Consider the following 57368-nt stretch of genomic DNA (forward strand, 5'->3'; position numbering starts at 1 on the left):
CCCGGTCACACCCTTTAGCGCGCCTGGTGGGTCGTGTCCTTTCTTGTGGCCACCCGCCCGCCGACCAACGGTCGGCTCTACGCATTTCGACGGTCAGCCGCCCCAGACCAGCGCCAGCTCCAGCGCGATCCAGCCGACGAAGGCCACCACCAGCACCGCGCCCTCACGCCGGCTGATCGTCAGATCACCGCGCAGCATCGGGTAGAGCACCAGCACGAAGGCGATCGCCGCCGGCAGCTCCAGTTTCACGAACGATTCGGGCAGCGCCAGCGGACGCAATGCGGCCATGCCGCCGACCACCACCAGCAGGTTGAACAGGCTCGAGCCGATCACATGGCCCAGCACCATGTCGCCCTGGCCACGCCGGGCGGCGGCAATGGCCGCCGCCACTTCGGGCAACGCGGTGCCGATCGCCACCGGCAGCAGGCCGACCAGCAACGGTGACCAGCCCAGCCCGGCGCCAAACACCGGCGCGGCCTGCACGATCCAGCGCGCGCCGAAATACAGGCACACCGCCGCGAACAGCAGCCGCAGGAGGTTGAGGAACAGTCCCGTGCGGGTCATGGCGTAGCCGGCGATGCCCTCACGCACCGGCTCGACTTCCAGCCGCGCGCGGCGCAGCAGGAACACCAGCAGGCCGACAAAGGCGAGCAGCAGCACGGCCCCTTCCCAGCGTGCGATCACGCCATCCAGGCCGAACAGGATCAGCAGCGCACTGGCGGCGGCCAGGCAGACCAGCAACGGTGACAGCAGGCGCGCACGGACCAGCAGCGGCGCAGCAAGCGCCGCCAGGCCCAGGGTCAGGCCGACGTTGACGATGTTGCTGCCCACCGCGTTGCCGAGCGCGAGTTCTTCCGCGCCGACCACGAAGGCACGGGCGTTGACCACCAGCTCCGGCAGCGAGGTGCCGAAGGCCACCAGCAGCAGCCCGGCCACGAACGGCGACGCGCCGAAGCGCTGGGCCAGACCCGAGGCGGCCCGGACGATGGCGTCGCCGCCCAGTGCCAACAGCACCAGGCCCAGCACGAACCAAACAGTGGCAGCAATCATCTGGTGCTCCCCGGTGACAGATGTGGGCCGATTCTAGGGCCAGCCCACGCCAAACAGTGAAGGCCCGCCCCGGCCCTGTGGCCGGCGCGGTGCCGATGGCTCAGGAGCAGCCTTCCACGTAATCGACCTGCGGGGTCTTGCCGACCCGCCATGCGGTCACATTGCCATCGCCGTTGATCTCGAAGTTGACCAGCGCGCCGCCCTCGGTCGCCGGGCGCACGCGCAGGTTGTGGCCGTGCTCGTCGTACTTGTGTGGGGTCAGGTCGCCGCGATCCGGGTACAGCGTCTGCAGCTGGCCGAGCGACATGCCGACCTTGCCGCCACCGGGGGCGACGATGCGGTCGTTGCGCACGTCGTACCGGACCAGACGCTTGCCTTCGATCATGAAGATCACGTCCTCGGCCTGCGCGCCTTCCGGCCGCAGCGCATGGCAGTAGTCGTCAGCGACGTCGCCCTGCAGGGGTGTCTTCCAGGCCGCCCGGACCTCGTCCAAGGTGCTGCCCAGCGCCAACGGGCCGTAGCCATCCAGGCGTGCCGGACCCTGCGTCACCGTGCCCGGGGCCGCCGTGGCAGGCGCTGCCGGCGCGGTGTCCGCCGCCGGTGCAGGCACGGCCGCCTCGGCATCGGCCGACGGCGTCTCCGGCGTGCGCTCGCACGCGGCCAAGGCCAGCACCATCCCCACTGCCATCACGCTTCCCAGCTGTCTCATGCCTGCATCCTCCCGGTGAATGGGCGCAGCCTAGCGCGAGCGCCGTGTGGGCGGCATGCACAGTGTCGCTGTCATCCGCGTTTCACCTGCCGCGTTCAGGCTCGGCCTGCACCGCATCGACCCCGCCCCCATGCAACCGCAGAAGACCGACCTCGCCCGCACCGCTTTGCAGGCCCACCGCGCGCCCTTGGACATGCGCCAGCGCCGGCTGTTGATCCTGTGCGACGGCCAGCGCGACCTGGTCCAGCTCGGCCAGCTGGTGGGCCCGGAAACCCCGGCGATGGTGATCCAGCTGATCCAGAGCGGGTATCTGGTGTCCAGTGCGGTCGCGGAGGCCGCCATTGTCGCGCCCGCCGCCCCCGCGCCGGGCGTGATGCAGACAGCGGCGCCGGTGACCGAACGCCGCCGCTCGCTGGTCGCCGCCCGCATCTATCTGCTGGACATCCTGGAACTGCAGCGTCATCCGCAGGCGGCAGCGCTGTTCCACACCCTGCAGCAGTCACGCAGCGACGAGACGGTCATGGGCGGGCTGCAGGCCGCATTGGACGCGCTGCCGGGCCTGACCTCCGTCGGGTATGCCGAGCGGGTACGGCAGCGGTTGCTGGAAGTGCTGCCGAAGGAACATGCCGAGCGGTTCCAGATCGCGCTGGTTTGAGCCCGCGTCAGCCCGAGAAATTCGCCTTCAACCCCTGCCAGCACTGCTGGTACCCGCGCTGGCGGTGCGTCGCGTCCATCGCCTGGGCGGTGGGGCGGATCACGCCGCGGGTTTCGAACATGAAGGCCATGGTGTCCTTGATCACGTCCGGCCTGCTCAGGTCGGCGGCGGAGGCCTTCTCGAAGGTCGCCGCATCCGGGCCGTGGCCGCTCATGCAGTTGTGCAGCGAGGCACCGCCGGGCACGAAACCTTCGGCCTTCGCATCGTAGGCGCCGTGGATCAGGCCCATGAATTCGCTGGCGATGTTGCGGTGGAACCATGGCGGGCGGAACGTGTTCTGCGCGACCAGCCAGCGCGGCGGGAAGATCGCGAAGTCCATGTTGCTGGTCCCCGGCGTGTCGCTGGGCGAATGCAGCACGAGGAAGATCGACGGATCGGGATGATCGTGGCTGATCGAGCCGATCGTGTTGAAGCGGCGCAGATCGTAGCGGTAAGGCGCGTAGTTGCCGTGCCAGGCGACCACGTCCAGCGGCGAATGATCGATATCCGCACGCCACAGCTGGCCCTCGAATTTGGCAATCAGTTCGAACGCGCCGTCGATATTCTCGAACGCTGCATGGGGCGTTTCGAAGTCGCGCGGATTGGCCAGGCCATTGGACCCGATCGGGCCCAGGTCGGGCAGCTTCAGCAGCGCGCCGAAGTTCTCGCAGACGTAGCCACGTGCGTCGCCGTCAGGCAGTTCGACACGGAAGCGCACACCGCGCGGGATCACCGCGATCTGCTGCGGCTCGATCTCGATCACGCCCATTTCGGTGAGCAGGCGCAGGCGGCCCAGCTGCGGGACGATCAGCAGCTCGCCATCAGCGTTGTAGAAATAGCGGCCCTGCATGTCGCGGTTGGCGGCGTACAGGTGGATGCCCACGCCAGCGTGGGCGTCGGGCGAGCCGTTGCCGCCCATGGTGTACAGCCCCTCGATGAAATCGGTGGGCGTGCTGGGCAGCGGCAACGGATCCCAGCGCAACTGGTTGGGCGAGACCGGGCCCTGCGCGACGTCGCCGTGCAGGTGCGGCTGGATAAAGGGGGTGAATTCGCCGTGGGTCACCGCGGGGCGGATGCGGTACACCCAGCTGCGGCGGTTGCTGCCGCGCGGCGCGGTGAACGCGGTGCCGGACAGCTGTTCGGCATACAGACCATGCGCGACACGCTGCGGGGAGTTCTGCCCCACCGGCAGTGCACCCGGCACCGCCTCGGTGGCGAACTCATTGCCGAAACCGCTCTGGTAGCCGCGCGATGACATCGGGTTGTTCATGGTCCTGCTCCGCCGGAGGCGTGGATGGCAAGGGAATACAGCCGGTGGCACCCGCGCGGGCGCGGATGCCACCGTTGAAGCGTAACGCGGGTGGCGGCCGAGTGCCTTACAGCACGCCGCGCTTCATCTGGTCGCGCTCGATGCTTTCGAACAGCGCGGTGAAGTTGCCTTCGCCGAAGCCTTCGTTGCCCTTGCGCTGGATGATCTCGAAGAAGATCGGGCCGATGCAGTTGGTGGTGAAGATCTGCAGCAGTTTGCGCTGTTTGGTCTCCGGGTCGGCATCGATCAGGATCTTGTTCTTCGCCAGTCGGGCCACGTCTTCACCGTGGTTGGGCACGCGCATGTCGATCACATCGAAATACGTGTCCGGCGTGTCCAGGAACTCCACGCCCTGGGCGCGCATCGCTTCCACGGTGTCGTAGATGTTCTCGGTGAAGCAGGCGATGTGCTGGATGCCCTCGCCCTTGTAGGCGTCGAGGTATTCGTTGATCTGGCTCTTCGGATCGGAGGATTCGTTGAGCGGGATGCGCACGATGCCGTCCGGGGCGGTCATCGCCTTGGACACCAGGCCGGTCTTGAGGCCCTTGATGTCGAAGTAGCGGATCTCGCGGAAGTTGAACAGGCGCTCGTAGTAATCCGACCACTGCTGCATGTTGCCGAAATACAGATTGTGGGTCAGGTGATCGATGAAGGTCAGCCCGAAGCCCTTCGGGCGCGGGTCCACGCCGTCGATCGGCGCGTAATCGGTATCGAACATGCTGCCGTTGGCGCCGTAACGGTCCACCAGGTACAGCATGCAGTCGCCGATGCCCTTGATGATCGGGGCGGCGACGGCGCGGGTGTCAGGCTTGAAGTCGATCGGTTCGGCACCGTTGCCCAGGGCCATCTGGTAGACCTCATCGCCCGGCTTCTTGAAGCGGATGGCGAAACCGCAGGCGCACGGACCGTGCTTCTCGGCGAAGTCCGAGGCGAACGAGTCCGGCTCTTCATTGACCAGGAAGTTCACGTCGCCCTGGCGATAGACCGTGATCGCACGCTGCTTGTGGCGCAGCACCGCGGTGAAGCCCATCTTGCGGAAATAGTCGTGCAGTTCCGCGCCACGGCCGGCCGGGGCGGCGAACTCGACGAACTCGAAACCATCGATGCCCATCGGGTTTTCGAAGGTGGTGACCTGCATGCCCGGATCGGGTGCGAAGGACGCGGTGCTCGTTTGGCTGGTCATGCTGTGGCTCCAAAGCAATCCGCATCGGAAAAAACCAGGTGCGGTAGGAAGGCAGACCCGCGAGAATGCGGAGTCCGGAACGTAGGTTATAGTTTCACATGAAACCACCATCAAGGTGCACCGCAGCATGAGCCCGCCCGATCCCAGCAGTCACAGCATCCGCGCATCGCACGCCCTGCTCGATCTGGAGCAGTTCCTGCCCTACCGGCTGAGCGTTCTGTCCAACCGCGTCAGCGGCAACATCGCCAAGCTGTACGGGGACCGTTATGGCCTGGCGATCCCCGAGTGGCGGGTGATCACGGTCCTGGCGCTGTACCCGGGCTCGTCGGCCAGCGAGGTGTCCGATCGCACCGCGATGGACAAGGTCGCGGTCAGCCGCGCCGTGGCCAGACTGCTCGAACGGGGCTTCATCAAGCGTGAAACCCATGGCGATGACCGCCGCCGCTCGGTGCTGGCGCTGTCGGCCGCCGGATTCGAGGTGTACGAGACCATCGCGCCGCTGGTGATCGACATCACCCGCAAGCTGATGTCCGTGCTCAGCGAGGACGAAGAACAGATGCTGGAGACGCTGATCCTGCGCCTGGCCGGGGAAGGCCTGCAGCGGATGGACGAGTAGGCAACGACCGTTGGTCGTTGCCGCTCAGCTCAGGTGCTTGCGCCGCGCATGTACCCACGGTGCGGCCAGCGCGCCGATGGCACCGCCGGCAAATCCCAGCGAGGCGGCCACGGCGGCCGCTTCGATCGCACCCGGCAGGGCCAGCGCGGCGACCACCAGCAGCAGCGATGGCAGGCCGATGAAGGTCGCCATGAAGTAGCGCCAGCGCGGTGACCACGTGCCGACCTGGAGCAGACTGACCGGCATCCAGGTTTCGCCGGAGGCGTCCTGGGCAACCTTCGCGGCCACCTTGCCCAGGTCCGCTTCGACCGGCCCCTTGCCGCCACGCGCGGCAGCCAGCATCGCGGCCACCTCTTCAACCGCCGGGAAGCTGGTCGGCCAGGTCTGCGGGGCGTTGACTCCGTAGGCAGTCAGCAGCGGCAGGCTGATCCAGGGCGCCAGCAACGGACGCACCTTGCGACGGTCCAGCACACACCAGATCTGCGTCACGCCATGCGCGGTCACGCTGTACAGCGCCAGCTGCGCCGCCGCCGGATACGGCAGCAGGTGCACGCGCGCGGCCATGCTGTCGTAGCCCATCTCACGCAGGAAGCCCGGGCGGGTACGGCCCTCGTGCGCCCAGGCCAGGCCGAGCGCGCCGACCAGATACACCTCGGCCGGATCCTTCGTGCCGGCGGTGGCGCGGTCATCGCTGGCCAGGAAGAACGCCAGCGATTTGGGTTCGGCGACGTCGTGCTGGTCCCAGCGCCCGGCGTCGCCCAGCACATGCTTGAGCGGCAGGCGCGCCGGGGCGGTTTCGTCCTTGCTGGCGTTCTGCAGGAACGGCACCACGCTCAGCACGAAGCCCTGCAGGTCCACGCCGCGCAGGCCGCTGCCCTGCCACTCGGCCGGGATCAGGCCGGGCAGGCTGCCCTGGCGTGCCAGCGTGTCCAGCTGCGCCTTCTGCTCCACCAGTTTCTGCACGGCCGCCTTGAGCAGTACGTTGTCGGGCACGGAGACCATCGGCAGGCGGTAGCGGATCGCGCCGGGCGCCGGGGCCTGGCCGTCGCCATCGAGCGCATCCGGCGCGGTGTGGTCATCCAGCAGCACGTCGACCGGCGGCAGGCTCACGCCGGCCGGCGCATCAAGGGAAACATCGGTGGTGCTGTCGCTGGTGCCCGGCTGCATGCGTCGATTCCGTCGGTTGTCCGCCACGAACAGCGCGGCATGAGGTCCTTGGGGGTAGCGGCCGGGTGGCGCGGAAATTGAGCGCAAAAAAAAGCCGCGGAATCCGCGGCTTTTTCGATCACGACGCCTTGGGTGGCGCCCATTGCTTCATGAAGGCGAAGAAGCGGCCACGGTCGTAGCCCTTCTTCTGCCCCTTGTCCGCTTCCAGCTCACCGGTGAACTGCGAATGCAGCAGGGTGCCGTCGGCATCGAGCACGAACAGGTGCGGGTAGCCCTTCACTGCCGGGAACTGCGACAGGAACGCCGCGTTCTCGTTCTCTTCGCTGTAGTTGACCTTCATCCAGACGTAGTTCGCATCGCGGAAGCGGCGGATCTCCGCATCCCCTTCGATGAAACCGTCCATCAGATGGCACCACGGGCACCACTCGCCGCCCACATCCACGATGATCCGCTTGCCGCCGCGCTGGGCCTCGACCTTGGCCGTGGCCAGATCGGCGACCGGATCGCGGGCCGGATCGAACTGGGCATTGAGCGCCGCGATCGCGGCGATGTCCGCCGCGGCCGGGGTGTTGCCCGAGGCCACCGGTTCGCCGGGATCGGCGACCGGGGCCTTCTGCTCGGAGGTATCCAGCGGCTGCGCAGGCGCCGCGGTAGGCGCCGACGACGGCGAACAGGCGGCCAGCAGGCCGGTCACGATCATCGACATTGCCACGGCTTTCATGCGCATCGCCTTCCTCACTTGACGCCGTGCATCAGCTTGTTGATCAGCGGTGCGACCAGGAACAGGACCACGCCGGAGATGATCAACGCCCAGAAGCCGAACGTGTAGCCCTTCAGCGCCGATTCCACGGTCATGCCGCCTTCGCCGCTGACCACGCCGGCGAAGATGCCCGACATGTTGTTGCCGATGCCGGTGGACAGGAACCAGCCGCCCATGCCGAAGCCGACCAGGCGCACCGGGGCCAGCTTGGTCACCATCGACAGGCCGATCGGCGACAGGCACAGCTCACCGACGGACTGGATCACGTAGACCATGAACAGCGTCCAGAACGGAATCTTGCCGTCCACGACCATGCTCGACAGGGCCACCATCAGCAGCGCGAAGGCCGCACCGTTGAACAGCAGGCCCAGGCCGAACTTGCGCGGGATCGACGGGTTGGCGCGGCCCAGCTTGATCCAGATCCAGGCAATGATCGGGGCCAGCGTGATGATCGCCACCGAGTTGACCGACTGGAACCAGGCGGTCGGGAATTCCCAGCCGCCCAGGTTGCGGTTGACGATGTTGTCGGCCAGGAAGGTGAACGAGCTGCCGGCCTGTTCGAAGAACATCCAGAACATCACGTTGAAGGTGAAGATGATCAGCATCGCGATCACGCGGTCGCGCTGGACCTTGCCTTCGCGGATGCCTTCGACCAGCAGCAGGATCGCCAGCGCGATGAACATCGCGCCCAGGATCCAGGCCAGCGCGGTGGCACCGGTGGAGAGCAGGAAGAACGCGATCGGGATCGCCACGATCGCACCGATGAACACCATCACGATGCGGCCATAGCCCTCTGCACCGGCCGGCGGGGCGCCGATGCCCTTGAGGCCGGCACGGCCAACGTAGAACCAGGCCAGGCTGATCAGCATGCCGATGCCCGAGGCGATGAAGACCATCTTGTAGGACGGCATCGCCTGGGTGCCGAACACGCGCTCGGCCAGGTACTGGGTCAGCACCGGGGCGATCATCGCGCCGATGTTGATGCCCATGTAGAAGATGGTGAAGCCCGAATCGCGGCGCTCATCCTTCAGGCCGTACAGCTTGCCGACCATGGTGGAGATGTTGGGCTTGAACAGGCCGTTGCCGATGATGATCGTGGCCAGGCCCAGTTCGAAGATTTCCTTGTTGGGCATGGCGACCATGAACAGGCCGGCGGCCATGATCACCGCGCCGGTCAGGATGGAACGCTGGTAGCCCAGCACCCGATCGGCGACGTAGCCACCGAAGATGGCGGCGGCGTACACCAGCGCCAGATAGGCACCGTAGGTCCGGCTGGCGGCAGCCTGGCCGGCCGAATCACCGTCGAAGAACTGCGCGACGATGTACAGCACCAGGGCCCAACGGATGCCGTAGAACGCAAAGCGTTCCCAGAATTCGGTCATGAACAGCATCCACAACGGGCGCGGATGGCCCAGCGTGGTCTTGAACTCCGGCAGCGCCGGATCGGGAACGGATTTCGCGGCGGCGTCTACGCTCATGCGGGATTCCTGGGTTCGGTGGAAGACATGCACGTCCGATGTGCGAAAGCAGCGCGGGAGAATCCCAGACCAACCACGTTCACGTCAAATACACGCTGATGTGGACCGCTGGCAGCATGGTCGCTGAACTTGCATCTGCAACTTCCGGGCAAAACCCGGCAGCGCAGCAACGGCGGGGCCTGCCGCACCGTACGGCGGATGGGGCAGGTAAATATGAATAGGCTTATTGCGGTCGATGCCGGATCAGGCGTCCGGCGGCATCGGGTCGTCGTTGCGGATCGTGGTGCGCACCTGGAACAGCTCCGGGAAGAAGGTCAGTTCCAGCGCCTGGCGCAGGAAGCCGACCCCGCTGGAGCCGCCGGTGCCGCGCTTGAAGCCGATCACCCGCATCACGGTGCGCATGTGGCGGAAGCGCCACAGCTGGAAGGCGGTCTCCAGATCAACCAGGTCCTCGCACAGCGCGTATTCGCGCCAGAAGCGGTCGGTGTTCTGGTAGATCCGCTCGAACACCGGGTGCAGCGCATCGTCGGCCACGTGCGGCTGCTGCCAATCGCGCCCCTGATAGCCGGCCGGGACCGGATGGCCGAAGCGGGCCAGGTAGCGCAGGAACTCCTCGTACAGGCTGGGGGCATCAAGCACTTCCTGCAGCTGGGCCTGGCCGCCCGGGTCGTGCGAGAACACCTGCAACATCTGCGCGTTCTTGTTGCCCAGCAGGAACTCGATGTAGCGGTACTGCAGCGACTGGAAGCCCGAGGACGGGCCCAGCACATCGCGGAAGCCCATGTATTCGGAGGGGGTCAGCGTCTCCAGCACCGACCACTGCTCGGTGAGCTGGCGCAGCACCTGCTTGCTGCGCGCCAGCACCTTGCGGCACTGCCAGACCTCGTCGCGCTGCAGGAACCCGATCGCCGCGCGCAGTTCGTGCGCCAGCAGCTTCAGCCACAGCTCCGAGGTCTGGTGCTGGATGATGAACAGCATTTCGTCATGGTGCGGCGGGTTGGACAGCGGCTGTTGGGCCGACAGCAGCTGATCCAGGCGCAGGTAGCCGCCGTAGGTCAGCCGCCCCTCCAGATCGGTGTGGATACCAGCTTCGAGATCGCGTTGGTTCTTGTCGACGGACATGGCAGGGACCGCTTGAGGGGCAGAAAGGGTAGCGCAGTGGCCGGGGGGCCGCGCATCCGGCCGTCCGCGGCTCAGCGCGCCACCAGATCGGCCGAGCCCACGATCCTGACGCCAGGCGTCGGCACCAACACCGCCTCGACCAGCGCGGCGGCGATGGTCTCGGCCGGATTGATCCGCCAGGCGCGCGGCAGGACCGGACCGAGCACACCCAGCACCACGCTGGCCAGATGCTCGCCGGTGCGCCGCTCGGCACGCTCGCCCCCGATCAGCCCGGGGCGGACCAGGGTCAGGGAGGGGTAGCCCAATCCCCGCAGGTCCTGCTCCAGCCGGCCTTTGACCTGGTTGTAGAAGATCCGCGAGCCCGCATCGGCGCCCATCGCCGAGTTCAACGCGAAGGCATGCGCGCCGCGGGCGCGTGCCTGCTGTGCCACGGCCAGCGGAAAATCATGGTCGACCCGCGCGAACGCTTCCTTGCTCCCGGCCAGTTTGATCGTGGTACCGAGCGCGCAGATCACGGCATCCACCGCCCACCAGTCGGCCTCGGCCGGCAGCTGCGCGAAGTCCACCACCGGATTGAGCAGCGCCGCATCGGTGGTGTCCAGCGGGCGGCGGGTCGGAGCGACCACCGCATCGCAGCGCGGGTCGTCCAGCAGTTGCCGCAGCACATGACCACCGACCAGCCCGGTCGCCCCCACCAGCATCACCTTCATCGCACTCTCCTGCCGTCGCCGTGCTTACCATCCTGCCATGCATGACCGGTTCAAGGCCGGCCGCACTGCGCCGATACTGTTCCCACCTCTCCACCGCTCCGGCCTCCGGCCGTGCCCTGCAAGGATCTGCCGCATGACGGACCCGCACGACGCTACCCCCAGCCCCGGCACCGCCGTCGGGCGGCTGTTGTCGCGGCGGCAGAGCGTGGGCACGGGGGTGGAGGCCGCCAGCGAGCCGGCGCCCGGCCCCAAGGGGGGCAGCAGCGCGATGCTGCAACGGTTGTTCGCCGGCATCGATGCGCCCGAGCCGCTGCTGGCTGCGTTCGCCAATGGCATGTCCACCCTGCCCGGCGAGCTCGGCGACATGGGCCTGCGCCTGCAGTCGGCGCAGCGCAGCGCGGATTGGGTCAGCTATGGCCGCGCGATGCGCCAGCTGATCGACAAGTACATCCGCACCATCGAGCAGGAATCCCCGGATGGCCAGCCCGACAGCCTGCGCCTGCGCGAGCTGCTGCGGCATACCGTCGGGGTGACCGTGGCCAGCCTGCTGCAGAACATGCCGGAACTGCGCGAGGAGCCGGTGCAGCTGGCCGGTGAACTGCGCCACTGGCATCCCGGCCAGCCGCTGCAGCCGATCGAACAACGGCTGCGCGAGCTCTCGCACCAGATCGGCGTGCGCAGCGATGGCTGGCAGGAACAGCAGGAGCTGCTGCTGAGTCTGTTCGATCTGCTGTTGGACAACATCAGCGAGCTGCTGGATGACAGCAGCTGGCTGCATGGCCAGGTCCACGCGGTGCGTTCGCTGATCGGCGGCCCGCTGGATCGCGATTCGGTCGAACAGGCGCGCGCCAACCTGCGCGAGGTGATCTACAAGCAGGGGCTGCTCAAGCAGGGCATCGTCGAATCCAAGGCGGCGATGAAGAACGTCATGGGGGGCTTCATCGAGCGCCTGGACGGCATGGCGGTGAGCACGGGCGAATACCATGACCGGATCAGCAGCTACGCGCTGGCCCTGAAGGAAGCGCGCAGCATCGCCGACCTCAACCAGCTGCTGCAGGACGTGCTGCAGGACACCGGCCGCGTGCAGGATCAGGCCCTGCAGGCGCGCGATCACCTGGGCAATGCACGCCGTGAAGTGGAACAGGCCGAACAGCGCATCGCCGAGCTGGAACAGGAGCTGCGCGAGGTCGCCGGGTTGATCCGCACCGATCCGCTGACCGGTGCGCTCAACCGCCGCGGTCTGGACGAGCTGCTGGAGCGCGAACTGGCGCGTGCCGCCCGCCACGGCCATCCGCTGGCGCTGGCCCTGCTGGATCTGGACGATTTCCATCAGACCAATACCCTGCATGGCCATGCCGGTGGCGATGCGGTGCTTCGCCACCTGGTAACCGTCTGCCAGCTGCACCTGCGCAGCAGCGATGCCATCGCCCGGCTCGGCGGCGATGAGTTCGTGCTGCTGCTGCCGGAAACACCTGCGGCGGACAGCATGTCCACCCTGCTGCGGCTGCAGCGCTCGTTGGCACAGCGGCCGCTGCCGCTGGACGAACAGCGCGTGCCGGTGCATTTCAGCGCCGGGCTGGCGCAATGGCAGCCCGGCGAGCCGGCCGAGGCGCTGCTGCGGCGCGCCGATGCGTCGCTGTATGCGGCCAAGCGGGTCGGCAAGAACCGCGTACTGGCGGCCGAGCCACCGCGCTGAGCCCGCGCCTGTGATATTCCGCGCACCGGCGCGAATCATCCGGGTATGGACATGACACTGCCCGCTAGCGACATCGATCTGCGCCCGCGCTTCGCCACGCTGTTGGAACAGCACCGCGGCATCGTGCTGAAGGTGGCGCGCGGCTATTGCCGCCACCCGGAGGATCGGCTCGATCTGGTCCAGGAGATCAGCGTGCAGGCGTGGGCGGCATTCGAGGATTTCGACCCGGCGCGGGCGCGCTTCTCCACCTGGCTATACCGGCTTGCGCTCAACGTGGCGATCTCGCAATGGCGTCGCCAGCAGCATCGCCAGCGCCACCACACGCCGCTGGACGACGCGCTGCCTGCCGCCGACGACCGTGCACCGCCCGAGCAACGCCATGCCCTGCACCAGCTGGAGGTCGCCATCCATGCGCTGCCGCCACTGGACCGTGCCCTGATGCTGCTGCACCTGGACGATCACGACCACCGGCAGATCGCCGAGGTACTGGGCATCAGCGTCGCCAACGTCTCCACCCGCCTGCACCGCCTGCGCCAGCAACTGCGCACGCGCCTGAACCCCACCGACCGAGGCCCGCGCCATGCAACCGGATGAACTCAAGCAGCTGTGGAACAGCGTCGGCAAGCCCACCGATGCGCAGGAGGGCTTCGCGCTGGAGGCGTGGCGCAGCCATCGGCACCGCAGTGTCCAACGCCAGCTGGGCCTGTTCAGCCTGTGGCAGGGGCTGCAGCTGGTGGTCTGGCTGGCCGTGGCGGTGTACTGCGGCAGCCAGTGGTGGCAGCACCCTCCGCTGGCGGTGATGCTCAGTGCGTTGGCGCTGCATGCCTACTGCATCGCGGTGATCATCGCCAGCATCACCCGCCTGCATCGCCGCCGGCAGTTGCAGCCGACGCAGACGGTGCTGGCGCAATCGCAGCAGCTGGCGGCGCTGCGCCGCCATACCGCACTGACCGAGCTGCTGCTCGGCCTGCCGTGGTGCTGGCTATGGTTGGCCGTGCCGGTGCTGTTGGCCTGGCAGGCGTGGGGCGTGGATCTGGGCGCCTTTGCCGCACCGTGGCTGCTGGCCTCGCTGGGCGCGGGGACGCTGGCCATGCTGGCCGCGTGGGTCGTTGCCCGCCGCTGGGCCCAGCGCGCACCGGCCTCACCGTGGCTGCAGCGCGCGATCGACGCGCTGTCCGGCCGCCGGCTGGCCCGCGCCCGCGCCGAGCTGGAGGCCCTGCGCGGCTGGGAGCCGGCCTGATGGGGTCGCCCCTCAGTGCGCGGGCTTGGCCCCGCGCAACTTCTGGAACCCGGTCACCGCTGCCAGGACCACCGCGCCGATCACCACGCCGACGATCACGTTGCCCAGCGCGTTGATCAACCAGCCCCAGCTGCCATCGCCGCCCATCGCCAGGATGGCGTGATGCAGCGGCGCGATGCTGTGCACCAGGATGCCGCCCCCGACCAGGAACATCGCTGCGGTACCGGCCACCGAGAGGAACTTCATCAGCCACGGCGCCGCCACCAGCAGGCCCCGGCCCACCGCAGCCAGCGCCGCGCCCTTGCGCGACAGGTACAGGCCCAGATCGTCGAGTTTGACGATGCCGGCGACCAGGCCGTAGACAAACACCGTCATCGCCAGCGCGATCACCACCAGCGCGCTGACCTGGTTGAGGAACGGCGCGCTGGAGACCACGCCCAGCGACAGCACGATGATCTCCGCCGACAGAATGAAGTCGGTGCGGATCGCGCCCTTCACCTTGTCCTTCTCCCACGCGACCATGTCCACCTTCTCGTCGGCCAGGGCCTTGGCCCGCTCGGCCTTGCGCTGCTCATCCTCATCGCGCGAATGCAGGAAGCGGTGCGCCAGCTTCTCCACGCCCTCGTAGCAGAGGAAGGCGCCACCGATCATCATCAGGGGGGTGATCGCCCACGGCAGCCAGGCGCTGATCGCCAACGCGGCCGGCACCAGGATCGCCTTGTTGACCAGCGAGCCCTTGGCCACTGCCCACACCACCGGCAGCTCACGGTTGGCGCTGACGCCGGTCACCTGCTGGGCGTTCAGCGCGAGGTCGTCGCCGAGCACGCCGGCGGTTTTCTTGGCCGCGACCTTGGTCAGCACCGACACATCGTCCAGCAGGGACGCAATGTCATCGAGCAACGCGAACAGACTGGCACCGGCCATGGTGGATCCAAAGGAGGAAGCGGGAGCGCCGATTCTGACCGATCCGACCCCTGTCGCGGTAGCCGGAGCGGATTCACCAGTCCACCACTGCCGCCCGGCCACACTGCCGGTGATCGTCGCCCCGGAGTCCTGCTTGAATACCACGCCCGTCCTTCCCGGTTCGCCGTCGCTGGTCAAGGGCATGAACCGCCGCAGCCAGATCCTGCGCCTGCTGTTGCGCTACCGTAATTCCGGCGTGTTTTCCGGCATGAACCTGGACGCAGGTGCGGTCCACGATGTGCCACCGGAGGGCAACCCGGAACAGTTCGTCACCGACCTGGAATCGCTGGGGCCGACCTTCGTCAAGCTGGGCCAGATGCTCTCCACCCGGCCGGACATGGTGCCGGTGGAATTCGCCACGGCCCTGGAGCGCATGCAGGAGAACGTCGCGCCGATCCCGGTCGAGCGCGTCGCGGCGATCATCGAAAAGGAACTGGGCGCGTCGGTGTCCAAGCTGTTTGCCAGCTTCGACCCCGTCCCGCTGGGCTGCGCCTCGATCGCCCAGGTGCACCGCGCCGAGCTTCACGATGGCCGCCAGGTCGCGGTCAAGGTGCAGAAGCCGGAGGTCGCCGCCCAGCTGCGCTCGGATCTGGACGTGCTGCGCAGCTTTGCGCTGGCCGCCGACCATCTCACCCAGGTCGGACGCCGCGTGCGCCTGCGCGACTGGCTCAATGAATTCGCCAAGACCCTGATGCAGGAGCTCGACTACCAGGCTGAAGCGGAGAACCTGCAGCGCTTCGGCCAGCACCTCAAGCCGTTCAAACCACTGTGGGTGCCGCAGCCGATCTGGGATTACTGCAGCCACCGCGTGTTGACCATGGAGCTGGCCCAGGGCGTGCGCGTGGACATGATCCCCGACGTGCGGCGCACCGAGCAGCCGATGGCGCCGCTCGCCGCGGCATTGATCCGTGGCTATGTGGACCAGATCTTCGTGCATGGCGAGATCCACGCCGATCCGCATCCCGGCAATCTTCGCGTCACGCCGGCCGGTCGCCTGGCGATCTTCGATCTGGGCATGGTCGCGCACATGCCGCCACGCCTGCGCGAGCGCCTGTTGAAACTGCTGTTCGCGGCAGTGGATGGGCGCGGCGAAGAAGTCGCCGATGAGATCATCGGCATCAGCACGCGGCTGGAGTTCTTCGATGAAGAACGTTACCTGCGCGAGACTGGGCAGATCATCGCGCGCTATGCCGCCAACAGCAGCTTCTCCGAAGGCCGGGTCGTTCTTGATCTGGTCCGCATCGCCACCGCCAGCGGCCTGCGCACCCCGCCGGAGCTGAGCCTGCTCGGCAAGGCGCTGTTGAATCTGGAAACCGTGTGTCGGCTGCTGTCGCCGGACCTGGATACCCGGCGCATCGTGGAGAAACAGCTGCAGCACGTGATGCGGGCGCGACTGAAGAAATCCCTGTCCGCCGCCAATCTCGCCAGCGAGGCGATGGAGATGCAGCAGCTGCTGCGCGATGGGCCGCGCAAGATGACCGACATCCTCGCGCTGCTCGCCGAGAACCGCCTGCAGATGAAAGTCACCGGGCTGGAAGAATCCCGCCTGATGGAGAACCTGCAGAAGATCGCCAACCGCGTCTCTGCCGGCATCGTCACCGCCGCACTGATACTCGCTGCGGCGATGATGATGAAGGTCGATACCGGCTGGCATCTGTTCGGCTATCCGGCGATCGCATTCACCTTGATGTTGATCGGCGTGGTCCTCGGATTGGGCATCATCCTCAGTGCGCTGATCTTTGATCGTCGCGCACGCTCCAAGGAAGAACGCGGGCACCGGTGACACGTTCGCACGCACGTCACGCCTTCAGCCGACCCTGAACACGCGCGATGCAGTGCAGCATCGCGCGCGCTTCTTCACGCGCGTTTTACGTCGCATATCGCAGTGCGAAGCGGGATGTTCATTGTCGTTTTCAACAAACATTTCAGTCAGGTTCGTGCAGGCATGATCGAGTCATCGGCTTGTCATGCATGTGTGGTTGGGACAGCCGGTCGGATGGGACATACGTCGTCATGGCGTCCATCACCACCTGTCTCCACTGCCAAAAGTGCTTATGCTCTGGATTCTGCTGCTGTCACTGTTGCTGCTCGCCTGGCTGTTCCTCGCATCTGACAAGTGGGTGTGGTGGAAGGCAAGCCTCATGTCATTGCTGCTGCTGACCCTCAGTGCGTGGTGGTTGATCAACAAGTTGTCCGGTGACGGTCTCAATGCCGCCACGCTGTACCACCTCGGCGCGGACATGGAAGGCGCCGGTGTCGCCGACTTCAAGCACTACATCGCCGGCTTCATCGCGCTGGCCCTGGTCTCGCTCACCCCCTTGCTGCTGGCGCGCCTGCGTCGTCGGCACCGCCCCGCGCATGGCAAGGCGGTGTTTGCCGGCTTCATGGCGATGTGGTTCGTCGCCATCGTGGTGAGCCCGCTGTACAGCGATGGCCAGCGTCTGTACCAGCAGATGCGCCCGGTCGACTACAGCATGGTCAAGGCCGAGTACCGCGTGCCCACGCAACCGCTGACCAAGCCGCGCAACATCGTGTGGATCTACGGCGAAAGCCTGGAGCGCACCTATCTCAATGAAGAAACGTTCCCGGACCTGATGCCCAACATCAACCGTCTGGCCGCGCAGTCGCTGGACGTGCGCGGGCTGGTCTCGGCCGAAGGCGGTGGCTGGACCATCGCCGGCCTGGTCTCCTCGATGTGTGGTGTGCCGCTGACCACCGCCAAGGAAGACGAAAACAGCATGGGGCGCATGGGCAGCTTCCTGCCCGAAGCGGTCTGCCTGGGCGATTACCTCAAGCAGCAGGGCTACACCAATCACTACCTGGGCGGGGCCAACGGCCAGTTCGCCGGCAAAGGCCAGTTCCTGGCCACGCATGGCTTCGATACCGTGGATGACCTGGCCTGGTTCAAGCAGCAGAAGATCACCCGCGCGCACTTCTCGCCGTGGGGCGTGCATGACGATGTGCTGCTGGACAAGGCATACGACCGCTTCGTGCAGCTCTCGCGCAAGGGCGAGCCGTTCATGCTGACCACGCTGACGATGGACACCCATCACCCCGCCGGGCACCTGCCGGTGGCCTGCAAAGGCACCCGCTACCAGAGCGAGCACGGCAACATCGGCATGCTCAATGCGCTCAAGTGCACCGACGGGCTGATCGCCAAGCTGGTCGACCGCATCCAGGCCAGCCCGTACGGCGAAGACACCCTGATCGTGATCGCTTCCGATCACCTGGCCATGCCGAATGATCTCAGCCACATCCTCGCCAAGCAGGACCGCGAGAACCTGCTGCTGTTCCTGGGCAAGGACATCGCCCCGCGCCAGCTGACCGCGCCGGCCGGTTCGACGCTGGATTCGGGCGCGACCCTGCTGAGCCTGATCGACCCGGCCATCGATTCGATTGGCTTCGGCCGCTCGCTGCTGCACCCGGAACGTTCGGACAGTGCCAGCGCCGCGGTGTTCCGCGATAACGGCAAGGACTACCCGCGTTACCTGGCGTTCTCGCGCTCGCTGTGGCTGGGCGACAAGACCCGCCAGCTGCGCATCGATGACGACAACCAGGTGGTGATCGGCCTGCAGCATGTGCAACCGCCGGTGCTGCTGGAGTACGACAAGCATTGGGATCTGAAATCGGTCTACCTGGAGAACACTTCCAAGCAGTTCGATCTTGCCGATCCGTCCAATACGTTGGCCTACGTGGATCGCTGCACCGCGTTCGAGGACGGCTCGGCCGATGGCGACTGGTGCGCGATGCTGGTCAACCAGGACAAGGGCATCAAGCTGTTCCGCGATGACCAGCTGCGCGGGGGCGTGGCGGTGGATGGCCCGCTGGATCCGTTCAACGGCCCGCGCCCGAGCATCCGCCAGGCGCACATGATCACGCAGAAGGGTCGCCGCACCCGCGCCGGCCAGTACATGGTGCAGCTGGTGACCAAGCAGTCACCCGACCGCGGCTTCTGGATCGAAGCGGTCTCCTCGCAGCGCAAGGTGGTGGTCGCCCAGCAGTGGGTACAGCCGGATGCCGAGGGTCGCATCAACCTGAGCTTCGGCCTGGACCACGAGGTCGATGATCTGGAAGTACGGGCGTGGTTGAACCACGCCGAGAAGCTCGCCGTGGATACCTTCGCGCTGGTGCCGTCGCGCCGCGGCAACCGCGGCTGATCCGGCCCTCCCGACCGACATCGGGGGCGGTCCGCCGTTCGTATCGGGTCCGCCGTTCGTGTCGGTAGTGCCGGCCGCTGGCCGGCTCCCGGTTCTCTCTGCATCGTGCAGCTGCCGGCCAGCGGCCGGCACTACCTGGATCAGGGCGCTGTCGGCCAGCGGCCGGCACTACCTGGATCAGGGCGCTGCCGGCCAGCGGCCGGCACTACCTGGATCAGGGCGCTGCCGGCCAGCGGCCGGCACTACCTGGATCGCGACGGTACCGGCCAGCGGCCGATACCTGCCGGCCTTGTTATGCGTCCGGGTCCGGCGCCGCCGCTGGATCCCGCACCAGATGGATATCGGTCGGCGAAGACAACGCGATCCCGGCCGCCGCAAACTTCTGCAGCACCGTGAAGTACAGCTCGCTGCGCGCGCCGTATACCGCACGCGGGCCTGACACGTAGGCAAAGCTGTTGATCGCGATCTGCCCATTGGCGATCGAGTCGATGAACACCGACGGTGCCGGGTCGCTCAGCACGCCCGGGTGATCGGTGTAGGCATCCAGCAGGATCTGCCGCAATGCGGCCACGTCCGTGTTCAACGGCACCGAGAACTGGATCTGGATCCGGCCCTGCGCGTTCCCCATCGTCATGTTGCGGATGGTCTTGGTGATCAGCTCGGAGTTGGGCACGATCAAGGTGGACTTGTCGCCGACCTGGATCTCGGTCGAGCGCACGCTGATCCGCTTGATGTCGCCTTCCTGGTCGCCCAGCTTGACCCAGTCGCCGATCTTGACCGGCCGCTCGGCCAGCAGGATCAGGCCCGAGACGAAGTTCTGGGTGATCGCCTGCAGACCGAAACCGATACCGACCGACAGCGCGCTGACCACCAGCGCCAGCTTCTCCAGGCCGATGCCCAGCGCGGTGACGCCCCACAGCACCGCGGCGATGATGCCGAGATAACGGGTGACGGTGCTGATCGAGTTGCGCGCACCGGCATCCAGCTCGGTCTTGGGCAGATAGGTATCGCTCAGCCAGCGCTGGAAGGTCTGCATCACCGCCCACACCACCAGGAACACCAGCACCGCATACAGCACGCTGCCCGGCCGGAGCGTGGTCTCACCGATCTTCAGGCCGCCGGACAACGAGTCCAGCCCGCCCAGGAAAGCGTTGAGGTTGCCGAATGGCGCGGCCAGCATCAGCACGCCCAGTACGATCACCCCGACCCGCAGCACCGCCGAGAGCAGCACGCCGGCCTGCTCCACCCGCGACTCACTGAGCCCGGTGGTCAACACGATGGTCTGCCCGGCACGGCTGCTGGGCGCGAGCACCCAGGTGGCCAGGTCATCGGCAAACTTGAGCAGCAGCGAGACCGCCATGAACACCACCGCGACCCAGACCAGCTGCTGGGCCACGAACAGCGCGAAGTTGAGATACCCCAGCAGTGTGGCGATCACCGCCGCAGCCACGGCGATGTGGCCGACCAGGCGCGCCAGCACGATCCAGCCACTGCGGCGAGGCGCCCCGCGCACCTTGCCATCGCCACCGGCGCGGGGATCGGCCCGTGCTTCGGCCTCGGCGGCCTCGGCCGCCTGGCGGTTGTGCATGCGCGCCAGCGAGGTCAGGATCGCGATGATCAGCCCCAGGTAGGTCAGCGCCATCAACCCATCGGCGGCCACCGTGGTCACCTCGCTGGTGCGGGCTGCATGGTCGAGGGCAGCCAGCATGATGCTCAGCCAGGTCAGGCCGGCCGCGCCCCACGCGTACTTGCGCAGCCGCAACGCCGCACTGTCATCCAGCGGCAGCAGCCGCCACGACGGGCGCTTGGGTACCAGCAGACAGGCGCTGAGCGCAGCGATGAAAGCCGCCACGAAGGTGGCCATCTCGAACGTCTCGGCCACCTGCTGCAGGCGCGGCGGGATCGCGCCGATCGCATCCAGCGACTCCACCAGCGCCACCGCCGCCAGGCCCGGCAACAGCGTGCCGACCAGCAGCAGCCACACCGCCAGGCCAGAGCGGCGCAGGCGTCCATCGGGTGCACGCTCGGAGGCGGCAAAGCGGCGCCCCAGCGCGCGCAGCCACAGCCGCAACGGGAAGAACATCACCAGTGCGACCGCCAGCCCGATCAAGGGCGCGTTCCAGCCATGCTTGGCAATGGCCTTGCGGGCCGCGTCTTCGCCCAGCCGATAAAGAATGGCCAGGCGGTGCACATCGTCCGGCACATCCTTGGCGAAGCTGCGCCACAGCGCAGGCGACAGCGGTGAGGCGACCTTGCGGCTCAGCTGTTCGCTGAACTGGGTGACCCGCATCTTCTCGATGCGCTCGCCGAGCTGCTTGGCATCCACTGAAAGCAGCTTGGCGCGGGCGATCTGCGCGGTGATGTCGGCCTTCTGCTGGTTCAGCGCCTTGCGCTGCCGGCTCACTTCCGGCGGCTCGACGGTGCCCTCGGCGACCTGGCCAAGCTGCTCAAGCCGCGCATCCACCTGCTGAAGCTGCGGGTCGAGGGCGCTCTGCAGGCCGTCGGCATCGCGCTGGACGGCCAGGGCGCGGTCGGACAGCGCCTTCAGGGTTTCAGTGGTGCCCGCATCCTCCAGCGCATCACTGGTGGCGCGCAGCGCTTTTTCGGCCTGGACCAGTTGTTTGGCCGTATCCGGGGGCGGATCCGTGGCCTGCCCGAGAGCGACCGGCGCGGCGCCGAGACAGGCGAACAACAGCAGCCACGACAACGACCGCACCACAAACGAAGAATGACGAAGCGACACGCCAGCACCAACGGTTCGCGCGGACCACCGCGCCTGCCCGCGACTATAAACCGGGCTCCGTTCAGAACAGGTATGCGGCCCCTCAGTACTTCAGGCGGAGCTCTTCGACCTGCGGCTGCAGGCGCGCATACCAGTCCTGGAACTCTTCCTCGGTGATCTCTTCGGGCGCGTAGACCGCGATCTCGTCCCAGGCATGATCGGTCGGCAGCGGCTGCCGCGGCCCGGCGCGCAGGGTGTAGGTCACGCCTTCATGGTCGACCACATCATCGGCCGTCTCCCGTTGTTGGCGGGCAACGCCATTTTCGCTCTTGAGCAGAATCAGCTGGTACATCCGCATCTCCATCGCTGTTGAAAGAAGCGCTCATGGCGCCCCGGCCCAGCATAGCGCCGCCCACGCGGCCGGAGCATGACGCATCGACAACGCAGCGTTCTCGACACCGCACTCGCCCCGGCTTCACCCGGCCGTGGCAGCAGCCCCGGCATCGTGGGATCGCATTCCCACCAACCGTTGCCCATGACCACACAGCCCGACCTGAAAACCGTTCCCGACCTCAAGCTGCCGCGTTACCTGGGCACCTGGTACGAGATCGCCCGCCTGCCGATGAAGCACGAGCCGGAAGGCTGCACGGATGTCTCCGCGCATTACAGCCTGAAAGACAACGGCCATGTCGCCGTGGTCAACCGCTGCCGCATGGGCAACGAGATCGAGGAAGCCGATGGCGAAGCCTGCCCCGTGGACAACGACACCGCGCGGCTGGAGGTCAGCTTCCTGCCCAAAGGCCTGCGTTGGCTGCCCTTCACCAAGGGCGACTACTGGGTGATCCAGATCGCCCCGGATTACAGCGTCTCGCTGGTCGGCAGCCCGGACCGCAAGTTCCTCTGGCTGCTCTCGCGCACCCCCACGCTCGACCGCACCACGCAGGAGCACTACCTGGCCCAGGCGCGGCTGCAGGGCTTTGACCTGACGGAGCTGATCCAGACCCCGCACACCGGCCACCCCACCGCCTGAGGCTGCCATGGATCTGAAGAGCGGGTACCCGTTCTGGGCCGTGCGCAACGGCCTGATGCATGCGTTTCCACCGCTGGAGAAAGATCTCAACTGCGAGGTGCTGGTGGTCGGCGGCGGCATCAGCGGCGCGCTGATCGCCGACGAGCTGTGCGCGCACGGGCACGATGTGGCCCTGATCGAACAACGCGACATCGGCTGGGGCAGCACGGCGGCCAGCACCGCGCTGCTGCAGTACGAAATCGACACCCATCTCATCGATCTTGCCCAGCGCTATGGCGAAGACGCCGCCGTGCAGGCCTACCAGGCCTGTGCCGAGGCGATCCCGGCCATCTGCGCGGTGGCCGCGCCGTTCCGCGACGTGGATTGCCACCGCATGGCCAGCCTGTATTACGCGAGCAAGCGCGGGCATCAGGCCGTACTGGCTGAAGAATGCGCGCTGCGTGCCAGGCACGGCTTCGATGTGCGCTGGCTGGACAGCGAGGCGGTCGCAGACGAGTACGGTATCCGCGCACCGGGCGCGATCCTCAGTGCGCTCGCCGCACGCATCGACCCCTACCGGCTCACCTACCGGCTGCTGATGCGGCTTCACACGCGCGGCTGCGGCGTCTACGACCGCACCGTGCTGGATACGCTCACCCCGACCCCGCGCGGCGTCACCGCGACCACCCTGGGCGGCGCGCGCATCCGTGCCCGCCACGTGGTGCTGGCCACCGGCTATGCCGGGCAGCGCTGGTTGAAGCCCTCGGTGGCCCGCAACCGCAGCAGCTATGCCTTCATCACCGATCCGATCCACCCGGACCTGCTCGGCCCGCTGCGCGAGACGATGGCCTGGGAATCGGCGCGCCCCTATCTCTACCTGCGCAGTACCGGCGACCACCGGCTGCTGATCGGTGGTGAGGACGATGCCATCGATCTCCCGGCGCGGCGCGACCGGCGGGTGGAGAGCAAGACCGGCAAGCTGCTCAAGAAGACCGCCAAACTGTTCCCGCACCTGCCGCTGCAGCCGGCCTTCTCCTGGGGCGGCACCTTCGCCGAGACCCACGATGGCCTGCCGTTCTTTGGCCCGCACCCGCAATGGGGGCCACGGGTACTGTTCGCGATGGCCTACGGCGGCAACGGGATCACCTACTCGATGATCGGCGCCGGACTGCTGCGGGCGCAGATCGAACGCCGCCGGCATCCGCTGTCCACGCTGTTCGGATTTGACCGGTTGGGCTGAGTTCCCCTTGCAACGCACGCCATGACAGGCATCATTCAAACTACGGCTGCTAGCGTCAGCGCTGTCGGCCGTCCCGCCTGTCTGCTCCGGAGCCTCTCATGATCCGCCTGCTTCCCCTGCTGCTGTGCCTGTCCCTGCCCGGTGTGGCGCTGGCCCAGTCTGCCGCAGGCGCCACCGGCCCGCAGTCCTCGACCGGGCTGGACCTGAGCATCCCGGACGCCCCCCTGCAGTACTTGAGCGATCAGTCGCTGCGCGGCGATCCGCCGGGCACGTTCTACGGTGACCGCACCGGCCGGCGTTCCACCGACCGGGCCGCCAACGGCATCGCCCACGTGATCGATGACAAGCTGCGGGTCAACGGCAGCTTCACCACCGGCATCGGCTATTCCGAGAATTACGGCAACAGCCATTACAACGCGGCCGAGCTCAATCTGAGCAAGAACTACACCACGGACGAGGGCAACACCCGCAACGTCAACGTCAACATCCGGGTGAGCGAGGGCAAGGGCCCCGGCTTCTTCGGCCCGTATGGCTACGATGGTTTCGATGGCTACGGCGGCTACGGCCGCGGCCCGGGCTATTGGGATTACCCGGCGCGCTGGTAAGCGCTGCCGCCCCCAGGCACATGCGCGGACGGCCGGGGAAACCCGGCCGTTCGTACATCCAGCGCGCGGTGGCGCGGCCGGATCAGTCCCACCAGCCATCGCGCTTGCTGGCCAGCACGCGGCCGTCGTGACCGCTCATGCGTACTTCCACGCGCTGGTTGCGGGCATTGCGCGCATCCAGGGTCCAGGTGGCGCCATCGCGCTCGAGCGAGTCGATCTGCTTCAACCCGGCCTTGCCGGCCAGCGCCAGGATCTGCCCGGCATCCAGCAGCGCGCGGCCGTCGCGCGGGTCGAAGATCTCGCCCTTGGTGTCATCGATGAGCACTTCATCGACGCTGCCGTCCTTGCGGGTCACATCCGCTTCCCACACGCCATCGTCGTGCTCCAGCTCATGCACCTGGGTGTAGCCGGCCGCGCTCAGCTTGGCCTGGACCTGGGCAGCCGACAGGTTGGCGGCGAAGGCCGGGGTGGCAAGCAGCGCAGCGGCCAGGGCGGTAGCGGCAATCATCGTCTTCATGGGAATCCTTGAGGGGGGCACCGGTCCATTCCGGCACCGCCAGTCTGGCCACCGCGCCTAACCGGACCATGAGGGCGACTGTTAGATACTGTTTAGACAGCCCGGGTATACCGGTGCCCTGCCCTTCGCCTGCGTGCCCGCATGTCTGCCCTGTCCCTGATCCTGCCCCTGCTGCTGACCCTCGCCCCGCAGGACCCGATGCGGGTCCTCGACGGTGGCAGCCATCAGCAGGACAGCGTTCGCCAGGCGGTGCGGCAGGGCCGGTTCGTGCCGCTGGAGCAGGTCGTCGCCGACGCGCTGCGTCGCTACCCCGGCAAGCTGATCGAGGTGGAACTGGATGACGGAAAGTACGAGATCGAGATCCTTGGCCCGGAGGGCGTGGTGATGGAGTTGGATTACGATGCCGCCACCGGCCGCCTGCTGAAGATGGAAAAAGACTGATGCGCGTGCTGCTCGCCGAAGATGACGCCCTGCTCGCCAGCCGGCTGCAGACGCTGCTGGAAGAGGCCGGCTATGTGGTCATCCACAGTGCGGAGGGCCGGGATGCCGAGTACCAGGGGCAGATCGAGGACATCGCCGCGGCCGTGGTCGATCTGGGCCTGCCGGGCCTGGACGGGCTGAGCGTGATCGAACGCTGGCGCCAGGCCGGGCGCGACTTTCCGGTGCTGGTGCTGACCGCCCGCGCCCGCTGGCACGACAAACTGGCCGGCTTCGATGCCGGTGCCGACGACTACCTGACCAAACCCTTCCAGCCCGAAGAACTGCTGCTGCGCCTGCGCGCCCTGATCCGCCGCAGTGCCGGCCACGCGCATCCGCGCCTGCAGTGCGGTCCACTGGTGCTGGACGTCAACGCCGGCCGCTTCGAACTGGACGGCGCGCCGCTGGCGCTCAGCGCGCAGGAGCACCGCATCCTCAGCTACTTCATGCACCACCCGGACACGGTGTTGAGCCGTTCCCGGCTGGGCGAGAACGTCTACGAAGACGGCTTCGATCCAGACTCCAACACGCTCGATGTGCTGATCGGCCGCATCCGCCGCAAGCTCGGCAGCGAGCTGATCCACACGCATCGCGGCCAGGGCTTCCGCCTCTCGGCGACGCCATGACCACCGGCTCGCTGCGCACCCGCCTGCTGGTCGCCGGTGGCCTGGGCCTGGTGCTGGTCTCGGCACTGGCCACGTGGTGGCTGGGCGCGATGTTCGAGCGTTCGGCGCGCACCGCGATGGATGAGCGCCTGGGCAACGATCTGATCGCGGTACTGGCACTGGCCGAGAGCGATGCCAACGGCCAGCTGCAGTGGCGCGACACCTTGGCCGACGAGCGCTACCGCCGTGTGTTCTCCGGCGACTACTGGCAGGTGCTGGACCCGCAGGGCCGCCCGCTGGGGCAATCGCGCTCGCTCTGGGACGGCTCGCTGGCCGCGCCGAGCACACTGCAACCGGGGCCTGCGCAGGCCTTCGATGCTCGCGGCCCGCTGCAGCAATCCCTGCGTGTGCTGGCCCAGCAGGTCACCCTGCCCCGCGCCGCCGCGCCGGTGATCGTGCTGGTCGCCACCGACCGCAGCCCGCTGGATGCCCAGGTCGCCAGCTTCCGGCAGCGCACCGCGCTTGCCTTGGCCGTGCTGATCGCGCTGTGGTTCGGCGTGCTGGTCACCCAGGTGCATTACGGCCTGCGGCCGCTGGCCGAACTGGGCCGCATTGCCGGGCAGGTCCGCAACGGCGAGAACGTACGCTTTCCGCAGCAGGGCCTGGTGAAGGAAGTCGCGCCACTGGCCGGCCAGCTCAACGCGCTGCTCGATCATCACCAGCGCATGGTGGTGCGCGCACGCCGAAGCGCCGAAGACCTCGCGCATGCGCTGAAGACGCCACTGACTGTGCTCACCACCGAGGCCGAGGGCGACGGCAGCGACTGGCGGCAGACCCTGCGCAGCGAGACCGCGCGCATGCAGGCCAGCATCGATCGTTACCTCGCTGCAGGCCTGGGCGCGGACAGCCAGCAGCGCACGCCGGTGGCGCCGGTGGTGAGCGCACTGTGCGGGCTGATGCAGCGCGTGCATGCCGCGCGCGGGCTGCGTTTTGCGTGCGACAGCGACACCGCGGGTGTGTTCGCTGGTGCGCGCGAGGATCTGGAAGAGATGCTGGGCAACCTGCTCGACAATGCGGGCAAGTGGGCCGCGCAGGCAGTGCGCGTGGACGTGGACGTGGCACGGGAGGGTACGCAGCTGCGCATCACCGTGGCCGATGATGGTCCGGGACTCCCGCCAGAGCAGCTGGAGCGTGTGCTGGAACGCGGCGTGCGGCTGGATGAGCGTGCTTCGGGGAGCGGGCTGGGATTGTCGATCGTGGCGGACATCGCCGAGAGTTACGGCGGGACGCTGGTGCTGGCCAATGGCGCGCCGGGGTTGCGGGCGACGTTGACGTTGCCGGCCGGCTGACCAGCCACCGGGTAGAGCCGACCATTGGTCGGCTGCTTTTCGCGAGCACCCGAACGCGCCCAGGTTTGCGTCAGCCGACCAACGGTCGGCTCTACCGGGGACCGGTGGTTCAACGGGTCTGGTGCATCCACCAGCAATCAATGGCATCCAGCACGATGTGGATCATCAGCCCGATCCCGAACAGGCGCGTCTTCTTCGGTACACACAGCCCCGCATACACCGCGATCGCCGGTGCAGTGTGCAGCGGATGGAAACCGATGCTGCAGCGGTTAGGGGCGTAGATCGGGTCGGCCAGCAGATGGTCCAGATCGATGATCCAGCCCAGCAGCATCATCACCCAGGCGGACATGAAACGCTTGCGCCAGAACATCCACGCCAGCACCGCCGGCACGGCTGCATGCAGGAACAGATGAAAGATCGCGCGGGCGCTCATGGGGTTTCCAGGTGCCTTGAGGGGGCCGCCAGGCAGTGCCCGACGCTACGGACGGCCGGGTGAGGCCCGAAGGCCATCACCCGTCGCCACCGGTTTACGCCAGGGGCTCGTCGGACAGGTAGGTGTAGCCGGTCAGACCCGCTTCCAATGCCTCGGACAGCTCCTGCGCGCGCTCCGGCGACAGCTTCGCCGCCGCCACGCGTTCGGCATAGCTGGCACGCAGGTCGGCCAGGCTGTAGCCCACGTAGTCCAGCATCACATCGGTGGTATCCCCGCGGCGCTGCTGGGTGATCGCGTAGCCATCGGCATCGGCCAGCACTTCCACCGCGTCGGTATCACCGAACAGGTTGTGGATATCGCCCAGGATTTCCTGGTACGCGCCCACCATGAAGAACGCGATGCGGTAGCTCTCACCGGACTTCAGCGCATGCAGCGGCAGCGAGGTATCCAGGCTCTCGTTCTCGACATAGGTTTTCACCATGCCGTCCGAATCGCAGGTCATGTCCGCGATGATGCCGCGACGCTCGGGCTGCTCGTTCAGGCGCTCGATCGGCACGATCGGGAACACCTGGTCGATCGCCCACGCATCGGGAATCGACTCGAACACACTGAAGTTGACGAAATACTTGTCCACCAGGCGTTCGTTCAACTCGTCCAGCGCCGGGCGATGGCTCTTCTCGTCGTAGCTCAGGCGCGCACGCACCGCATGGGCGATGGCGTAGAACAGGTCATCGATGCGTGCCCGTTGCGGCAGGTCGATCTGGCCCAGCGCATAGCTGGACAGGCCTTCGGCATGGAAGTGCTGCGCTTCCTGGAACAGCTCCACCGCCGGGCGTTCATCGAGCTCGGCGTGGATCTCACGCAGGTGGCGGATCGCTGCCGGCTCGTCGTCGTGCTGGTCCGGCACGCGGCCTTCCTGCGCCTCTTCCACCTCGGAGACGTTGGCGATCAGCACCGCGTGGTGCGCGGTCATCGCGCGGCCACACTCGGTGACGATCCGCGGCGGGGTCAGGCCGTGCTCTTCGCAGGCATTGGCCAGCGGCTGCACGATGTTGCTGGCGTACGAATTCAGGCCGTAGTTGATCGAGCAGAAGCTGCGCGAGCGGGTGCCTTCGTAATCCACGCCCAGGCCACCGCCGACGTCCACATGGGTGATCTTCGCGCCCAGGCGCGACAGTTCCACGAAGTAGCGGGTGGCTTCGCGCATGCCATTGGCGATGTCGCGCACGTTGGAGATCTGCGAGCCCATGTGGAAATGCAGCAGGCTCAGGCAGTCGGCGTATTCGGTATCGCGCAGCGACTTCCACAGGTCCAGCAGCTGGCGCGGCGAAAGACCGAACTTGGCCTTGTCGCCACCGCTGTTCTGCCACTTGCCCGCGCCCAGCGAGGCCAGGCGCATGCGCACGCCCAGGCCCGGCTTGACCTCCAGCGCCTTGGATTCCTCCAGCACCAGCTTCAGCTCGGACGGCTTCTCGATCACGATGAAGGTCTGCAGGCCCAGCTTGCGGCCGATCAGGGCCAGGCGAATGTACTCGCGGTCCTTGTAGCCATTGCAGACGATCAGCCCGCCCGGGCGCGACAGCGCGAGCACGGCCATCAGCTCGGGCTTGCTGCCCGCTTCCAGGCCGAAACCCTCGCCGTGGTGGCTGGCCAGGGTGCCGGCCACGCCACGGTGCTGGTTGACCTTGATCGGGTACACGGCGGTGTAGCCGCCCGGGTAGTCCCAGTCGGTCTGCGCCTGCGCGAACGCGGCCTGCAGCTTGCCCAGGCGCTGGCCCAGGATATCCGGGAAGCGCACCAGCAGCGGCAGCTTGGCGCCGGCCTCGCGGGCGGCGTCCACGATCTTGGGCAAGGACACCACCGGGCCGTCCTGGCCAGTCGGTCTCACCACCATGTGTCCTGCCTGATCCACGTCGAAGTAGCCATCCGCCCAATGCGGAATCGAGTAGGTCTTGCGGGCTTGGTCGAGGGACCAATCGGTCATTTCAGTGGGCCTGGTTGGTAAAAAAGGGGGTGCATGATAACGCCTATGTGGCGACAGCTCCGTTATCATGCGCGCCCGCGCCCGTGCTCAGGCTTGAAACCTGAACGGGCAACCCGTCCGGACGTGGCTTGCGCCACGCGGCACCGCCGCCAGCCCGGCTCCAACACCCTTCCGAACAGGACTGCTATTCCATGACTGACAACAACAACTGGTACATCGAGCATTTCGAGCGCACCGGCTCGGCCATCGGCTACCGCCTGACCGGCAAGCTGGATGAAGTGCAGTCGCCGTTCCAGAAGATCGAGATCTTCGCGACCACCGATTGGGGCAACCTGATGACCATCGATGGCGCCATCATGTTGACCAGCAAGGACAACTTCTTCTATCACGAGATGATCAGCCACCCGGTGCTGTTCACCCATGCCGCGCCCAAGCGCGTGGTGATCATCGGCGGCGGCGACTGCGGCACCCTGCGCGAAGTGCTCAAGCACGAAGGCGTGGAGAGCGTGACCCAGTGCGACATCGATGAGCAGGTCACCGTGATGGCCCGCAAGCACTTCCCGGAGCTGTGCGATTCCAACGACGACCCGCGCGCCGAGCTGATGTTCGACGACGGCGTGGCCTACATGGCCAACTGCCCGGCCGGCAGCGTGGACGTGGTGATCGTGGACTCCACCGACCCGGTGGGCCCGGGCGAAGGCCTGTTCAACAAGGCCTTCTACGAGAGCTGCTTCAAGGCGCTCAAGGACGACGGGATCCTGGTGCAGCAGTCCGAATCGCCGCTGATGCAGCTGGACCTGATCAACGAAATGCGCACCGAGATGGGCAAGGCCGGCTTTGGTTCGTTCAAGACCCTGCCGTTCCCGCAGCCGTGCTACCCGACCGGCTGGTGGAGCGTGACCCTGGCCCGCAAGGGCGAGAGCAGCTTCGACTTCCGCCAGGCCGATTCGGCTGGCAAGTCGTTCGACACGCTGTACTACACCGCCGCGCTGCACACCGGCGTGCTGGTCACCCCGCCCTTCGTGGCGGCGGCCCTGAAGGGCTGATGCGTCAAGCGTCGGTGTCGATCGTTGCCGCGCTTCGCGCGGCCAGCCGACCAACGGTCGGCTCTACCGGTCGGCTCTGCCGGTCGCCTTCGGCCCGGGTGTTGATCGGCCGGCCCCGGCAATGAAGGGGTAGGCACCGACCGTTGGTCGGTGCGCCCTGAAACCGCGATGCATGCGGACAAACAAAAAACCCGCGCTGGCGACAGCGCGGGTTTTTTGCGTTTCCGGTAGTGCCGGCCGCTGGCCGGCAACCCCCTGAACCCCAAGGCCTCAGATCGCCCAGATCCCAGCAATCACCGCCACCACCAGGCCCCACTTGATCACCTGGTAGGCCACCACGCTGCGCTCGCGCAGCGCCTTGGCCTTCAGCCGCACCTTGTACACGCCGCCAAACGCCTTGTTGACCCCACCGGTGGGGTCGCCCGGCAGGTTCGGCGAGGCACCACCGGCCAGCAGCGTGGACGCCACCGCGCGGTTGAACAGGCCCGGCAGGCCGAAGCGCAGCGGGCGGGCGATGTCGCAGAACAGGATCACCCGGTCGTCGGGCGTCTCGTTGTGCGCGTGGTGGATGTAGGTCTCATCGAACATCATCCACTCGCCATCACGCCAGCTCTTCTTGATGCCATCCACCACGATGTAGCAGCCATCGTCGTTCGGCGTGGCCAGGCCCAGGTGCAGACGCAGCGAGCCGGCGAAGGGATCGCGGTGCGGGCGCAGTTCGCTGCCCGAGGGCAGCTGGGCGAACATCGCCGCACGCACGTCCGGCAGTGATTCCAGCAGCGCGGTGGTCTTCGGGCACAGCGCCTTGGCCGAGGGGTGCGAGGGGCCGTACCACTTCAGATAGAAGCGCTTCCAGCCACGACGGAAGAACGAGTTGAAGCCGGCATCGTTGAACGTGCTGGACGCGGCGATCTTGTCCGCGTCGCGCAGGGCCAGCGCTTCGTCGCGGATCATCTGCCAGTTCTGGCGCAGCGGCTCGAGCTGCGGGAATTCCTTGCCCGGATCCAGGAACGGCGTGGTCGGTACCTTCGAGAACGCGTACATGATCACGTTGATCGGGGCCATGAAGCTGGAGTGGTCCAGCAGCTGGCGCGACCAGCGCGCACGCACTTTGCCGCGGTAATGGATGTACAGCACGCAGGCGATGAACAGCCCTGCCAGCACGATCTTGATCATCAGTCTTCCTCCGGCATGGCCGGACCCGAAATGGTGGGGGCGATGCACGGCAGTGACCGGCATCGATAGGGCGGCAGGAGGCGGGGACGTGCCGGGGAGGGGCGGCCGCCGATGTCGCGAGCAACAGCATATGGTCGGCAGCGCCCGCGTCGCGGTCAAGCACGAGGTGGGCGGCGTTCAGCGCAGCGTGGCTGAACAGACCGCCTAGACTGTCCCGATTCACGGTCCGGCCGCCTTCGATCCCTACCCCGCCCTCAGCCAAGCCTACCAAGGGTTTTTCGACCCGGTAGCCGGTGCTGTGGCGGCACGTGCGGAGCGCATTGAAGGTCCCTTCGGCGCGCTGCAGCTGGATCGCCATGGCCCGGCCGATGCCCCGCTGAGCGTGGTGCTGGTGCATGGCGCCGGCGGTTACGGGCGGATGTTCGCGCCCTTGGCACAGCGGCTGGCGGTGGCAGGCCATGAAGTATTGGCCCCTGATCTGCCGGGCTATGGGCTCAGCCCGGCGCCCTGGTCACAGGTGGACTACGCGGCGTGGAAGCGCAGCCTTCTGGCACTGATCGAGGCCGAGCAATCCCAACGTGCGCGGCCCTTCGTCCTGCTGGGTGCCAGCATTGGCGGCTATCTGGCGTATCTGGTGGCCGCCGAATCGCCGTGGGTGCGCGGGCTGGTGGCCACCACCCTGGCCGACCCGCGCGATCCGATCGTACAGGCCGCACTGGTGCGCCAGCCCTGGATGCGTCGGCTGCTGCCCACCCTGCGGCCCTTGAGCCGCCTCACCCGGGGCCTCCGCCTCCCCGTTCGCTGGTTTACCCACATGGACCGGATGTCGCGCGATCCCGCGCTGTCAGCGCTGGTCTGCCGCGACCCGCTGGGCGGCGGCAACCGGGTACCACTGGGCCTGCTCGCGTCCTTGTTCGACACCCCGCCGGCCGTGGAGCCTGAGCGGTTCACCCGGTGCCCGGTGCTGATGGTCCATCCCGCGTGCGACGCGTGGACGCCGGTGCAGATCAGCGACCGCTTCTTCGAGCGGCTGGCCGCGCCGCGCCAGCGGGTACTGCTGGAGGCGTGCGGTCACTTCCCGATCGAACAGCCCGGTCTGGACCAGCTGCGCGACGCACTCCTGCCGTTCCTTCAACGCATTGCTCAATCGCCCGCTACCCAAGCAACTGATTGAAAACGAAATTATTCCAAACAATACAAGATTGTCCGCTTCAGCGTGACGAACTGTTCCACGCTGCGCTACGACATTTCTCCGACATCATCTGGCTTCATGTACTGCCGAGTACTAAAATTAACGAAATCTTTAGTTCCCCACGTTAAGCAGCACCGGTACGCCTGACGCATTGCGCCGACCGCCGGGTCGCACAGACCCCTATGAATACAATCGTTGCCCCGTGTGTCGATGACACCGCCCCCGCCGAGCTGCTCAAGCGCGGCGAACGCCTCCTGGAACCTGACGTCTACCGCACCTGCCTCAATGGCCAGCCCGCGGTGGTCAAGGATTACACCCGGTATCGCGGCACCCCGCTGTCGCCGATCGCCCGCCTGCTGGTCCGCCGCGAGGCGCGCATCCTGCAGCGCCTGAGCGGCTGGAAGCACGCCCCGACCCTGCTCGGCACCATCGGTGGCCTCGCGCTGGGCATGGAGTTCATTCCCGGCCAGACCCTCAGCGCGGCCCAGTCGGTCGGTATCGAGGTCTTCGAGCAGCTGCAGTACGCGCTCACCCGCCTGCATGCCGCCGGCATCACCCACAACGATCTGCATGGCACCAACGTGATGGTCAGCGGTGGCGTGCCGGTGCTGGTGGATTTCACCTCGGCCTGGCGCAGCCCGCGCTGGCTGCCGGTGCACCCGGTCTCGCGCCAGCTGCGCCGCAGCGACATGAAGAACCTGCTGAAGATGCGCCAGCGCCTGACCGGCGAGCGTCCCAGCCCCTCCGAGGCGGCCCAGGTGGCCGACCCGCGCTGGGTGGCCGGCGTGCGCGTGGCCTGGAAGCGCTTCTACCGCTGGTTCAAGGGCCACGCCTGACAGCGGGCGGCCTGGGAATGCCGGCGCGCGTTACAGCGCGTCGGCGTCCAGCTCACCGGTGCGGATGCGCACCACGCTGCCCAGGTCGTACACGAACACCTTGCCGTCGCCGATCTTGCCGGTGCCGGCGGCTTTGACGATGGCTTCCACCACCTCCTCGACCTGGTTGTCGACGACGGCCACTTCGATCTTCACCTTGGGCAGGAAATCGACCACGTACTCCGCCCCGCGGTAGAGCTCGGTGTGGCCTTTCTGCCGCCCGAAGCCCTTGACCTCGGTGACCGTGATCCCGGTGACGCCGCGCTCGGCCAGCGCTTCGCGCACGTCGTCGAGCTTGAACGGCTTGACCACCGCCATGACCATCTTCATCCGTCTGCACTCCTGTCTCTCAGGCTGCGAGGATAACGCCTGTCCGCCGGTGAACGCGATGCGCGCGGTCCGTGCCGCCGGCAGCGTGGCGGCTTATCCTTGGCGCATACCCCGCGGAGCCGCAGCATGATCGACCTCAACCACCTCGATGACCTCGCCCGCCGCCTGAGCGACATGGTCCCCCCGGGCCTGCGCCAGTCGCGCGAAGAACTGCAGGCCACCTTCAAGACCGCGCTGCAGGCTGGGCTGGGCAAGCTGGACCTGGTGACCCGCGAGGAATTCGACGTGCAGCGTGCCGTGCTGCTGCGCACGCGCGAGAAGCTGGAGGCGCTGGAGAAGGTGGTGGCCGAGCTGGAAGCGCGGGGTGTATCGGCTGCGCCGCGCGAATAAGTCAGGCTCGGACGGCGCGTTGCTTACGCGTCCTGCAGCACGAACCGCTCGATCGCCAACGCCACGCCATCGTCGGCGTTGGTCGCGGTCTCGAAGCGCGCAGTCTGCTTGACCGCCGCAATCGCGTTGCCCATGGCGACGCTGGTGCCGGCGAACTGCAGCATGGTCAGGTCGTTCTCCTGGTCGCCCACCGCCATCACGTTGGCCCGGTCCACGCCGAGGTGCGCGGCCAGCTTTTCCAGGCTCGGTCCCTTCCCGGCCCGGTGGTCGAACACCTCCAGGAAGAACGGCGCGCTCTTGAGCACCGCGAAGCGGTCAGTCAGTTCCGAGGGCAGTCGCTGGATGGCGGCATCCAGCACGGCCGGCTCATCGATCATCATCAGTTTGATGAACTGCATGGCCGGGTCCATGTCCGCCACCCGGCGATACGACAGTGGCACGTTCGACAGGTGCGAATCGGCCACCGTGTAGATACTGATGTCCTGGTTGGGCGTGTACATGCGCCGCCCATCAAGCGCCTGGAAGTGGATACCGAGCTCGCGTGAGATCCGCTCGCAGAACACGAAGTCCTCGAAACTCAGCGGAAACTCGATGACGCGCTGGCCGCTGCCGATGTTCTGCACCACGGCGCCATTGCAGGCGATGCAGTACTCCTGCTCGCCCTCGATCCCCAACTGCTGCAGGAACGGTGCCATCCCCGACACCGGGCGGCCACTGGCCAGTACCACCTGGACGCCCTGCGCGCGGGCGCGGGCGATGGCCTGCATGACCCGGGGCGTAAGCGTGTGCGCGGGATCGAGCAGGGTCCCGTCCATATCGATGGCGACCAGTTCGATGGGGCCGGAGCGGTGGTGCATATCCATGGTGTTCGACGGCGTGGTGCGTGGGGGCATCCAGTCTAGCGGGAGTGCCTGGACACTGCGCCAACGTTTGCCTACCCCACGGCGGGGCAAGCGCTGATGGATTGCGGTCTCCGTGCCCTGCCATTGTTCCTGGCATGCCGCAGACCCCGGAAACAACCGCATGAGCCTCGCGCTGGTGCACAGCCGTGCCCGCGCCGGCGTCAAAGCGCCGGCCGTGCGGATCGAGGTATTCCTGTCCGGCGGGTTGCCGCATACCCAGATCGTCGGTCTGCCGGCCGCGGCCGTGCGGGAATCACGCGACCGCGTGCGCGCCGCGCTGATCTGCGCTCGCTTCGAGTTTCCGCAGCGGCGGATCACCATCAACCTGGCCCCGGCCGATCTGCCCAAGGAGGGCGGGCGATTCGATCTGGCCATCGCGTTGGGCATCCTCGCCGCCAGCGGTCAGATCAATGCGCAGTCGCTGGACAGGTTCGAGTTCCTGGGCGAGCTGGCCCTCACCGGTGAACTGCGCGGGGTCGACGGCGTTCTGCCTGCTGCGATCGCTGCCGCCCGGGACGGCCGCAGCCTGATCGTCGCCGCCGCGAACAGCGAAGAAGCCGCGCTGGCCCAGCATGCCGACGTACGCATCGCCCGTACCCTGCTGGAGGTCTGCAGCGCCCTTGAGAGCGGTACGCTGCCACCGGCCGTGGCGGCTGACCCACTGCCGGTCAGCATCCCCGACCTGCGCGATGTGCGCGGCCAGCTGCAGGCGCGCCGGGCGCTGGAAGTGGCCGCCGCCGGCGGACATCACCTGTTGCTGCTCGGCACGCCCGGCTGCGGCAAGACGCTGCTGGCGTCGCGTCTGCCCGGCATCCTGCCCGCGGCCAGCGAGCTCGAGGCTCTGGAAGCGGCGACCATTGCCTCGTGCAGCAGCCAGGGCATTGATGCGGGGCGCTGGCGGCAGCGGCCCTATAGAGCGCCGCACCATACCGCCAGCGCGGTGGCGCTGATCGGCGGCGGCTCGCATCCCAGGCCAGGCGAGATCTCGCTGGCACACAACGGGGTGCTGTTTCTGGATGAGCTGCCCGAGTGGAGCCGGCACGCACTGGAGGTCATGCGCGAGCCGATTGAATCCGGTGTTGCCGTGGTCAGCCGTGCTGCGCGTACCGAACGCTTTCCTGCCCGGTTCCAGCTCGTTGCGGCCATGAATCCCTGCCCGTGTGGCTGGGCAGGGGATCGCAGTGGGCGCTGTCTCTGCGCCGAGGAGGTCATCCGTCGTTACCGCGGGCGGGTTTCCGGACCGCTGATGGACCGCATCGACCTGCATGTGGAAGTGCCGCGGCTGGATCCGCGCGAGCTGCGGGATGACGCGCCGCTGGGCGAGGACAGTGCGAGTGTTCGTGCCCGCGTGGTGGCCGCGCGCGAGGTGCAGCTGGTGCGCAGTGGGAAAGCCAATGCGCAGCTGTTGCCGTTCGAGCTGAGCGAGCATTGCCGGTTGTCGCGGGAGGATCAGCAGCTCCTGGAGGATGCCGTGGAGCAGTTGCAGCTGTCAGCGCGCTCGATGCATCGCATCCTGCGGGTGGCGCGGACGGTGGCGGATCTGGGTCATGCGCAGGACATCGCGACTGCGCATGTGGCGGAGGCGATCGGGTATCGGCAGTTGGATCGGGGTGGCAGCGGGTGAGGCAAGACGCCGTGATGCCCGGAATGCTGGCTCAGTACGTCCACTCCGGCCCCACCGGCACGATCCCCGACGGATTGAGATGCCGATGACTCCCGTAATAGTGGTGCTTGATGTGCTCGAAGTTCACCGTATCCGCCACCTCCGGAATCGCCATCATCCGCGCCACGAACGCATGCAGGCCAGCGAAGTCCGCAATGCGCCGCACGTTGCACTTGAAGTGCACGTAGTACACCGAATCAAAGCGGATCAACGTAGTAAACAGACGGATATCAGCTTCGGTCATGGCATCGCCCACCAGCCACTCGCGTTGCTGAAGGCGCTCGTCCAACCAGGTGAGCGTATCGAACAACGGCCCAACCGCCTCTTCATAGGCCTTCTGCGTTGAGGCAAAGCCCGCCTGGTACACACCGTTGTTGACGGTGGTATAGACCCGTTCGTTGATCGCATCGATTTCTGCACGCAGCGCCACCGGATAGAAATCACCGGCCTTCGCACCCAGCCCGTCATAGGCGGTGTTGAACATCCGGATGATGTCCGCCGATTCATTGCTGACGATCCTGCCGCGCTCGCGATCCCAGAGCACCGGCACGGTCACCTTGCCGGTCATTCCCGGCTGGGCGGCGGCGTACAGCTCATGCAGATGGCGTGCACCGCGTTCTGGCTCCGGCGTCACCTGCGGGCCGGGCTCAAAGCTCCACCCCTGATCGCCCATGTGCCAGTTGACCACCGACACGGGCATCATATCTTCCAGGCCTTTCAGCGCGCGCACGATCAGCGTGCGGTGTGCCCACGGGCAGGCGAGACTTACATACAGGCGGAACCGTCCAGGCGCTGCTTTGACGCCTGGCTCGCCATTCGGGCCAGCACTGCCGTCAGCGCTCAACCAATCGCGGAAGGTGGATTCCTCGCGCTTGAAATGACCGTCCTTGTCAGCGGCACCCGCGGTGCCTTCCTGCCATGTTCCATCGACCAGCATGCCCATCGCGGGAGCACTCCTCTGATAGTGGTGTCTGATGCGCCGGTGGTGCGTGGCGGCTTCTACAGCGTGTTGTAGCAAACGCATCGGCAATGCCCGGTGATGGGCTCTCGCAGCGGGTGCATGTTTCATCGCGTTCATCGCCGAAGCACACGCATCTGCGGCAGAATGTCCAAGTATCTACGCGAGACTCCCACCATCATGCGTATCCACCAGATCGATCTTCCCGTATCCGATGTCGCCGCCACCGTGGCGTACTTCCGCGATGAACTACAGCTGCCGGTTGAGGGCTCGGCCGTGCGTATCGGCTGGAGCACCCTGCAGCTGCGACCCGCAGGATCGAACCCGGTCGGCGGTGTGCACCTGGCGTTCAACGTACCGGCCAATCGCTTCGAAGCGGCCACCGACTGGCTGAAAGCACGCGCCATCCTGCAGCGCGATCTGAAGGGCCATGACCATTTCACCTTCGATGGTCGCTGGGATTCCGAATCGATCTACTTCACCGGGCCGGACGGCCTGATCCTGGAGTTGATCGCGCGGCGGCGCTTGCCTGCCGGCGTGCGTCAGGGCGAGTTCCATGGCAGCGAGATGACCTGCATCAGTGAGGTTGGCCTGCCCGCTGAAGACGTGGGCGAAGTGCAGGCGAAGGCCGAGGCGGCCTTCGGGTTGAATCCGTTGTCACAGCCGACGCCGCACTTCGCACCCCTCGGCGATGACGAAGGCCTGTTGATCGTGGTCGATGCCACGCGCCGCTGGTTCCCCGAGCAGAAAGTGCTGCCGAATGCGCGCGGCATCCGCGTCGTGCTGCATGACGTGGTGCCTGGCGCGGTGGTCGAGGACGACGCACTGGGCTGGCATCTGCGCTCTGCCTGAGCAGGCCCGGACGAACGAAGCCCCGCCGGAGCGGGGCTTCAGTTCACACAACAGCCGGCTGGGCTCACTCTTCCTCGTCCTGCTGGCCACCCTGCTGCTGGTTCTGGTTGCGCTGCTGCTGTTCCTGCTGCTGTTGCTGCTGCTGGTCGCGACCGCGTTCCTGCTGCTCACCGCGCTGATTCGGGTTCTGCTGGTTCTGCTGAGCCATCTCGATTCTCCGGTTGCCGCAAACGGAATGTCGCGGTCGGGGCCATCCTCTGCAGCGGCAGGTTAACGACGTGTGGGGGTTTGCATACGGAAACGTCAACGCGTCCGTGCCGACGTTTCCTGCCATACGAGAGCCTAAGTGGCAGTAGGCGTTGGCCTGCATATGAACGGTTCGAATTCCCTTATGCCGCTACCCGCCAACCGGCTTGCCGTGCGACTGAACAGGCCATCCCGGCACCGCCCGGTGCGGATGACGCGCAGATGACGATCACGGCATCACCGGCGGCACGTAGGTCAGCGTCATTCCGAGCAGCCACAGCAGGCCGAGCACCAGCGGGATGTGCACCAGCAGCTGGATGAAGGTGAAGCCGACGATGTCGCGCGCCTTCAGGCCGAGCACGCCCAGCAGCGGCAGCATCCAGAACGGGTTGATCAGGTTCGGCAGCGCCTCGGCGGCGTTGTAGACCTGCACCGCCCAGCCCAGGTGGGCCTTGAGTTCGTTGGCCGCCTGCATCACGTACGGCGCCTCAATGATCCACTTGCCGCCGCCCGAGGGCACGAAGAAGCCGAGTACGGCCGAGTACACGCCCATCACCAGCGCGAAGGTGTCGGTGGTGGCGATGTGCACGAACAGCGTGGAGAGGCGATGCGCGAGGGTCTCATCGCCACTGCCGGTGGCGTGGGTGAGGATCATCGCGATGCCGCCGTACAGCGGGAACTGGATCAGCACGCCGGTGGTGCTGGGGACGGCCTTGGCCACCGCGTTGAGGAAGCTGCGCGGGCGCCAGTGCAGCAGCAGGCCGAGCGAGATGAACAGGAAGTTGTAGGTGTTGAGGTTGGCGATGGCGGTGACCACCGGCTTGCTGGCGAACTCGCCGAACAACCAGCCGAACGCGAGCAGCGAGAGCAACACCGTCAGCAGCGGGCTGTACTCCAGCCACTCGCCGGGGCGGGTGCGCGGCTGCAGCGGCTCAGCCTCGGCGCGGGCAGCGCCTTCGAAGTCCTTGGCGGTGCGCGCAGTAGCGGCGCCGGGCGCGGTCAGCCAGGCAATCAGCAGCGAGACCAGGATCAGTGCAGATGTCAGCGCGATCGACTGCCAGAGGAAGATGGTTTCGGTGAAGGGCAGCACGCCGGTGATTTCCACCAGGCCGGGCGGCATGCTAGACGGGTTGGCCTGCAGCTGGGCGGCCGAGGAGCTCAGGCCCATCGCCCAGACGGCGCCGAGGCCAAGGTAGGCCGAGGCGCCGGCGGCGCGGTAGTCCATGTTGAGTGCTTCGCGACGCGCCAGTGCGCGCACCAGCAGGCCGCCGAACACCAGCGAGAAGCCCCAGCTCAGCAGCGAGGCGAGCATGCTGATCAGGCCGACATAGACCACCGCGCCGCGGCCGGTCTTGGGCACACGGGCCAGCAGCTCGATGAAGCGCGCGACGATCGGTGCGGTGGCGACTGCATAGCCACCGATGACCACGAAGGCCATCTGCATGGTGAAGGGGATCAGGCTCCAGAAGCCCTCGCCGAAGGCGGTGGCGGTGGCCTGCGGGGTCGCGCCGAAGCCCATCGCGGCGGCGGCGACGATGACCACGCCGAGCACCGCGAACACGTAGGCGTCGGGGAACCATTTTTCCGCCCAGGCCGCCGAGCGCAGTGCCGCGCGCGCCATCCAGCCGTCCTGTACCACCGTCGACGTGTTCATCGTCCCGCCCTCCCCGATCATTCAATGGGAGGGATTCTGGGCGTTGGGGGCGGCGCTGTCAGTCGCCTAATGGTCGTAGTGTCGGGCGCTGCCCGGCTCTGCGAGGGGGTCGGGCGCCGGCCAGCGGCCGGCACTACCCATGTGCGCGTTACCGGACATCACCGTGCGCTCGACGGTAGCACCCGACCGTTGGTCGGGTGGCCCCCTCAGCGCACCGCCAGCGACACCGCGATGCCGGCGAACAGCGCGGCGCCGACCCAGTTGTTGTGCAGGAAGGCCTTGAAGCACGGATCGCGCTCGCGCTTGCGGGCGATCCAGAACTCGTAGGCGATCAACCCTGCGGCCACGCCGACGCCGAGGCCGTAATAGACCCCCAGCCCGGCGCGCAGGCCGACCAGCGCCATCGTGCCCAGGAACAGCGCGTAGAGAATGCCCTGGATGACCAGGTCCAGATCCCCGAACAGGATCGCGGTGGAGTGCGAGCCCATCTTCAGGTCGTCATCGCGGTCAACCATGGCGTACCAGGTGTCATACGCGGTCGACCACAGGATGTTGGCGCCGTAGAGCAGCCAGCCGATCACCGGCACCTCGCCCTGCACGGCGGCAAAGGCCATCGGGATGCCCCAGCCGAAGGCCATGCCGAGATAGACCTGCGGCAGGTGGGTGTAGCGCTTGAGGTAGGGGTAGCTGGCGGCCAGGAACACGCCGATGAAGCTCATGCCGATGGTGAGCCAGTTCAGGGTCAGCACCAGGGCGAAGGCGACGATCATCAGCCCGGCGAACAGGGCCAGCGCCTCGCGCCCGGAGACAGCGCCGCTGGCCAGCGGGCGGTCCTTGGTGCGCTTGACGTGCGGGTCCAGCCAGCGGTCGGCGTAATCGTTGATCACGCAGCCGGCCGAGCGGGTCAGCCAGACGCCGGCGGTGAACACGAACAGCGTCCACAGCGGCGGCAGCCCGCCCGAGGCCAGCCACAGCGCCCACCAGGTGGGCCAGAGCAGCAGCAGGGTGCCGATCGGACGGTCGGCGCGCATCAACTTCCAGTAGTGCCGCCAGCGCGACGGGGGCGCCGCCTCGGGCGCCTCAAAACGTTCGTAAGCCATCGGTAAAGGATACCGCCTGGGCTGGCCGGGCGCGCCGTCGCCCGGCGCATCGGTGCGGGGGGCAGACCTGCGCGGCGTTTACGGATAGAATGCTCCTCCCGCGCCGCTTTGGCGGTCCGTGGCCCCATCAGGCGGCCCGGCGGGACGCAGGACACAACGCGCTCGTAGCTCAGCCGGATAGAGTAGTGGCTTCCGAAGCCATTGGTCGGGGGTTCGAATCCCTCCGGGCGCACCATCCTCGCCATCTTCCCTTGCAGGTATTGCCGCTGCGGCGCGCTTTTGTGCGCTCGGACGGAGTGCCGTGCCGGCTGCCGCGCGCGAACGCACCGGATCGGGTGCCGCACAGATGACGCCACTCGAAGGGCTGGTCTTCCCACCGGCCTGGAGTGACGGCACCTGCACGGCGCCCCGGTAGAACAGGTCAGCCTGTGGCGAGGTCGGCGAAGCGACCCAGCGAAGCCAGGTGGAAATACACTGGCGCCAGCCAGCCCTGGCGATGCCAGTGCACGAGGGTGGCATCCGGCAGCGCATCCAGACGCGCGGGATCGACGACATGGAAGCCCTGCAGGCTGTGGCGGCGGCCATCGGCGAGGACCACGTCAGCCTGGCGCTCGATCAGCACGCCGGCCTCGGCCAGGGCGGCACTGAAGGCGCGGGTGGCGATGTCTTCGCGGGTGAAGGCTTCGCAGAACTGCAGGGCATGACGCGTCATCGCCGAAGGCTGGTCGCCCTCGAACAGCGGCAGCCCTTCCTCGCCCTCCTGCACGATCATGTCCGCATCGGCATCGATGGCCAGCACGTAGCCGTCCGGCTCGCTGGTGCGCGCGAACACGAACGGGTAGCGCCGCACGTAGGCGGGAATGTAGGCGCCGGCCTGCCATTGGTCGGCGATGACGAAGCGGTTCTGCTCCGCCTCCAGGCCGAGCACGGCGATCGGCAGATGATCGGGACCGGCGAAGACCAGCGGATACGCGCGCGAGGCCGCGGCGAATTCCCCGATCATCACTGGAATCGAGTGACTGCCGGCGGCGAACGCGGCGCCGGTCTGGCGCACGCGCCAGTGGGCATGAAGCTGCGACGACAGCACGACCGGGCGGCGGTAGAGCATGGGCCAGCTGGCCGGCGGCGTGATGCTGTCGGCCGCTGCCGAGACGGCATCGGCATCGGCATCGACGTCGTCGCCGGCATCCGGCGCGAGGGAAGTGTCGGTGTTCATGGTGAAAATCCAATGTGGGGCAGCAAGGGAGGCGGCACGCCGCCTCCCGGAGACAGGCGTTGCGTCGGTCAGAAGCCTGCGTTGACTTCCAGCTGGAAGACGTCGATCGACAACGGGGCGCCGGTGACCTCCTTGGCGGCCATCCAGCGCCCGGTCAGCCACACGTTCCGGTCGAACATGTAGGAGCTGCTCAGGTAGTAGCCCTTGGCATTGGTGCCACCGAGGTGGAAGTTGGAATCGTTGTAGGCATCGGGCAGCGCATCGCCTTCCAGGCGTTTGTAGCCCACCGCCAGGTTCCAGTCGCCGGCCTGCTTCATCACCAGCTGGCCGAAGGTCGCCTGCGCCATGTACGCCATGTCACCGCTCTGGATGTCCTGCGGCCCGGCCACGCCGTTGGCGGCAGTGCCCAGGTTGGTGACGATGCCGCCCTGCGCGCGTTCCCACATGCGGTTGGGATCGTAGGCCAGGTTCTTGATCGCGTGCCCTTCCAGGCGCAGGGCATTGCCCGCGAACAACGGCGTTTCCCAGGCCAGGTTGAGGTCGAGCAGTTCGAACTCCGAGGCCAGGCCAACGTATTGCGGCATCGGGGTGTTGGCCGGGTCGAGCGGATTGAGCGCGATGTTCCGCAGCAGCATCAGCGTATTGCCCTTCTGCATGAATGCAGGGCGCGACCAGTCGCTGCTGCAGAAGTCCGCGCCGGCATACAGCGCGCACGGCTGCGAGTACTCGCCGGCGATGTTGCGGAAATCGTAGTAGCCCACCGCGGCGCGCAGTTTCTGCGCATCGCCGAACTGCCACTCGGCGCCGACCTGCACGCCGTTGAGCCACTTGTTCTCGCTCTTCATCTTGTCCTGGCTGGTGTTCGGGAAGCTGTCGGAGGAGTACTCCAACGGCGTCAGGCCCAGCGTGGCGAACAAGGACAGGCCGTCATCGCCGATCGGCTGCGCGTACTTGAACGCCAGGCCATCGAAGTTGAGGTCGTTGGAGAACAGCGTGTCGGTGGACCAGTACGGATTGCCGAAGCGGCCACCGAGGATGTCCAGGCCCGCCACCGGCGACCACGACAGCCATGCCTGGTCGAGCCAGGCGTCTTTTTTGGCCAGGCCACCGCCCAGCGTCTGGGTGGAGGACACCGGGCCGTTGTCGTTGCCGGTCGCCAGGCGCACGCCGGCACGGGTGTGCTCACCCAGTTCGGCGATCACGCCCAGGCGTGCGCGGATCCGCCAGGAATTGTTGCGGTCCTGGCGGGTATTGCGCAGCGGCGGCAGATCCAGGTTGGTGTTGCCGTTGACGTCGTAGCCGTTGCCGGCGTTGATCCGCGCCCAGTCCACTTCGATGTCGCTGTTGCGCTCGGAATACAGGCGGCTCTCGTTGCGCACGCGCACGTCACCCTGCACGCGCAGGCGCTGCGTCCACTCGGGCACCTGGTCCGGCGCCGCCCAACGCTCGGCCTTGGCCTCGGCCATGACGCTGGCCTTGACCTCTTCGCGGATCTCATCGCGCACGGTCTGCGGGATGTAGGGCACGCGCACGTCACCGGGCTGCGCGGCGATCGCGGTGGACGCCGGCGCTGCGGGAGCTGCGGCCGATTCGCGATGCGCCTCCAGCAACAGCGCCTGGCCGGCCTCGGGCTTGAGCGCGCCGCTGTCGATCAGGCCGCGGATCAGCTTGATCATGGTGCTCTCGCCGCCCGCTGCCTGGGCATGGGCGCCGCCACTGACCAGGACCAGGGCGACGCCGGTGGCGACGGCGGTGCTGCGCAGTCCCAGCAGCGCGGAGTGAAGGGTTGAACGGGTCATCGGCTTGCTCGCAGAAAGGAAAGATCAGGGAAGAAGAAAGACAGCGCAGCTCATCCGGCCGGACGACGGCCCTGCACCAGCACGCGCGCGGGGAAGCTCAACGACGCCGGTGGCCGCTCGTCGATGCGGCCGATCGCGCGGATCGCCTGCAGCACCGCTTCATCGGCTTCGGTGTTGCCGCTGCCGCGCGCGAGCTCGACGCGGGTCACCTGCCCGGCCTCGTCCAGCCAGACGTTGACGGTCAGCTGGAAGGCCAGGCGCTGCACCTTGGCGTCGCGTGCCACGGCCTGTTGCAGCACGTAGCCCAGGTAACGGCCGTAGCTCGCATTGCCGGCGCCGCCGGCACCGGTACCGCTGCGCCCGCCCCCCGAGCCGGACTGGATGCCGAAGCTGTCGCCGCCGGCCTGCGCGTCGGCATCCATCGTCACCGGGTCGGCGGTGTCGGGCGTCGGCGCTTCTTCGGTGGGCTTGGGCACCTCGTCCAGCGGCTCGGGCTCGGGCATGACCTCTTCAGGGGTCACCTCCGGCTCGGGCTCGGGCTCCGGTGGGGGCGGCGGCGGTGGCGGCGGCAACATCACCATTGGGATCTCGGCCACGGGCCGGCGCGTACTGGCGGTGTCCTTGAACAGCAGGTACCAGAGGAGCAACGCCACGGCCGCCAGGCCGACGAGCAACGCCGCCACGGGCCACCAGCGGCGCCACGCGGGCACGCTGTCACCGCTGCGGGAGTGGAGGGAAGTCACGCCCTCACCCCTGCACTTTGCCGGTGACCAGGCCGACCTGGGTCAGCTCGATCTTGCGCAGCAGGTCGAGCACTTCGACCACACGCGCGTACTGCACCTGCGCATCGCCGCGCACGATCACCGGGATATCCGGATTCAGTGCCTTCTCCGTGCGCAGGCGATCCTCCAGCTCGGCCAGGCTGACCGGGTAGGCGTCCAGGAAGATCTGGCCGGCGTTGTCGACCGTGATCGCCTTGGTCTTGGGCTTCTCCAGCGCCATGCTGGAACTGGCCTTCGGCAGGTTGACCTCGATCCCGGGAATGGTGGCGTTGCTGGTGAGGATGAAGATCACCAGCACCACCAGCAGCACGTCCACGAACGGGGTGACGTTGATGCCTTTCTCGCGTTTCTTGATGCCGAACCGCTTTGCCCTGGCCATGGTGATCTCCTCAGGCCAGTGCCGGGCGCGCTGCGGCGGCCGGTGCGGTGCGGTCGAACTCTTCGGCCAGGCGCGCGGTGAACTCGTCGACGAACACCGACATGTCCGCCGCGATCGCTTCAGCGCGCGAGGCCAGCCAGTTGTAGCCAAACAGCGCCGGGATCGCGACGCCCAGACCGGCCGCCGTACACAGCAGGGCCGCCGCCATGCCCGGGGCCACCGAGTTGATGTCCACCGCGCCGGCCATCGCCGCCACCGCAAACACCAGCATGATGCCGATCACGGTGCCGAACAGGCCGATGTACGGGGCGCCTTCGATCGTGGTGGAGAGCCAGTTCATGCGCTTGGACATGCGCTCGGTCTCGCGCGTGACTTCGGCGTCCATCGAGGCGCGGATCGAGGTGATCGCCGCGGCGGTAAGGCCATGGTGGTGCGAGCCGCGCCCGTCCATTTCGTCCATGGCGATGCGGTACAGCCGCCACAGCGTGGAGTTGTCGCGGATCTGCGGGGCCAGGCTGCCGGTACGTTCCAGCGCCTGCAGCGAGGCGACCGGTGCACCGGTGACCTTCTTGTACTGGGCGGTGAAGGCCTCGTTGGCCTTGGCCACGGTGCCAAAATAGCGGCTCTTGGCGATCATGATCGCCCACGACAGCAGCAGCATCAGGCCCAGCACGATCACCACCACCCAGGCATCGACCGGCATCGCCTTGAGGATGAAACCGAAGTGGCTCACACCCGCCGACTGCTCGTCTTCGCCGAAGGCGATCAGGCGCGATTCGGCACCCTGCGCGGTGGCATCGGCCAGCAGTGCAGTGGCCGGGCGTGCCACCTTGGACACACGCACTTCATCGATTACACCGAGGAACGGCTGCGCGGCCGGAATGGCAGCCGCATCGCCCGCCGCACCCGCGGCGGGTGCATCGCCACCGAGCAAGGCCTCACCGGTGAAGGCCGGCAGGCCGGTGGCCAGACGCACTGCTTCGCGGCCGGCGACGTACAGGATCACCGCATTCTCGGTGCTGGTCACCGCCACGTGTGCCCACTGGCCCGCCACCAGCGCCGGAATCGGCTGGCTGCGCTGGTCGTTGACGCGCACGTAAGGCACGCCGTTGTCGAGGCCAACGAGGAAGACGTTGCCGCCCTCGCGGCGGGCGTAGATCGCCTGGTCCGGGCCGAGCTGGTCCGGTTTGATCCAGGCAGAGACGGTCATCGCACCGTTGGCGGCAACGGCGAGTGACGGCGCACCGGGCAGATGCAGCGGCGCACCGGCCAGCTGGGCACCGCGGCCGATGATCGCGCCGTCTGCGAGCTTGAACTCACCGGTGAGCGTGTTGACGTACGCCGTGGTGTCACGTGCCTCGGTGCCGCTGTCGGCGAAGTGGTAGACCGCGCTGTAGTCTGGATCGAACACGCGCTGGCCATTGGCCGCCGCCGGCGCACCGGCGTTGCCGTAGTACATCCAGATCGTCTGCGCTGCAGTGCCACTGAGCGTGGGCACATCCACCCAGATCAGGGCCATGCCCAGCGCCGCGTCGTACTGCTCCACCTGGTGGTTGAGCACGGTGTGGCCATCGGCACCGATGAAGCGCAGGTCGTTGCCGCCCTCGGCAACACCATCGAACGCGAAGTTGCCGGTGTGCAGGCGGATCAGCACGGGCGTACGGCCGAGATTGCCGCCCAGCGCGGCCCCGTTGGGGCTGGCATCGAGCGTGATCGGTTTGCGGTACTTCCAGTCGGCCTGCCACCACGCGGTCTCGGCGTGGGCGACGCCGAGCGTGGACATGCTCAGACAGAACAACAACAGGGCAAGAAGGCGTTGCATGGACGGTATCTCCGGAAAATGCTTGGGAAAGTCAGGCTCAGTAGCTGGCGCCGAAGCTCAGGTGCAGGCGGTTGGCATCTTTGGTCGTGGTCGGGCCGTCGCGCAGCGTCCGGCCGTAGTCGAAGCGGAGGTTGTAGTGCTCGCCGATGCGCAGGCTACTGCCCACGCCGATGGCACTCATCGCGGCGCTGTCGGCCTGCTCGGGCAGCGGCCGGCGCAGGCCCAGCCAGGCGCCATCGAGGAAGCCGTAGAAGCGCCAGTCCTGCAGGCCCCACAGGCCGAGCGGGCGCGTGCGCCATTCCAGCGTGGCCAGCGCGCCGTAATCGCCGATGCCTTCGGCCGAGCGGTAGCCACGGGTGGTGAACATGCCGCCGGCGGCGAACTGCTCGCCGGAGACCAGCGGCTGGTCGGTCATCTGCGCCGACAGCCGCGCGAACCACTGCGCACCACTCTCCAGCGTGTAGGTGTCGCTCAGTTCCAGCTTGAGCGCGAAGAAGCTGGGATCGGCGTAGGCGCGCTTCCAGTCGAACTCATCATCGGTACTGCCGTAGCCGAACAGGCTGCGCGCACCGAACACCGCCTGCACGCCGACATTGAGCTGGTGCCTGGTGCCCTGGCGGAAGCCGCTGTAAGCCACGGTCACGGGCGCGTACTTGAGCGGGGCGAAATCCGAGGCCTGGCCGACCATCGCGACCGATTCGTCCAGGTCCTTGAAGTCGACACCGGCCGAGAGCTGGTGCCACCAGGCGCCCGTCATCGGGAAGGTGTGGCTGAGCTTGACGCCGACCGCGTGGCCCTTGCCGGTGACATTGGTCTGCCCAGTGGACACCACGTTGCTGTCGGAGCGGTAGCCGGAGAAATCCAGCATCCAGTCCGGGCTGCCCAGCGGCAGACCGTAGGCACCGGACCACACGTTGGCCTGGTCCAGGTCCTGCGGCGCGGCGAAGAACGTCAGCGAGGCGGTGTGCTCGCGCTGCCAGAGGTTGTCGTGGCCGACCGTGAGGATGCTGCGCAGTGGCTCGGTGTCCACGCTGTGGTCGTTGTTGAGCGTGGCGCTGTAGCGCCAGGGCGACGTGTCATCGACCTTGAGCTCCACATCCATCGTGCCCTCAGCGGCGCCGGGCTTGACCAGCGGCACCACCTGACGCTTGCCGCCGCGGTTGAGTTCGGTCAGCTGCGCCTGCGCGCGTTCGAAGTCCGGCACGGCGCCTGCCTGCAGCGCCGGCACGCGCTCGGCAAGGCGTGCAGGATCGTTGTGCTCGGCGCCGACCACCTTGACCTGGCCGATACGGGTTTCGGTGACCTGCAGGATCACCACGCCACCGCTGACCTGCTGCTCGGGCAGATCCACATAGACAGACTGGTAGCCCTTGCCCTGGTAGGCCGACTGCAGCGCCACGCGCGCCGCTTCGACATCCTGCAGGGTGCGGTCCGGGCCGAGATGCGGGGAGACCGCCTGCTCGATGTCGCGCGCGCCGAGCACGGTGTTGCCGCGCACCAGGTACTCGTTGATGTTGACGCGGGCAGCCGGGGCCGCCGCGGCCGCCATCGGGGCAGCGACGGCGTCGGCATCGGCAGGCGCGGTCTGCGCGTTGGCCAGCGAGATCGCGCAGAGCAGGCCCAGTGGCAGGGATGCCCGTGCCAGCGCCGGGGAGATTGAAGACATCAGTGGCTTCTCAATGCGGAAAGGGATTCAGATGCGCAGGAGGTGAGCGTGCGCAACGGCGGTAACAGCGCCGTTGCACCGGCAAGGCAGTTGCGTGCGCGCGCATGGCGTTGGCCACGCGCGCTGGCCAGAGGCAGGAAAGACGTCGTCATCACTGTCGCTTCGTCGTCGCAGCATCGAGGCGGGCGCGCTGCTCGATGCTCAACTCGCCCATGCCGACCACCTGCACCACGCTGTCCGGGTCGTAGCGGTCCTCGTGCTTCGGCGGTGCCACGCTGCTGGTTTCGCTGCCGAAGCCCAGCACCTGCACGCTGATCGTGGAGGGGCGGGTCTGCTGGGTCTGGCGCTTGACCATCTCCTGCGCCGCCTGCACTGCGGTGTTCGCCGCCGCGCTGGCCGAGGTCAGCGCACTGACGTTGACCGCCGCGACCACCGGAATGCCCACTGCCTTGCCCTGTACCTGGATGTTGTCGGCATTGAGCACCTGCAGCGCGGCCAGGTTGACGTTGCCGGAGACGCGGATGCCGGCCTCGCCTGCATCGATGGTGCCCAGCGGCGCGATCAGGTCGATGTCACCCGGCGGAATCTCCGCGATCGGGTTGAGGGTGGCGATGCCCGCACCGGTATTGGGGGTGTTCGGCGACAGCGCGACGTTGCCGACGGTGTCGTAGACGCGGCGCTGCGGGGTGTAGACCACCGTGGTCTTGCTGCCGCGGCCGGCATTGATGTCGCCCCCGGCCGACCACGCCAGGATGTTGCCGCCGAAGGTGGTGAAGATGCGGCTCTGGCCCATCAGGATGCTGTCGCGGGCGTAGATGGCGATGTCACCCTCGCCCTGCGTCATGACGCCCGAGCCCGGTCCCGGCACGAAGCCACCGTCGATGCCCACCAAGGTGCGGCCACCGGGCGTCATGATCTGGATGTCACCGCCGAACTGGGTGTGGATGCCGGCATCCAGCACTTCGTAGTACGCCACCCCGTAGCCCGGACTGCCCATGGCCAACCACTCTTCCTTGCTGATGTACGTCTTGCCCGGCGTCGGGCGATCCTTGCCGATGCCATTCGTGTTGACGTACTCATCGATGTACTGCGCGCTGCTGAACAGTGTGAGATCACCCTGATAGCGCCCTGCGGTGTCTGCCCCCTCCGAACCCGGCAGGAGCGTGGCGATCGCCTCGCGGCCACGGATGTAGCTGCCGAAGCGCCTGCCATCGGCGTCGTTGTACTCGCGGCCGGCCGCCTTGAGTTCGGCGTAGTAGACGTTGCGCAGGAAGGCGCGCTGCTGCTCTGCCGGCAACCCATCGAAGAAGGCGCGCGCATCCATCGTGGCGGGATCGAACGTCACGCCCAACCGGTTGACGCCGCCGAAGCGATCACTCAACCAATTGACCAGGTGCAGTTGACTTTCCAGTCGATACTCACGGGCCAGCGAACGATTGGTCGCGCTGCCACCGTCGGCGAGCGCAACCTGCCTGGCCTGGTCCAGTTCGCCCTGCTTGGTCGTCAGGTAAGCGACCGCGCCCGCCTCATCGCCGCTGTAGCCGAACTCCTCGCGCAACCAGCCGGCAAGCGACACCGACCCGTTGTAGAGGGTCACCGCCTTGCCGGTCTGGTCGGCCAGCGGACGATCAGGGTCGGCGAGATTGGCCGCATCCAGATAGCGATCGGCGAACCCGTTCCAGTCCGCTCCCGCGCCCATGCCAGCGGCCACCACAATGCTGGCGCCGTTGCTGCGGTCGCCGGGCTTCACGTCGACCACTGCACCGAGCGATTTGATTTCGCCCTTGTCGGCCAGGTACACGTTGCGACCGGCGGTGACTTCCAGCAGGCCTGGGCCGGCGACGTAGAAGCTGCTGGCACGGATATCACGGCCTGCGTCCACGACGGAAATGTCATCGACATGGCCGTGGACGATCAGGTTGCCATGGCCCTCGCCTACCGTGTCCTTTTGACCAAGGCGGGTGCCGCTGTCACTGATGTCGCGGCCCGCACGCACTGCGACGGGAATCGAACCGTCGTAGCGGTTGCCGTCGCGCCCCTGGAAGCCCAGTGCGGCCACCTGACCCATGCGCAGGCCGACGATGTCGCCGTCTACGGCGTAGTAGCGCGCGGGCTCCTGACCCACCCCGGCGTAGCTTGACGTGGCCTGGCTACCGAAGTTCAGCAGCGAGGCGTTGCTCATGCGACCGTTGCCATCGCGAATCCAGTCGTTGAAGCCGACATTGGCGGGGGCCGCGTTGTGTACCTGCACCGGATCGTAGCCATACGGACCACCGCCCGTCTGCGCGGTGATGCCCAGGAACGCCGGACGGAACGGGCTGCTCAACCCCGCCGGATCCGCAGTGGACGCGGTGATGGCGTAGCCACCGGCATAGATCGACCCGGCAGCAAGCAGGCTCAGCTCACCGGTGCCGGTGACGTTGGTGAACTGGCTGCCCTGTGGTGAGGGCGCCAACGTCAGGCCACGCAGGATGCGCAGTGGCGTAGCGCCGAAGTTGTTGCGCAATGTTGCGGTACCCACGCCGTAGTACATGCTGCCATTGGCGGCGGCCGCGCGCAGGATGGACGGATAGAAGCTGCCGTCGTAGGTGCCCGATGCATTGCCGCCGCGACGCCCAACGGCCACGTCTTCTCTCAGCCCGCCTTCGGCCCAGTCCGTCGTCGGTGTCAGGTTGCCACCGGCACTGAAGAGATCGACGCTGGTCGCCGGCGTCCACAGCGAGAACGCGCTCCAGCCAAGGCCAGGGTGGTACTGACCGTCGTAGGTGAACGGGGTGGAATTGAGGAGCTTGGTACGGCCCGCATCGGCGACGCCGCCCAGCACCAGATCACCGCGTGTATCCAGCTTCGCTGCTGCATCGCCAAGGACCAGCACCGGGCCACCTCCTGCGTAGGAACGGCCGGCGCTGAACGGATCACCGCCGCGCGAGTCCAGGTGGTCGGCCACGCCATAACGCAACTCCAGCCCGCCGAGTGCGCCGGCTTCCACCCGCAGCGCACCGCGCAGGTTGACCAGGGTGCTGTTGAGATCATGTTCGTTCTGGCGGATGCCGGCATTGGGGTTGAGGCTGCCGCCCAGCCGCAGATCCAGATCGCCGCCACCGGTCAATATCAGCTCGCCCGCAGCGTTCATGCGGCCGGTGCTTGCCACGGCCAGATTCAGGCCTTGGCTGCGGGGCGCGAAGTTCGCTTGGCCGATCCCTCCATTGATGTTGTCCTTCGCATCGCCGCGCGCGGTCATGATGCCGGCATCGCCTCGCGCCTCAACCATCAGGTTGCCGCCGCCCAGCGTACCTACGCCGGTGAAGCCGACCAGGTACGGGTCGTTAATGAACAGATCGCGCTCGTAGGGGTAGTAGGTGCCATCCACCATTCCGGGCACATACGTGCCGAAGTTGATCCACCACGCCGCCGGCGTACCCTCGGCCCCGGTGGTGACACTCCCGGTGCCCTGCCGCCACAGCCAGTTGGCCACTGCAGCCGTGCCGATCTGGGAACGCACCATGCCCAACGGAAGGTCCTGTCGGATGTTGCCGCCGGACCCAACCAGATCGCCATGAATATCGCCACCGGCGCGAAGCAGCACGTTGCCGCCCTGGTCCGGATACCAGGCGCTGTAGAGGCTCTGCTCGCCGCCATCCACCAGATGCTGGTAAGCCGTGCCTTCCTTCTTCCACAGAAGGCTGCCATCGGTGAGCAGGCCACGCGGCAGGTTGTAGGGGTCACGTCCGTCGCTGCCCACCGTGGCTGCCGATGCAGTGCCGGCCGTGTAGATGCCATACAGCGAGCGCATCTGCAGATCGCCGCCGGACACCAGATCAAGGTCGCCGGTACCGGTGCGCAACACACTGAACAGCTGTTCGCGCGCGGGGCGCGCGCGGTTTTCGTAATCCGGCGCGGTGCCTTCGCTTTCCTGCGCGATGGTATCGCCGAGTCCCCAGTCATTGAGCTCCAGCGGATTCTCACCGATGAACCCCCACAGGAACAGGATATCCAGATCCTCCTGCGCGATGATCGCGCCGGGCACCAGCACGAAGGGCATGCCCATCATTTCCCACTGCGCCAGGTCCAGATTCTCGGACCAACGATAGATCGCCGGCGAACCGGTGCCGGGGATCGGGCTGAGCTCACTGCCCATGCCGTAATGGCTGTCACCCAGACGCAGCGTGCCGGTCCGGCTGGCAGCAACGGCGCGATTGTCGGCAGCGTCCAGGTCCGCGCCGGCCACCAGGCGGAGGTCGAACGAACGCGAGCCGGCGGGCAGCATCGGGGCCAACGCCCAGGTGCGGCCCTGGTTCCCATCTGCATCGGCGGGGCGCAGATTCACCATCTCCACCCCGCCGGGCAGCTTGACCTGGGTTTCGGAAGGCAGGATCGCGCCCTTGGCCAGCAGCAGCGGCTGCGCCAACTGCATGCCCACCGGCAGCGTCGCGCCCGCCGGCCAGATGCCTGCGGCGATGCGAGCATCCGCCGGCAGCTGGAAGCCGGCCTCCAGCCGGGTGCCCGCCGGCAGCATCACTGCCCCGGTAACAACACTGCCGGCCGCATGCAGTACCGCGCCACCGGCGTCCCGAATGGTGGCGCCGAGCACCACGCCCGGGGCGAGCAACAGCGGTCCGTCCAGCACCATGGTCGATGGCAGCACTGCCCCTGCGGGCAAGGTCATCGCAGCGGCGGGCACGTCAAAGTTCAGTACCTGGCCAAGCTGGAAGCTGGTCCCGGTATCCAGTGTCACCACGCCGCCATGCGGAATGACCACCTCACCGCCAAAAGGCAGACGTCCCTGCGGAAGGACCCAGCCACGATCATCCGGCGTGGTCCCCAAGGTCAGGCGCGAGCCGTCGAACCCATCGCTGATGCTGCCAAACACCTCCAGGTCACCAGCGGCACGCAGCACCAGTGCACCGGCTTCGCCTGAGCCGTACACCGCGCTTTTCTGCGTGGCCGGATTCACGCTGGTGTAGCGATGGCCGGACAGGTCGATGTCGCCATCCACGTGCAGATCACCGTCGGCATTGCGCAAGGGATCGCCGCTGGTGACGATCTCCACGCCGGGGCGCAGGTGGAACTGGTCACCGTACGCGCCAAGCCCGGCCAGCTTCCCATCGATCAAGCCCGGGTTGGCCAGGGCGTTGTCGATGAAGGCAACACTGTCGGCATGTTTTCCGTCCAGGTAGGCCTGGTCGATCACTTGGTAGGTGCGCCCGTCGCTGGTCGTATCGGTGCCGATGGCTGCATCGTCATAGCGCTGGAAGGCATTGACGGTGACCGACCGGGCGCCATTGATACGGATCGGCGCACCTGCATCGATGGCGATGTCGTTGCCGCGTGCGCCGCCCAGACGCAACGCGTTCAATGCGACGCTACCGAAGTTCCGGTCCGCGCCGGTGACGCTGAGGTCCAGCCAGGCGCCACCAGCGATCGACAGCACACCTTGGCCCGAGTCGATCTCGATCACCGCACGGTTGGGCGCATCGATGGCCTGACCGTAACTATCCCTGCGCAACACGCTGGCATGTGCGTCGAGCATGGCGCTGCCGGCGAGCGTGACGCCCTGCGAGGCCGCGAGGCGGATACTGCCGACCTGCTCCCCACTGGCATCGATACGCCCATTGACGCGCAGGTGTCCGTCATCCACGGAGACGTTGATCTCACGCGCCTTGAGCTCATCGCCGATGACCAGATCACCCTGCTTGAGCTGGATACTGCGGCCGCCATGGAACTGCCCTTGGTTGAGGCGCGTGTTGAGGCCTGCGAAGTCGCCGATATGCTGTGCCCGCAGGTCCAGATAGCCGCTGGCATAAGGCACCCAGGTGCCGCCGGCATCGTAGCGGCCGCTGCTGCCACCGATGAGATGGCCGTCCAGCGTGACGGTGCCAGCGGCGGCATCGAGGGCGAACGCACTGAGTCGACCGGCGCGGTTGTTGACCGCGGAGACATCGATGCGGGAATCCGCTGCCTGGAGGATGTTGCCGCCCTGGCTCTGGAGATGGACATCACCACCCCAGCTGTAGCGGCTGACATCGAAGAAATCGATCCTGCGTCCGGCCAGATCCAGCTGCGCACCGGCCTCGAGAACGACGTCGCGCTGCGCGGTGAGCGACAGCTTTCCGCTGGGCAGCAGCACCGCCGTATCCAGCGTCACCCCTGAACCGGCATCAAGCGAAAGTTCCGCGCCCAGCGCATCGGTCAGCGTGGCATTGTCGACGGGCATGCGGGTGCTGCCCTGTGGTGCGCTGACGGCGATGTCACCGCCCGCGCTGATGTGGTTCACCGAGCCTGCCTTGCCGGTGAGCAGCGGCGTGCTGATCCGCAGATCACCGCCGCTGTAGCCGAACGCTTGCTGCTGAGCGTCCCAGTCACCCTGTGCCTGATGCACCGCCAGGCTGCCCTGGTGATTGGCGGTGATCCGCTCGCTGGCATTGAGCGCCACCGTGGCGAAGCCCAAGGTACGGCGGTCGTGCGAGGCCACCGTATTGGGCTGGCTCTGCTCCGCATAGCCGAACACGATCTGGCGCGCATCGACCTGCAATTGGCCGCTGCCCGTGCCGGCCCCCCCGACCACCACGGCACCTGCCGGCGCAGCGCTGCCATTCCAGACCAGCGAGTCGGTCTGGATGCGTGCAACGTCATCGGCGCTGCCGAAGCCATGGATTGCCGGGGTCGTAAGCACCAGTTCGTCCAGCGTGGACTTACCGGCGCTGTCCAGGGTGGAGAGCTGCACCGATTCGTAGAAGTTGACCGAATCGGCCGCCGTCAGCACCAGGCGCTCCAGGGCCGGTGCGCCCGTGCTCGTATCACCCCGCAACAGACGATCCAGCACCTGCTGGTTCAGGGTCAGTCCCGGCGGCAACAGGCCATCGGTCGCCAGCCTTGCCAGCGCGTCGCTGCTGCCGACGTTGATGCTGCCCACCGCCAGCACCAGATTACGCGCGCCATAACGCGCGGATTCGGCCAGCTCGAATCGAGCCGTGGTTGCGGCGGTGAGTGTGCCACCGGCGTACAGCGCGGCGCTGCCGGTGCATGCGGCCTCCGTGGCGCACACGCCGATACGTATGTCGCCCTGGCCCGAGCGGGGATCGTTGCTGAGCGTCGGCGCCAGCAGGTCCAGCCAGCCATTGGACACGGCCAGGACCGAAGCCTGGCCCGGGTCGAACATGTAACCGGCCCGGGAATCCCATGCCACGTCGCCGCGTCCCAGGGTGGTGATGGTCGCGCCCTGCTCCAGCGTTATGCCGCCATCCTTCTTGCCGGTCACCAGGAATACCTGTGCGGCGCTCAGTTCCGCGCCTTCGCGCATCAGGATGCTGTGAGCGGCGTTGTACAGATTGCCGAACCCCACCTTGTAGGCGTTCTGGGTGATACGGTTGAACTGGAACACCGAGGTCGGCGCGCCGCCGATGGCGACAGTGTTTGCGCCGACTGCGTTGATCGAATCGGCATGCAGCGACAGGCCATCAAAGTCGACCGTCGGGGATTGACCCGGCCCCAGCAGTTCGATTGCCCGCGCGTTGCTCAGTACAAC

At 67.2% G+C, this 57368-nt stretch carries 47 protein-coding genes, 1 tRNA gene and 1 pseudogene (1 of these 49 running past the window's edge); 20 read left to right on the top strand and 29 right to left on the bottom strand.

The window, feature by feature from the left end; all coding sequences use genetic code 11:
• Positions 1 to 93: 93 nt before the first annotated feature.
• The gene (locus ABE422_RS05870; protein ID WP_346464443.1) at positions 94 to 1050 is read right to left on the bottom strand and encodes a sodium:calcium antiporter; all 957 of its coding nucleotides are present in this window, start codon (positions 1048 to 1050) and stop codon (positions 94 to 96) included.
• A 100-nt stretch (positions 1051 to 1150) separates the two neighbouring features.
• Positions 1151 to 1759, bottom strand: coding sequence for a hypothetical protein (locus tag ABE422_RS05875; RefSeq protein WP_346465892.1), 609 nt, complete (start codon positions 1757 to 1759; stop codon positions 1151 to 1153).
• A gap of 130 nt (positions 1760 to 1889) precedes the next feature.
• Here ABE422_RS05875 and ABE422_RS05880 point away from each other — a divergent pair, with 130 nt between their 5' ends.
• Positions 1890 to 2414 carry a hypothetical protein gene (locus ABE422_RS05880; RefSeq protein ID WP_346464447.1) on the top strand — a complete coding sequence of 175 codons (525 nt, stop codon included), beginning with the start codon at positions 1890 to 1892 and terminating at the stop codon, positions 2412 to 2414.
• Positions 2415 to 2421: 7 nt separating this feature from the next.
• On the opposite strand, the gene hmgA is transcribed toward ABE422_RS05880, so the two are convergent.
• Positions 2422 to 3723: a homogentisate 1,2-dioxygenase gene (gene hmgA, locus ABE422_RS05885; RefSeq protein WP_346482646.1), complete on the bottom strand. Its 1302-nt coding sequence runs from the start codon at positions 3721 to 3723 to the stop codon at positions 2422 to 2424.
• Positions 3724 to 3829: 106 nt separating this feature from the next.
• Positions 3830 to 4945 carry a 4-hydroxyphenylpyruvate dioxygenase gene (hppD, locus tag ABE422_RS05890; RefSeq protein WP_313211049.1) on the bottom strand — a complete coding sequence of 372 codons (1116 nt, stop codon included), beginning with the start codon at positions 4943 to 4945 and terminating at the stop codon, positions 3830 to 3832.
• A gap of 127 nt (positions 4946 to 5072) precedes the next feature.
• Between hppD and ABE422_RS05895 the strand changes: the two genes are divergently transcribed.
• Positions 5073 to 5561, top strand: a complete 489-nt coding sequence (locus tag ABE422_RS05895) for a MarR family winged helix-turn-helix transcriptional regulator (RefSeq protein ID WP_088433561.1) — start codon at positions 5073 to 5075, stop codon at positions 5559 to 5561.
• 24 nt (positions 5562 to 5585) lie between these two features.
• On the opposite strand, the gene ABE422_RS05900 is transcribed toward ABE422_RS05895, so the two are convergent.
• The 5 genes from ABE422_RS05900 to ABE422_RS05920 form a co-directional block, all read right to left on the bottom strand.
• The gene (locus ABE422_RS05900) at positions 5586 to 6728 is read right to left on the bottom strand and encodes a hypothetical protein (protein ID WP_313211048.1); all 1143 of its coding nucleotides are present in this window, start codon (positions 6726 to 6728) and stop codon (positions 5586 to 5588) included.
• Between the two features lie 118 nt (positions 6729 to 6846).
• Entirely contained in the window at positions 6847 to 7455 is a 609-nt protein-coding gene (locus ABE422_RS05905) for a thioredoxin family protein (RefSeq protein WP_346482647.1), read from the bottom strand.
• A gap of 8 nt (positions 7456 to 7463) precedes the next feature.
• Positions 7464 to 8966, bottom strand: coding sequence for a peptide MFS transporter (locus tag ABE422_RS05910; RefSeq protein ID WP_121040656.1), 1503 nt, complete (start codon positions 8964 to 8966; stop codon positions 7464 to 7466).
• A gap of 243 nt (positions 8967 to 9209) precedes the next feature.
• The gene (locus ABE422_RS05915; RefSeq protein ID WP_346464455.1) at positions 9210 to 10088 is read right to left on the bottom strand and encodes a tryptophan 2,3-dioxygenase family protein; all 879 of its coding nucleotides are present in this window, start codon (positions 10086 to 10088) and stop codon (positions 9210 to 9212) included.
• 71 nt (positions 10089 to 10159) lie between these two features.
• Positions 10160 to 10798 (bottom strand): NAD-dependent dehydratase, encoded by a 639-nt coding sequence (locus ABE422_RS05920; protein WP_346482648.1) that lies wholly within the window; start codon positions 10796 to 10798, stop codon positions 10160 to 10162.
• A 133-nt stretch (positions 10799 to 10931) separates the two neighbouring features.
• Between ABE422_RS05920 and ABE422_RS05925 the strand changes: the two genes are divergently transcribed.
• Genes ABE422_RS05925 through ABE422_RS05935 form a run of 3 tightly spaced genes read left to right on the top strand, consistent with a single transcriptional unit; the run spans position 10932 to position 13734 of the window.
• Positions 10932 to 12494: a diguanylate cyclase gene (locus tag ABE422_RS05925; RefSeq protein WP_346482649.1), complete on the top strand. Its 1563-nt coding sequence runs from the start codon at positions 10932 to 10934 to the stop codon at positions 12492 to 12494.
• 45 nt (positions 12495 to 12539) lie between these two features.
• Positions 12540 to 13088 (top strand): sigma-70 family RNA polymerase sigma factor, encoded by a 549-nt coding sequence (locus tag ABE422_RS05930; protein WP_346482650.1) that lies wholly within the window; start codon positions 12540 to 12542, stop codon positions 13086 to 13088.
• Entirely contained in the window at positions 13075 to 13734 is a 660-nt protein-coding gene (locus ABE422_RS05935; protein WP_346464461.1) for a hypothetical protein, read from the top strand. The genes ABE422_RS05930 and ABE422_RS05935 overlap by 14 nt, the downstream gene beginning before the upstream one ends.
• 12 nt (positions 13735 to 13746) lie before the next feature.
• On the opposite strand, the gene ABE422_RS05940 is transcribed toward ABE422_RS05935, so the two are convergent.
• Positions 13747 to 14658, bottom strand: a complete 912-nt coding sequence (locus tag ABE422_RS05940) for a DUF808 domain-containing protein (protein WP_121040668.1) — start codon at positions 14656 to 14658, stop codon at positions 13747 to 13749.
• A 166-nt stretch (positions 14659 to 14824) separates the two neighbouring features.
• Here ABE422_RS05940 and ABE422_RS05945 point away from each other — a divergent pair.
• A pseudogene (locus ABE422_RS05945) lies at positions 14825 to 16480 on the top strand (AarF/UbiB family protein); the annotation flags it as partial.
• A 271-nt stretch (positions 16481 to 16751) separates the two neighbouring features.
• Positions 16752 to 18854 carry a phosphoglycerol transferase I gene (locus ABE422_RS05950; protein WP_313211042.1) on the top strand — a complete coding sequence of 701 codons (2103 nt, stop codon included), beginning with the start codon at positions 16752 to 16754 and terminating at the stop codon, positions 18852 to 18854.
• A gap of 292 nt (positions 18855 to 19146) precedes the next feature.
• Here the strand turns inward: ABE422_RS05950 and ABE422_RS05955 are convergent, their stop codons facing one another.
• Together ABE422_RS05955 and ABE422_RS05960 are read right to left on the bottom strand one after the other, a co-directional pair.
• Complete coding sequence (locus ABE422_RS05955; RefSeq protein WP_346482715.1) at positions 19147 to 21570, bottom strand: DUF3772 domain-containing protein; 2424 nt, start codon at positions 21568 to 21570, stop codon at positions 19147 to 19149.
• 109 nt (positions 21571 to 21679) lie between these two features.
• Positions 21680 to 21928: a hypothetical protein gene (locus ABE422_RS05960; protein ID WP_313212460.1), complete on the bottom strand. Its 249-nt coding sequence runs from the start codon at positions 21926 to 21928 to the stop codon at positions 21680 to 21682.
• A 183-nt stretch (positions 21929 to 22111) separates the two neighbouring features.
• Between ABE422_RS05960 and ABE422_RS05965 the strand changes: the two genes are divergently transcribed.
• The 3 genes from ABE422_RS05965 to ABE422_RS05975 all read left to right on the top strand — a co-directional run bounded on the left by ABE422_RS05965 (position 22112) and on the right by ABE422_RS05975 (position 24430).
• Positions 22112 to 22606 carry a lipocalin family protein gene (locus ABE422_RS05965; RefSeq protein ID WP_123729936.1) on the top strand — a complete coding sequence of 165 codons (495 nt, stop codon included), beginning with the start codon at positions 22112 to 22114 and terminating at the stop codon, positions 22604 to 22606.
• Between the two features lie 7 nt (positions 22607 to 22613).
• Positions 22614 to 23825: an FAD-dependent oxidoreductase gene (locus tag ABE422_RS05970; RefSeq protein ID WP_346482651.1), complete on the top strand. Its 1212-nt coding sequence runs from the start codon at positions 22614 to 22616 to the stop codon at positions 23823 to 23825.
• Between the two features lie 98 nt (positions 23826 to 23923).
• On the top strand, positions 23924 to 24430 hold the full coding sequence (locus tag ABE422_RS05975; RefSeq protein WP_346482652.1) for a hypothetical protein: 507 nt from the start codon (positions 23924 to 23926) through the stop codon (positions 24428 to 24430).
• Between the two features lie 82 nt (positions 24431 to 24512).
• Here ABE422_RS05975 and ABE422_RS05980 read toward each other — a convergent pair whose 3' ends face one another.
• Positions 24513 to 24947 carry a PepSY domain-containing protein gene (locus ABE422_RS05980; protein WP_346482653.1) on the bottom strand — a complete coding sequence of 145 codons (435 nt, stop codon included), beginning with the start codon at positions 24945 to 24947 and terminating at the stop codon, positions 24513 to 24515.
• Positions 24948 to 25145: 198 nt separating this feature from the next.
• Here ABE422_RS05980 and ABE422_RS05985 point away from each other — a divergent pair, with 198 nt between their 5' ends.
• From ABE422_RS05985 to ABE422_RS05995, 3 genes are read left to right on the top strand one after another with little or no spacing between them, the layout of a single operon-like run.
• Positions 25146 to 25388, top strand: a complete 243-nt coding sequence (locus ABE422_RS05985) for a PepSY domain-containing protein (RefSeq protein WP_313212462.1) — start codon at positions 25146 to 25148, stop codon at positions 25386 to 25388.
• On the top strand, positions 25388 to 26050 hold the full coding sequence (locus ABE422_RS05990) for a response regulator transcription factor (RefSeq protein ID WP_123729931.1): 663 nt from the start codon (positions 25388 to 25390) through the stop codon (positions 26048 to 26050). The genes ABE422_RS05985 and ABE422_RS05990 overlap by 1 nt, the downstream gene beginning before the upstream one ends.
• A complete protein-coding gene (locus ABE422_RS05995) occupies positions 26047 to 27378 on the top strand; it encodes a HAMP domain-containing sensor histidine kinase (RefSeq protein ID WP_346482654.1) in 1332 nt (443 codons plus the stop codon). Before ABE422_RS05990 ends, ABE422_RS05995 begins: the two co-directional genes overlap by 4 nt.
• A 109-nt stretch (positions 27379 to 27487) precedes the next feature.
• Here ABE422_RS05995 and ABE422_RS06000 read toward each other — a convergent pair whose 3' ends face one another.
• The gene (locus ABE422_RS06000; protein WP_346482655.1) at positions 27488 to 27811 is read right to left on the bottom strand and encodes a DUF6122 family protein; all 324 of its coding nucleotides are present in this window, start codon (positions 27809 to 27811) and stop codon (positions 27488 to 27490) included.
• Between the two features lie 94 nt (positions 27812 to 27905).
• Entirely contained in the window at positions 27906 to 29795 is a 1890-nt protein-coding gene (speA, locus tag ABE422_RS06005) for an arginine decarboxylase (RefSeq protein WP_346482656.1), read from the bottom strand.
• A 191-nt stretch (positions 29796 to 29986) separates the two neighbouring features.
• Here speA and speE point away from each other — a divergent pair, with 191 nt between their 5' ends.
• Positions 29987 to 30841, top strand: coding sequence for a polyamine aminopropyltransferase (gene speE / locus ABE422_RS06010; protein ID WP_313212452.1), 855 nt, complete (start codon positions 29987 to 29989; stop codon positions 30839 to 30841).
• Between the two features lie 270 nt (positions 30842 to 31111).
• On the opposite strand, the gene ABE422_RS06015 is transcribed toward speE, so the two are convergent.
• On the bottom strand, positions 31112 to 32017 hold the full coding sequence (locus ABE422_RS06015; protein WP_172407521.1) for an aspartyl/asparaginyl beta-hydroxylase domain-containing protein: 906 nt from the start codon (positions 32015 to 32017) through the stop codon (positions 31112 to 31114).
• Positions 32018 to 32315: 298 nt separating this feature from the next.
• Here ABE422_RS06015 and ABE422_RS06020 point away from each other — a divergent pair, with 298 nt between their 5' ends.
• Together ABE422_RS06020 and ABE422_RS06025 are read left to right on the top strand one after the other, a co-directional pair.
• Positions 32316 to 33191, top strand: coding sequence for an alpha/beta hydrolase (locus ABE422_RS06020; protein ID WP_346482657.1), 876 nt, complete (start codon positions 32316 to 32318; stop codon positions 33189 to 33191).
• Positions 33192 to 33391: 200 nt separating this feature from the next.
• Entirely contained in the window at positions 33392 to 34045 is a 654-nt protein-coding gene (locus ABE422_RS06025; protein WP_346482658.1) for an RIO1 family regulatory kinase/ATPase, read from the top strand.
• A gap of 30 nt (positions 34046 to 34075) precedes the next feature.
• Here ABE422_RS06025 and ABE422_RS06030 read toward each other — a convergent pair whose 3' ends face one another.
• A complete protein-coding gene (locus ABE422_RS06030; RefSeq protein ID WP_070472404.1) occupies positions 34076 to 34414 on the bottom strand; it encodes a P-II family nitrogen regulator in 339 nt (112 codons plus the stop codon).
• Positions 34415 to 34540: 126 nt separating this feature from the next.
• Here ABE422_RS06030 and ABE422_RS06035 point away from each other — a divergent pair, with 126 nt between their 5' ends.
• On the top strand, positions 34541 to 34804 hold the full coding sequence (locus tag ABE422_RS06035) for an accessory factor UbiK family protein (RefSeq protein ID WP_313212448.1): 264 nt from the start codon (positions 34541 to 34543) through the stop codon (positions 34802 to 34804).
• A gap of 23 nt (positions 34805 to 34827) precedes the next feature.
• On the opposite strand, the gene yidA is transcribed toward ABE422_RS06035, so the two are convergent.
• Entirely contained in the window at positions 34828 to 35667 is an 840-nt protein-coding gene (yidA, locus tag ABE422_RS06040) for a sugar-phosphatase (protein ID WP_346481703.1), read from the bottom strand.
• A gap of 160 nt (positions 35668 to 35827) precedes the next feature.
• Here yidA and ABE422_RS06045 point away from each other — a divergent pair, with 160 nt between their 5' ends.
• The gene (locus ABE422_RS06045; protein ID WP_346482659.1) at positions 35828 to 37330 is read left to right on the top strand and encodes a YifB family Mg chelatase-like AAA ATPase; all 1503 of its coding nucleotides are present in this window, start codon (positions 35828 to 35830) and stop codon (positions 37328 to 37330) included.
• Positions 37331 to 37361: 31 nt separating this feature from the next.
• Here ABE422_RS06045 and ABE422_RS06050 read toward each other — a convergent pair whose 3' ends face one another.
• Positions 37362 to 38312, bottom strand: coding sequence for a glutathione S-transferase family protein (locus ABE422_RS06050; RefSeq protein ID WP_346482660.1), 951 nt, complete (start codon positions 38310 to 38312; stop codon positions 37362 to 37364).
• Between the two features lie 195 nt (positions 38313 to 38507).
• On the opposite strand from ABE422_RS06050, the gene ABE422_RS06055 reads away from it, so the two are divergent.
• The gene (locus ABE422_RS06055; protein WP_346482716.1) at positions 38508 to 39179 is read left to right on the top strand and encodes a VOC family protein; all 672 of its coding nucleotides are present in this window, start codon (positions 38508 to 38510) and stop codon (positions 39177 to 39179) included.
• Between the two features lie 64 nt (positions 39180 to 39243).
• Here ABE422_RS06055 and ABE422_RS06060 read toward each other — a convergent pair whose 3' ends face one another.
• The 3 genes from ABE422_RS06060 to ubiA form a co-directional block, all read right to left on the bottom strand.
• Positions 39244 to 39387: a hypothetical protein gene (locus tag ABE422_RS06060; RefSeq protein ID WP_179459806.1), complete on the bottom strand. Its 144-nt coding sequence runs from the start codon at positions 39385 to 39387 to the stop codon at positions 39244 to 39246.
• A 267-nt stretch (positions 39388 to 39654) separates the two neighbouring features.
• Entirely contained in the window at positions 39655 to 41079 is a 1425-nt protein-coding gene (locus ABE422_RS06065) for a TIGR00366 family protein (RefSeq protein WP_346482661.1), read from the bottom strand.
• Positions 41080 to 41285: 206 nt separating this feature from the next.
• Positions 41286 to 42179 carry a 4-hydroxybenzoate octaprenyltransferase gene (gene ubiA / locus ABE422_RS06070; RefSeq protein WP_313212439.1) on the bottom strand — a complete coding sequence of 298 codons (894 nt, stop codon included), beginning with the start codon at positions 42177 to 42179 and terminating at the stop codon, positions 41286 to 41288.
• 158 nt (positions 42180 to 42337) lie between these two features.
• Here ubiA and ABE422_RS06075 point away from each other — a divergent pair.
• Positions 42338 to 42414 (top strand) — tRNA-Arg (locus ABE422_RS06075).
• Positions 42415 to 42600: 186 nt separating this feature from the next.
• On the opposite strand, the gene ABE422_RS06080 is transcribed toward ABE422_RS06075, so the two are convergent.
• From ABE422_RS06080 to ABE422_RS06110, 7 genes are all read right to left on the bottom strand, one after another.
• Complete coding sequence (locus tag ABE422_RS06080; RefSeq protein WP_346463334.1) at positions 42601 to 43395, bottom strand: SapC family protein; 795 nt, start codon at positions 43393 to 43395, stop codon at positions 42601 to 42603.
• A 68-nt stretch (positions 43396 to 43463) separates the two neighbouring features.
• Complete coding sequence (locus ABE422_RS06085; RefSeq protein WP_346482662.1) at positions 43464 to 45194, bottom strand: putative porin; 1731 nt, start codon at positions 45192 to 45194, stop codon at positions 43464 to 43466.
• 50 nt (positions 45195 to 45244) lie between these two features.
• Entirely contained in the window at positions 45245 to 45937 is a 693-nt protein-coding gene (locus ABE422_RS06090) for an energy transducer TonB (RefSeq protein ID WP_346463337.1), read from the bottom strand.
• A gap of 4 nt (positions 45938 to 45941) precedes the next feature.
• Positions 45942 to 46355, bottom strand: a complete 414-nt coding sequence (locus ABE422_RS06095; RefSeq protein ID WP_088433529.1) for a biopolymer transporter ExbD — start codon at positions 46353 to 46355, stop codon at positions 45942 to 45944.
• Between the two features lie 10 nt (positions 46356 to 46365).
• Positions 46366 to 48177 (bottom strand): DUF2341 domain-containing protein, encoded by a 1812-nt coding sequence (locus tag ABE422_RS06100; protein ID WP_346482663.1) that lies wholly within the window; start codon positions 48175 to 48177, stop codon positions 46366 to 46368.
• Positions 48178 to 48214: 37 nt separating this feature from the next.
• A complete protein-coding gene (locus ABE422_RS06105) occupies positions 48215 to 49843 on the bottom strand; it encodes a ShlB/FhaC/HecB family hemolysin secretion/activation protein (RefSeq protein ID WP_346482664.1) in 1629 nt (542 codons plus the stop codon).
• Between the two features lie 151 nt (positions 49844 to 49994).
• Positions 49995 to 57368, bottom strand: partial view of a filamentous hemagglutinin family protein gene (locus ABE422_RS06110; protein ID WP_346482665.1) — the 3' portion only. 6201 nt of this gene lie beyond the right edge of the window; the window shows 7374 of its 13575 coding nt (coding positions 6202-13575); its start codon lies off the right edge, out of view; its stop codon occupies positions 49995 to 49997.

Origin of the sequence: Stenotrophomonas sp. TWI1151, from assembly GCF_039673135.1 — a bacterium.
Taxonomy (GTDB): Bacteria; Pseudomonadota; Gammaproteobacteria; order Xanthomonadales; family Xanthomonadaceae; genus Stenotrophomonas.

Excerpts from the sequence above, each read along its gene's own strand:
- ABE422_RS05870 (WP_346464443.1), bottom strand. The coding sequence starts at position 1,050 with ATGATTGCTGCCACTGTTTGGTTCGTGCTGGGCCTGGTGCTGTTGGCA.
- ABE422_RS05875 (WP_346465892.1), bottom strand. The coding sequence starts at position 1,759 with ATGAGACAGCTGGGAAGCGTGATGGCAGTGGGGATGGTGCTGGCCTTG.
- ABE422_RS05880 (WP_346464447.1), top strand. The coding sequence starts at position 1,890 with ATGCAACCGCAGAAGACCGACCTCGCCCGCACCGCTTTGCAGGCCCAC.
- hmgA (WP_346482646.1), bottom strand. The coding sequence starts at position 3,723 with ATGAACAACCCGATGTCATCGCGCGGCTACCAGAGCGGTTTCGGCAAT.
- hppD (WP_313211049.1), bottom strand. The coding sequence starts at position 4,945 with ATGACCAGCCAAACGAGCACCGCGTCCTTCGCACCCGATCCGGGCATG.
- ABE422_RS05895 (WP_088433561.1), top strand. The coding sequence starts at position 5,073 with ATGAGCCCGCCCGATCCCAGCAGTCACAGCATCCGCGCATCGCACGCC.
- ABE422_RS05900 (WP_313211048.1), bottom strand. The coding sequence starts at position 6,728 with ATGCAGCCGGGCACCAGCGACAGCACCACCGATGTTTCCCTTGATGCG.
- ABE422_RS05905 (WP_346482647.1), bottom strand. The coding sequence starts at position 7,455 with ATGCGCATGAAAGCCGTGGCAATGTCGATGATCGTGACCGGCCTGCTG.
- ABE422_RS05910 (WP_121040656.1), bottom strand. The coding sequence starts at position 8,966 with ATGAGCGTAGACGCCGCCGCGAAATCCGTTCCCGATCCGGCGCTGCCG.
- ABE422_RS05915 (WP_346464455.1), bottom strand. The coding sequence starts at position 10,088 with ATGTCCGTCGACAAGAACCAACGCGATCTCGAAGCTGGTATCCACACC.
- ABE422_RS05920 (WP_346482648.1), bottom strand. The coding sequence starts at position 10,798 with ATGAAGGTGATGCTGGTGGGGGCGACCGGGCTGGTCGGTGGTCATGTG.
- ABE422_RS05925 (WP_346482649.1), top strand. The coding sequence starts at position 10,932 with ATGACGGACCCGCACGACGCTACCCCCAGCCCCGGCACCGCCGTCGGG.
- ABE422_RS05930 (WP_346482650.1), top strand. The coding sequence starts at position 12,540 with ATGGACATGACACTGCCCGCTAGCGACATCGATCTGCGCCCGCGCTTC.
- ABE422_RS05935 (WP_346464461.1), top strand. The coding sequence starts at position 13,075 with ATGCAACCGGATGAACTCAAGCAGCTGTGGAACAGCGTCGGCAAGCCC.
- ABE422_RS05940 (WP_121040668.1), bottom strand. The coding sequence starts at position 14,658 with ATGGCCGGTGCCAGTCTGTTCGCGTTGCTCGATGACATTGCGTCCCTG.
- ABE422_RS05950 (WP_313211042.1), top strand. The coding sequence starts at position 16,752 with ATGCTCTGGATTCTGCTGCTGTCACTGTTGCTGCTCGCCTGGCTGTTC.
- ABE422_RS05960 (WP_313212460.1), bottom strand. The coding sequence starts at position 21,928 with ATGTACCAGCTGATTCTGCTCAAGAGCGAAAATGGCGTTGCCCGCCAA.
- ABE422_RS05965 (WP_123729936.1), top strand. The coding sequence starts at position 22,112 with ATGACCACACAGCCCGACCTGAAAACCGTTCCCGACCTCAAGCTGCCG.
- ABE422_RS05970 (WP_346482651.1), top strand. The coding sequence starts at position 22,614 with ATGGATCTGAAGAGCGGGTACCCGTTCTGGGCCGTGCGCAACGGCCTG.
- ABE422_RS05975 (WP_346482652.1), top strand. The coding sequence starts at position 23,924 with ATGATCCGCCTGCTTCCCCTGCTGCTGTGCCTGTCCCTGCCCGGTGTG.
- ABE422_RS05980 (WP_346482653.1), bottom strand. The coding sequence starts at position 24,947 with ATGAAGACGATGATTGCCGCTACCGCCCTGGCCGCTGCGCTGCTTGCC.
- ABE422_RS05985 (WP_313212462.1), top strand. The coding sequence starts at position 25,146 with ATGCGGGTCCTCGACGGTGGCAGCCATCAGCAGGACAGCGTTCGCCAG.
- ABE422_RS05990 (WP_123729931.1), top strand. The coding sequence starts at position 25,388 with ATGCGCGTGCTGCTCGCCGAAGATGACGCCCTGCTCGCCAGCCGGCTG.
- ABE422_RS05995 (WP_346482654.1), top strand. The coding sequence starts at position 26,047 with ATGACCACCGGCTCGCTGCGCACCCGCCTGCTGGTCGCCGGTGGCCTG.
- ABE422_RS06000 (WP_346482655.1), bottom strand. The coding sequence starts at position 27,811 with ATGAGCGCCCGCGCGATCTTTCATCTGTTCCTGCATGCAGCCGTGCCG.
- speA (WP_346482656.1), bottom strand. The coding sequence starts at position 29,795 with ATGACCGATTGGTCCCTCGACCAAGCCCGCAAGACCTACTCGATTCCG.
- speE (WP_313212452.1), top strand. The coding sequence starts at position 29,987 with ATGACTGACAACAACAACTGGTACATCGAGCATTTCGAGCGCACCGGC.
- ABE422_RS06015 (WP_172407521.1), bottom strand. The coding sequence starts at position 32,017 with ATGATCAAGATCGTGCTGGCAGGGCTGTTCATCGCCTGCGTGCTGTAC.
- ABE422_RS06025 (WP_346482658.1), top strand. The coding sequence starts at position 33,392 with ATGAATACAATCGTTGCCCCGTGTGTCGATGACACCGCCCCCGCCGAG.
- ABE422_RS06030 (WP_070472404.1), bottom strand. The coding sequence starts at position 34,414 with ATGAAGATGGTCATGGCGGTGGTCAAGCCGTTCAAGCTCGACGACGTG.
- ABE422_RS06035 (WP_313212448.1), top strand. The coding sequence starts at position 34,541 with ATGATCGACCTCAACCACCTCGATGACCTCGCCCGCCGCCTGAGCGAC.
- yidA (WP_346481703.1), bottom strand. The coding sequence starts at position 35,667 with ATGGATATGCACCACCGCTCCGGCCCCATCGAACTGGTCGCCATCGAT.
- ABE422_RS06045 (WP_346482659.1), top strand. The coding sequence starts at position 35,828 with ATGAGCCTCGCGCTGGTGCACAGCCGTGCCCGCGCCGGCGTCAAAGCG.
- ABE422_RS06050 (WP_346482660.1), bottom strand. The coding sequence starts at position 38,312 with ATGGGCATGCTGGTCGATGGAACATGGCAGGAAGGCACCGCGGGTGCC.
- ABE422_RS06055 (WP_346482716.1), top strand. The coding sequence starts at position 38,508 with ATGCGTATCCACCAGATCGATCTTCCCGTATCCGATGTCGCCGCCACC.
- ABE422_RS06060 (WP_179459806.1), bottom strand. The coding sequence starts at position 39,387 with ATGGCTCAGCAGAACCAGCAGAACCCGAATCAGCGCGGTGAGCAGCAG.
- ABE422_RS06065 (WP_346482661.1), bottom strand. The coding sequence starts at position 41,079 with ATGAACACGTCGACGGTGGTACAGGACGGCTGGATGGCGCGCGCGGCA.
- ubiA (WP_313212439.1), bottom strand. The coding sequence starts at position 42,179 with ATGGCTTACGAACGTTTTGAGGCGCCCGAGGCGGCGCCCCCGTCGCGC.
- ABE422_RS06080 (WP_346463334.1), bottom strand. The coding sequence starts at position 43,395 with ATGAACACCGACACTTCCCTCGCGCCGGATGCCGGCGACGACGTCGAT.
- ABE422_RS06085 (WP_346482662.1), bottom strand. The coding sequence starts at position 45,194 with ATGACCCGTTCAACCCTTCACTCCGCGCTGCTGGGACTGCGCAGCACC.
- ABE422_RS06095 (WP_088433529.1), bottom strand. The coding sequence starts at position 46,355 with ATGGCCAGGGCAAAGCGGTTCGGCATCAAGAAACGCGAGAAAGGCATC.
- ABE422_RS06100 (WP_346482663.1), bottom strand. The coding sequence starts at position 48,177 with ATGCAACGCCTTCTTGCCCTGTTGTTGTTCTGTCTGAGCATGTCCACG.
- ABE422_RS06105 (WP_346482664.1), bottom strand. The coding sequence starts at position 49,843 with ATGTCTTCAATCTCCCCGGCGCTGGCACGGGCATCCCTGCCACTGGGC.